This window comes from Pseudonocardia ailaonensis (genome assembly GCF_039531635.1).
In the GTDB taxonomy this organism is placed as follows: Bacteria; Actinomycetota; Actinomycetes; order Mycobacteriales; family Pseudonocardiaceae; genus Pseudonocardia; species Pseudonocardia ailaonensis.
The window spans coordinates 597,052-653,497 of the sequence record NZ_BAAAQK010000005.1 but is presented as its reverse complement, the minus strand read 5'-3'; the positions used below and the strand labels follow the sequence as shown (position 1 = coordinate 653,497).

Here is a 56,446-nt window from a genome sequence, read left to right as displayed (position 1 = left end):
TACGCGACCGGGTGGAAGGGGCCCTTCGTCACCGGCCGGGGCCGGCTCCGTCGGCGCGACTATCGTCGTCCCGCGGTGGACACGGACGCGATCGCACGACTCGAGGCACTGGCCGGCCCGCAGGGCGAGGCGGTGTTCGCCGCGATCACGGCGGGCCTCGACGGCGCGCCCTACACGGACGCGGCCGCGCTGCGGCTGGGCACCGCGCTGCGCCGGACGTTCCCGGCGGAGCTGGTGGCCGAGGCGCTCACCCAGACCGCGCTGCGCGGGCGCGCGGCCACCAAGTTCGACCGGGCGGGTGAGATGCTGCTGACCCGGGCCGGCTGGGAGCAGGCGTCTCCGGAGATCGTCGCGCGGCACACCGCCGCCCGGCTGCCGGGCCGGGTCGCCGACCTGTGCTGCGGCATCGGGGGCGATCTGCTCGCGCTCGCGCCGGGCCGCGAGGTGCTGGCCGTGGACCGGGATCCGGTGCACCTGTGGCTGGCGGAGCACAACGCGCGCGCCTACGGCGGGGCACCGTCGATGCTGCTCGCGGACGTGCGGGACGTGGACCTGAGGGGGTTCGACGCGGTGTTCGTCGATCCCGCGCGGCGCAGCGGCGGCGGCCGGATGCGGACGGGTGAGAGCGAGCCGCCGCTGCAGTGGTGTGTCGGGCTCCCGGTGCCGGTCGGGATCAAGGCCGCCCCGGGCGTCGACCACGCGGTGGCACCTCCGGGGTGGGAGCTGGAGTTCGTCGCCGTCGAGCGGGAGCTCAAGGAGGCCGTGCTGTGGTCGCCGGGGCTGGCCGGTGTGCGTGCCCGGGCGACGATCCTGCCGGGTGGGGACTCGCTCGTCGCGACCCCCGGGGAGCCGGTCGAGGTCCGCGATCCGGGACGGTTCCTGCTCGACCCGAACCCCGCCGTCACGCGCGCGGGGGCGGTCGAGGACCTTGCCCGGCTGACCAGGACCTGGAAGATCGACGAGCGGATCGCGTTCCTGTCCGCCGACACCCGGGTGACCACGCCCTTCGCCCGGACCCTCGAGGTGATCGACTCGGGCCCGTGGGACCAGAAACGGTTGCCGCGCAAGCTGCGCGACCTCGACATCGGGGCCGTCGACATCCGGCGGCGGGGGCTCGCGGGGGACGTCGATGCGTTGCACCGCACGCTCAAGCTGCAGGGCTCCCGGCGGGCCACGCTCGTCATGACCCGGGTGCGGGACAAGCCGTGGGGGCTGGTCTGCCTGTGAGTGAGCCCCGGCCCTGACGGGCCGGGGCTCACTCGCTCCAGGGGTGGAGGTGCCGGGAATCGAACCCGGGTCCTCCTTTGCTTCGCGAGGGCTTCTCCGTGCGCAGTCCGCTCTGTCTCTACTCGGATCCACCGGTCCCACGGACGAGCCGGTGTGACGATCCCAGCCGCTGTGAGGTGTCCCGTCCGGCCCCGACGGCCGGGTCGGACGGTGAGTTCCCTAGCTGATGCCGGACACCGGGGCGGGAACGCCCCCGGGCCGACAGCCCTTTACTGGATCAGGCAGCGAGCGCGAGCTCGTTGCGCGAAACCTGGGCCTGCTGACTCTCGTCGGCAGATATTTTTTTGCGACGTGTGGTTAACGAGATCATCGTCGCCTTCCTCGGCACGCTTCCCCACGGTCTGCTTCAGGAGTCGAAACCGTTCACCCCCCTGCGGCCCGGCGTTCGGACCGTCGACACAGCATAACGGTCCCCGGGTGCCGGATCATTCCGATTCCTCCGCCGGCTGCGAGTCGTAGCGGTCGCGCGCCGCGAGGACCTCCTCGACGTGCGCCTCGGCCCACACCTTCAGGTGGAGAACGGCCTGGTGGAGGCCCGTTCCGAGGGGCGTCAGCCGGTAGTCGACACGGACCGGGACGGCGGCGGTGACCTCGCGCTCGACGAGCCCGTCGCGCTCCAGGGCGCGCAGGGTCTGGGTGAGCATCTTGGGGCTCACGCCGGCGACCCGGCGGGCGAGCTCGGAGTAGCGCCGCGGACCGCCGGACAGCGCGCCGAGCAGCAGGCCGACCCACTTGTCGCTGATCCGGTCGAGGACCATCCGGCTCGGGCAGGCGGCGAGGAAGGCGTTGTAGGCCTGGCGCTCGTCCTCGCGCCGGTCGGCGGCCGTCGTGGTGGCCATGGCACTCCTCCGCGTGTGCTACGCACTCTCAGGTAACTACTACCTGTTGGAGAGTAGCTCTCCTACCGTCGGGTCCACAACGACGACTCGCGCAGGAGGCAGAGATGAAGGCAGTGGTGTACCGGGCGTTCGGCGGCACGGAGGTCCTGGAGGTCGCGGAGCGGCCGGTGCCGGAGCCCGGGCCGGGCGAGGTGCGGATCGCCGTCGAGGCGGCGGCGGTCAACCCGATCGACCTCGGGAGCCGGAGCGGGTTCACGGTGCAGGCGGGGATCGCTCCCGCGCCCGGGAGCTCGTTCGAGCGGGGGTTGGGCTGGGACGTCGCCGGGCGGATCTCCGCTGGTGAGGGCTTCGCCGCGGGGACTGCGGTGGTCGGTCTGCTCCCGGCCTTCGCGGTGGCGACGGGGACGCAGGCGTCGTTCGTCGTGGTTCCCGCGGACTCCGTCGCGCCGGCCCCATCGGGCATCGAGCCCGCGCGGGCCGCGACGCTCCCGCTCAACTCCCTCACCGCGGACGCGGCGCTGCGGGAGCTCGACCTGCCCACCGGCGCGCACCTGATGGTGCTCGGCGGGGCGGGCGGGGTCGGGGCGTTCGCCGTGCAGCTGGCGGTGCGGGCCGGTCTGCGGGTGACGGCGACGGCGTCCTCCCGGGACGCTCGGACCGTGGAGAGCTTCGGCGCCACGGTGGTGGCCCGCGACGCGCTGCCGTCGGGGGTGGACGGGGTGCTGGACACGGTGGGACTCGGCGCCGCAGCACTCGCCCCGGTTCGCGACGGCGGGGTGCTCGTGACCGTGGCCGGGCCCGTCGAGGGCGAGCGGGGGATCCGGTCCGTCCAGGCGCTGGTCCGGCCGGACGGCGCCCGCCTGGCGGAGCTGGCGACGCTCGCGTCCACCGGCGCGCTCGCGCTGCCGTCGGTGACGACGTACCCGCTCGACGAGGTCGCGGCGGCCCAGGACCGGCTCGCCGCCGGCGGGGTGGGCGGCCGGCTCGTCCTCGTCCCCTGACCCCTGCGCACGGGGAACGGTGCTCGGGCACCGTTCCCCACGCACGGGCAGTGTGTGCGCAGGTCAGGCGGGGTCGTGAGGGGAGAACGTCCTCACAGGAGCCGGGTGCCGGCCTCGAAAAGCACGTCCCTCAGGAACGCCTCCCCCAGGCGCCCGTCCGCCGCCGCCCATCCGGCGATCGCCCGGAGCTGGGTGGCGTAGGAGTACGGGATGTTCGGGAAGTCCGTGCCCAGGACGACGCGGCCGGGGATCTCGGCGAGGAGGGCGGGCCAGTCCTTCGGGAGCGGGGCCATCTCCTCCGAGAACGGCGTGCCGACCATCGTGGTGTCGAGGTGGACGTTCTCGTAGCGGTGGACCAGGTCCACGGCTCCCCGGTAGTCGGGCATGCCGGCGTGGGCGAGGACGGTCGTCAGGCGGGGGTGACGGGCCAGGACCTCGGCGAAGACGTCCAGGCCGGTGTGGGCGCCGGGGATGGGGCCGTGACCGCAGTGGACGATCGCGGGGACCCCCGCGTCGGCCAGTAGGCCCCAGGCGGGGTCGAGGAAGGGATCGCGGGGATCGAAGCCGCCGACCTGGACGTGGACCTTCACCGCCCGCGCGCCGGCCCGGACGGCGGCGCCGAGGTAGTCCTCGACGCCCGGCTCGGCGTAGAGGGTGGCGGTGCGGACGGCGGACGGGGTGGCGTCGGCGAAGTCGGTGACCCACTCCGTGAGCCAGGCCGCCATGTCCGGCTTGTGGGGGTAGACGAGCGGGGCGAACTTCTGCACGCCGAGCTTCCGCAGGAGCGCGACCCGCTCCTCCTGGGAAAGCCGGTACTGCACGGGCCAGGCGCGGCCGTAGTGCGTCTCGGCCTGGTCGAAGTAGGCCCAGACCTTGCGGAGGACGCGCTCGGGGAGGAAGTGCACGTGGACGTCGACGAGGCCGGGGAGCCCGAGGCTCTCGACCCAGCCCGGGACGTCGTCGTCCGTCTCCGGACCCGTCATCGCTGGAAGGACCCCGTCATCGCTGGAACGACTTCGCCCGGCCCTTCGCCGCGCGCCCGATCGCCCGCGCCATGTCCCGCTCCGCGTCCTTCTTCGCGAGGTCCTGGCGCTTGTCGTAGGCCTTCTTGCCGCGGGCCAAGGCCAGCTCGCACTTGACCTTCCCGTCGGAGAAGTACAGCGACATGGGGACGAGGGTGAGCCCGCCCTCGCGGATCTTGCCGATCAGCTTCTCGATCTCGTAGCGGTGCAGCAGCAGCTTGCGGGTGCGGCGCGGCTCGTGGTTCGTCCAGCTGCCGTGGGTGTACTCGGGGATGTGCAGGCCGCGCAGCCAGACCTCGCCGTCGTCCACGGTCGCGAACGCGTCGACGATCGACGCCCGGCCCAGCCGAAGGCTCTTGACCTCGGTGCCCATGAGCGCGACACCGGCCTCGAACTCCTCGAGCACCGCGTAGTCGTGACGCGCGCGCCGGTTCTGCGCGATCACCTTGCGGCCTTTCTCCTTCACCACTCCAGGGTACTCAGACCTTGACGTACAGGCGCAGAGTTACGTAACCGGTGATGCCGGCGATGACGCCGCCGATCGGGATCAGGTAGGCGGCCGTCGTCAGGACGTCCGTCATGGTGACCGGAGGGATGACGCCGTTCTGGGCGATCCCGGCCAGCAGGGAGTCGATGAACGCGAGCTTGCCGACGACCAGCCCGACGGCCGCCAGCACCGCGCCGACCACACCGGTGATCACCGCCTCCACCAGGAACGGGAGCTGCGTGTACCAGCGCGTGGCGCCGACCAGCCGCATCACGCCGACCTCGGTGCGCCGGGTGTACGCGGAGACCTGCACGGTGTTGGAGATCAGCAGCAGCGCGGCCACGGCCTGCACCAGCGCGAGCGCGAAGGTGACGTTGCGGACCCCGCCGAGGAAGTCGAACAGCTTGGCCACGACGTCCCGCTGGTCGATCACGGTGCGGACGCCGACCTGGTTGGCCATCGCCTGCTTGACCGCGGACGCCCCGGCCTCGGTGGAGCCGTTCTGCTCGACGAGCTTGACCCGCAGCGTGGCGGGCAGCGACTGCGGGCGGGCGAGCTCGGCCACGGACTGCCCGGCGAAGAGCTCCTGGAAGCGCGTGTACGCCTCCTGCTGGTTCTCGTACGTCACCGTCTGGACCAGCGGCGAGCTCGTGAGCGTCTTCTTCAGCCCGGCGCAGATCGGCTGCGAGCAGTCCGCGTCCGCCGTGGACACGTCCTGGGTCAGCGCGACGCGCACCTCGAGGCGGTCCGAGTAGACGGCCTCGGTGGCGTCGATCGTCTTCACCGCGAGCAGGCCGGTCCCCACCATGAGCAGGGAGATCGCCGTCGTCAGCACCATCGCCACGGTCATCGTGACGTTGCGGCGCAGGCCGGTGGTGACCTCCCGCAGGACGAAGTCGGTGCGCACTTATCGACCCACTCCGTAGACCGCGTGGGCCTCGTCGCGCACGACCCGGCCCATCTCCAGCTCCACCACCCGCCGTCGCATCGAGTCGACGATGGAGTGGTCGTGGGTGGCCATGACGACCGTGGTGCCCGTGCGGTTGATCCGCTCGAGCAGCAGCATGATGTCCTGGCTGGTGTCCGGGTCCAGGTTGCCCGTCGGCTCGTCCGCGAGCAGGACCAGCGGCCGGTTCACGAAGGCCCGCGCGATCGCGACGCGCTGCTGCTCGCCGCCGGAGAGCTCGTGCGGCATCCGGTCCGCCTTGCCGGACAGGCCGACCAGCTCGAGGACCTCGGGCACGACCTTGCGCACGGTCGAGGGCGACTTGCCGATCACCTCGAGCGCGAACGCGACGTTGCCGCCGACGGTCTTGTTCGGCAGCAGCCGGAAGTCCTGGAACACGCAGCCGATCCGCTGGCGCAGCCGCGGGACCTTGCGCCGCGGCAGCTTGGCGACGTCGAGGTCCGTCACGAAGATCTTGCCGCGGGTGGGCACGTCCTCGCGGAGCAGCAGCCGCAGGAAGGTCGACTTCCCGGAGCCCGACGGTCCGATGAGGAAGACGAACTCGCCCTTCTCGACGTCGACGGAGACGCGGTCGAGCGCAGGGCGCGTCGAGGTCTTGTACATCTTGGTGACGCGCTCCAGCCGGATCACGCCGCGGACGTTACCGGCGGATCATGACGGCGCCCGCACCCGACAGGCCCCCTCGGCGCAGCGGCGGTACCGCTCGTCCGATCAGGCCTTCTCGGCCTCGAGCTCCTGGTTGCGGCGCCACCGGATGCCGGCCTCGATGAAGCCGTCGATGTCGCCGTCGAGCACCGCGCCCGGGTTGCCGACCTCGTACTCGGTGCGCAGATCCTTGACCATCTGGTACGGGTGCAGCACGTAGGAGCGCATCTGGTTGCCCCAGGACGAGCCGGTGTCCTTCAGCGAGTCCATCAGCGCCCGCTCCTCCTCACGCTTGCGCGCGAGCAGCTTGGCCTGCAGCACGACCATCGCGGTGGCCTTGTTCTGGATCTGCGACCGCTCGTTCTGGCAGGACACCACGATGCCGGTCGGCAGGTGCGTGAGCCGCACCGCGGAGTCCGTGGTGTTGACGCCCTGACCACCCGGGCCCGACGACCGGTAGACGTCGACCCGCAGCTCCTTCTCGTCGATCTCCACGTGGTCCGTGGACTCGACGACGGGGGTGACCTCGACGCCCGCGAACGACGTCTGGCGGCGGCCCTGGTTGTCGAAGGGCGAGATGCGGACGAGGCGGTGCGTGCCCTGCTCGACCGACAGCGTGCCGTAGGCGTACGGGGTGTGGACCTGGAAGGTGGTGGACTTGATGCCCGCCTCCTCCGCATAGGAGGTGTCGTAGACGTCGACGCCGTAGCCGTGCCGCTCGGCCCAGCGCATGTACATGCGCATGAGCATCTCGGCGAAGTCGGCCGCGTCGATCCCGCCGGCCTCGGAGCGGATCGTGACGAGCGCCTCGCGGGCGTCGTACTCCCCGGACAGCAGGGTGCGGACCTCGAGCGACTCGATCTCCTCGCGGAGCTTGCCCCGGTCCCGGTCCGCGTCCGCGATCGCGGACTCGTCCGCCTCGTCCTCGGCCAGCTCGTAGAGCACCGGGAGGTCCTCGAGGCGGCGGCGCAGGTCCTCGACGCGGCGCAGGTCCGCCTGGGCGTGCGAGAGCCGGCTCGTGACCTTCTGGGCGGCCTCGGTGTCGTTCCAGAGGTCGGGCGCGCCCGCCTGCTCCTCGAGGTCCGCGATCTCGTTCCGCAGCGCGGGCAGGTCGGTGACGACCTCGATCCCCTCGAGAGTGGTCGCGAGGTCCTTCAGGTCGGCTGCCACGTCGGGGTTCACGACGAACCAGGCTACGCGGTCAGTCCCGGGGGATCGTGTCCAGGAGCTTCACCATGGCGCGGGCGTGCGAAACGGTGAAGTCCGCGACCGCCTTCCGGTACGGGTCCTCCTCGCCCCGGGCCTCGGTGCGGGCCTCGACGAGCCGCGCCGAGTACACCTCGCGCGAGGTGTCGACCAGGTCGGCGCGCTGCTTGGCGGTGAGCGACCCCGCGTGCAGCAGGCGGAGCACCAGCGGGCTGCGCAGCGAGTCGCCACCGCTGCCGTGCTGCAGCCAGGCCTTGAAGGCCCGCTTGCCCGCGGCGGTGATGACGTACTGCTGGGACGCCCGTGGGCCCTGCTTGCCGAGGCGGAGCAGCCCGGCCTCCGCCATGACGGGCAGCTCGCGGTACACCTGGCTGCGGGTCACGGTGAAGAACGAGCCGAAACGTTCGCCCGCGGCGGCGACGAGCTGGCCGCCCGTCATGGGGCCGCTGTGGAGCAGCCCGAGCAGGGCGGCGGCGGTGGCGTTGACAGGGGGAGAAGCCGGCATCCGTCAACGGTCCCACGACCGGCGGAGTTCCGCATTCCAACAAGGACGGTCCGGCTCGGACTCCGGGGCCGCGGGGCTCCCCGCGGGGAACCCCGCGGCGTCAGATGGTGAGGGCCGCGATGGTCTCCCGGTGGGCGTCCGCGGAGCCGTACCGGGCGGCGAGACGCTTGGCGCGCTTGTAGAACAGGTGCGCCTCGTGCTCCCAGGTGAAGCCGATCCCGCCGTGGTACTGGATCATCGCGGCGGTCGCCTGCTGCGCCACGTCGCCCGCCTTAGCCTTGGCGACGGACACGGCGAGCGGCGCGTCGTCGAGCCCGGTGTCGACGGCGTGGGCCGCGTAGAGAACGGCGTGCTCGGCCATGGTGACCCCGACGTGGAGGTCCGCGAGCGCGTGCTTGATGGCCTGGAAGGAGCCGACGGGGACGCCGAACTGCTCCCGGTCCTTGTCGTAGGCCACGGTGCGGGAGAGCGCCTCGCGGGCGGTCCCGACCAGGTCGGCCGCCGCCAGGACGGCGGCGCGGGCCTGCAGCGAGGACACGTCGCCGGGCAGCGCCTCGACGCTGCCGCCGCTCACGGTGGCCAGCCGGGTGGTGCCGTCGTAGGACGCGACCGGGGTGGCGTCGGCACCGGTGAGCAGCCCCTCCGCCGTGACGACGACGTCCGCGATCGCCCCGTACTCGACGGTCCGGGAGAGCCCGAGGGCCCCGATCGCCTCGCCGGTCGCGAGCCGGGGCAGCCAGGCCGCCTTCTGCTCGCCCGACCCCGCGAGGCGGATCGCCTCGGCCGCCAGCACGGTGCCGCGCCACGGCCCGGGTGCGACGCCGGCGCCGAGGGCCCGGGCGATGACCTGGGCCTCGACCAGGCCCAGCCCCAGGCCGTCGTGCTCCTCGGGGACGGTGACGGCGAGCCAGCCCTGCTCCCCCGCGGCCTTCCAGAGGCTCTCCGGGTTGCCGTCGCCATCGGACTCGACCACCTGGCGCACGGCGGCGAGGTCGAAGCGCTCGGCCAGGTAGGTGGAGACGGCCGCCCCGAACTCCTGCTGGTCCTCGGTGAGTGCGAAGAACACGGTCCCCTCCTACCGGGGCAGGCCGAGCACGCGCTCGGCGGTGACGTTGCGCTGGACCTGCGAGGAACCGCCCCAGATGGTGACCGACCGGGACCACATCGCCTGCGCGTTGAACGGGCGGAGGTCGAGGTCCTCCAGCTGCTCGAGCGTGACGTCCTCGCCGAGCACGTCGTCGTAGACCTCCCAGAGGTCCTGGAAGGTCTCCGACCACTGCAGCTTGGTCATCGAGGCCTCGAAGCCCAGGTCCCGGCCCTGCTCGGTCTGCGTGAGGATGTGCAGCGCGTGCAGCCGCAGGCACTCCAGCTCGGTGAGCACGCGGGCGAGCTTGCCGCGCAGCACCGGGTCGGTGTCCCTGCCGAGCTTCTTCGCGACGGCCACGATCTCGTCGTACTGGCGGCGGAACTCGGTGTACTGGGCCATGCCGGAGGCGCCGCGCTCGAAGGAGAGCAGCAGCATCGCGGTGCGCCAGCCCTCGTCGATCTCGCCGAGGACGTCGGTGGCCGGGACCCGGGCGTCGTCGAAGAAGACCTCGCCGAACTCGCTGGCGCCGGACATCTGCTTGAGCGGGCGCGCGTCCACACCGGCCTGGTGCATGTCGATGAGCAGCATCGAGATGCCGCGGTGCTTCTGGCTGCCGGGCGTGGTGCGGACCAGGGTGAAGATCTTGTCGCCGTGCACGGCGTTGGTGGTCCAGACCTTCTGGCCGTTGACCACGAAGTCGTCCCCGTCGCGGACGCCCTTCGTGGACAGCGCGGCGAGGTCGGAGCCGGCGCCGGGCTCGGAGAAGCCCTGGCACCAGATGACCTCGTTGCGGAGCATCGGGCCGATGATCTCCTTGCGCTGCGCGTCCGTGCCGATGGCCATCACGGTGGGCGCGAGGAAGGTCAGGCCGAGCGGGTTGACCGTGCTCGGCGCGTTCGCCAGCACCATCTCGGCGTCGTAGATCGCCTTCATGCCGGGGGTGCCGCCGCGGCCGCCGAACTCGGTGGGCCACTGGATGCCCGCGAAGCCGGCGAGCGCCTTGTCGCGCTCCCAGTCCCGGCGCAGGCGGAAGCTCTCGTCGTCGTCGAGCGACCCCCAGAAGCCGGGGCGGCGCCACTCGTCGGGTATGTGGGCGTGTAGCCAGGAGCGCAGCTCGCTGCGGAACTCCTCCTCGGCCGCGGTGTACGTGAGGTCCATCGGCGAATCTCCTGGTCGGGAGCCGGGGCGGCGGCCCGTCCTCGCCCGGCCGTCGCGCTGGACCCCAGCCTGGCATACCCGCGGGTAACCTGCATCGGCCCTGTCCGGAGGGCTGGTCTCGGTCGACGGGTCCGGTATGCACCGAGTAGCCTGTCGGTATGCGCAGCGAGCGGGTGACCGTCACCCTGCCGGCCGAGATGGTGGCCGAGGCCAAGGAGGCCGTCCGGAACGGGACGGCGGCCAGCCTGTCGGCCTATGTGGCCGAAGCGGTCCAGGCGAGGCAGGACCGCGATCGGTCGCTCGCTACTCTGGCCGACCTGTACGGAGGTCCCCCACCGGCGGACGAGCTCGACGCGGCACGACGGTCGCTGCGGCTCGTTCCTCCCGTGGCCGTCGGCTGAAGGGCGCGCACATGATCGGCGGAAGAGTCCTCGACTCCAGCGCGCTCGAAGCCTTCGCGACCGGCCGGCCGGTGTACATGCGCGCCCTCGTGTGGGCCGCGGTCGAGGAGAACCTCGTGCTCGCGGTGCCCAGCGCGGCGCTCGGCCGGGTGTGGGCGCTGCTCGACCCGGAGCACCACGCCGCCCTGCAGGTGCTCCTCGGGCTGCCCAACACCGTGATCCACGATCTCTCCCCGGCCATGGCCCAGGAGTCCGGCCTGCTGCTCGCCGCCGCGGGCCAGGACGACATCGTGGCCGGTCAGGTCGTCACCACGGCCCGCCGCAGAGGCTGGCCGGCCGTCACGGGCGACCCCGGCACCCTGCGCAAGCTGGACGCCGCGATCCCGATTGAAGAGCTCCCCTAGCCGCATTATGGAGCCACAACTGTCGTTTCGAGGTCTCGAAATGACAGGTATGGCTCCATAACGCCTCAGGTGAGGCGGGCGGTGAGGGCGGCCAGTTCGTCGTCCGTGAGGCCGTTGTTCCGGAGCCAGGTGGTGGCGCCGCCCTCCTGCTCGTCGAGGATCTGCAGGACCTGGGCCATCGCCTCCGCGCGCGGGCGGTGGCGGTCCAGCTCCTCCGTGGGAGGCATGTCCACGCCCGCGGCGGTGGTCCAGCGGCGGAACATGTCGTCGATCTTCGTGGCGGACAGGGCGTAGTCCTCGACGACGGCCGCCCGCTCGACCCCGACGGCCTCCAGCACCAGCGCCACGAGCGTGCCCGTGCGGTCCTTGCCGGCCGCGCAGTGGACCAGCACGGAACCCTCGCCCGCGGCGATCCGGCGGACGGCGGCGACCACGTTCGGGCCCTTGTCCCGCAGGTAGCCGAGGTAGTGGCCGACCATCGGGTGGAAGTCCTCGCCGATCTCCGGCAGCTCGCGGCCCGCCTCGGGGATGAACGTGTACTGCACGGTCTCGACGCCGACGCGGGCCAGCTCCGACTCTCCGTGCTCCTCGATCTCCCTGGTGGTCCGCAGGTCCAGGATCAGCCGCAGGTCGAGGCCCTGGACGAGCCGGTCGACGTCCGCGGGGGTGACGTGGTGGAGCGCCTCGCTGCGCAGCAGCACGCCCGGACGGACGGTGCCGCCGTCGGTCAGCGGCAGGCCGCCGACGTCGCGGATGTTGCTGAGGCCTTCGAAGCGGAGCCAGCGATCGGTGACGGTCACGGGCCCACGGTATCCGCGCAGCCCGGTGAGCCGGGTCTCACCCGAGCAGCTTCTGGACCCCGTTCCGCGCCACGACCAGCGGATCCGGCAGCGCGGGCAGGCCGTCCTCGGGGGCGAGGACGGTGAAGTTCATGACGACCTCACCGTCTCGCACCGCGATCATCACGACGTCGAAACCCTGGCCGCCGACCCGCCAGCCGGTGGCCTCCTCGTGGCCGAGGTCGAACCGCAGGTCCTCCGCGGGTGCGAGCACGGCGGGCTTGCCCGCGACGGTGCCCTGCGAGCAGCTCATGCCCTTCACGGTCGCGCGGTAGGCCTCGGCCGCGCTCGCGGCGTCGCCGTAGACGCTCACCGTCTCCTGGACCACGCCCGCGCGGCTCTCGGCGGCGGCGCCGACCCGGACGGCGAACGGGAACTGCGCCACGACGCCCGGGCCGCCGCAGATCGCGGGCACGGTCGGGTCCGGCTTCGGCTCGTCCGCCCTGACGAACGACGGGCCGATCTCGCCCGGGGTGAGGAGGAAGGGGCGCAGGCCGTCGGCCGCGGCGGACATCCCGGCGTCCTGGACCGGAGCGGCGCCGGAGGCCGCACCGACCGGACGGGGTGGGGCCGGCTTGGCACTGGTCGCCGCCGCCTGGGCGGGTTTCGCCGCGGGCGGGGCCTGGGCCGGTGGTGCCGCCGGTGCGGCGGCGATGGGCGGGGCCTGGGCGACCGGGGCCGCCGCGGGCGCCGCGGCGGCGGTGCCGCAGGCCGCGGTGCCGAGCAGTGCACCCAGGAGCAGGGCGGTGGGTAGCGCGGCTCGCCGGGCAGGGCCGAACGCGCCGGCGGTGCGGGCGAGCGAGCGGGACGAGCCGCGGGCGCGCATCCGGGCGCTCGGGGCGCCGGGGACCGGGCGGCGGACGGGGTTCACGCGGCTGTTCGTCATGACCCGAAGTCTTCGCGAACCGGACGCCCCGGTCGGGGAGGCCACCACCACCCCGCAGCGGCGGCACCATGCCGGTTCGCCGGGCAGGATGCCGGGGTGGACCCCGAACTCCCCGAGGACCTCCCCATCGGGCTGGTGATCGACCGTCTCGCCGCCGCGGAGCCGGACCGGACCGTGCTGCTCCATCCCGGCGGGCGCACCACCCGGGCGGAGCTGGCGGCCGCGGCGAGCCGGGCCGCCCGCGAGTTCGCCGCGCTCGGCGCCCGCGAGGGATCACTGATCACGATCGGGCTGCCCAACGGCGCCGCCTTCTACGCCGCCACGCTCGGGGCCTGGAAGCTCGGCGCGGTCCCGCAGCCGGTGTCCGCGAAGCTGCCGCCCGCGGAGCTCGCCGCGCTGCTCGAGATCGCCGACCCCGCGGTCGTCGTCGGGCTCCCGGCGCCGGACGGCCGTCCCTCCCTCCCCCGGGGCTGGACCCCGGATCCGGCGCTCGACCCGGCGCCGCTGCCCCCGGCCGTCCCACCCAGCTGGAAGGCGCCGACCTCGGGCGGCAGCACCGGCCGTCCCAAGATCATCCTGTCGGGGGCGCCCGGCCTGTTCGGGGACGTCACGGCCCGGGGGCCGGCCCTGCGGATCGAGGGCGGCGACGAGGTGTTCGCCGTGACCGCGCCGCTCTACCACAACGCGCCCTTCATGTTCTCGCTGATGAGCGTGGTGCTCGGCGGCACGCTCGTGGTGCTGGACCGGTTCGACGCGGCGACCGTCCTCGACGCCGTGGAGGAGCACCGGGTGACGTGGCTCTACGCGGTGCCGACGTTGATGGGCCGGCTGCTGCGGCTGCCGGAGGAGCGCCGGGCCGCGGCCGACGTGTCCTCGGTGCGCACGATGCTGCACGTCGGCGCGCCCTGCCCCGAGCACGTGAAGCGCGGGTGCCTGGAGTGGTTCGGCCCGAGCACCGTCGTGGAGCTGTACGCCGGCACGGAGTCCCAGGCCAGCTCCATGATCGACGGCGAGGACTGGCTCGCCCACCCCGGCTCGGTGGGGCGGGTGGTCACCGGCGAGATGCGGATCGGCGACGACGAGGGCCGGCCACTGCCCGTCGGGGAGACCGGCGAGGTGTGGATGAAGGTGCCCGAGCAGCCCTACCGCTATCTGGGCGCGACCGCGCGGCACCGCGACGGCTGGGAGTCCCTCGGCGACATGGGCCGGATGGACGCCGACGGCTATCTGTACCTGGCGGACCGGCGCAGCGACATGATCCTCGTCGGCGGGTCCAACGTGTACCCGGCCGAGGTGGAGGCGGCGCTCGACGCGCATCCCGCGGTGCTGTCGTCCTGTGTGGTCGGGCTGCCGGACGACGACCTGGGCTCCCGCGTGCACGCGATCGTCCAGCTCGGCGCGCCGGTGTCCGACGAGGACCTGCGCACCCACGTCGCGGAGCGGCTGGCGAAGCAGAAGGTCCCCGCGACGATCGAGCGGGTGGACCAGCCGCTGCGGGACGACACGGGCAAGGTCCGCCGCTCGGCCCTCCGCGCCGCCCGCCTCACGACGTCGTAGCGGTGTGTTTCGGCCTACGGAAAGTGCCGACTCGCGGAAAGGGAGGCTCCACCACCCGCGAGTCGGCAGTTTCGGGAGTGCGAGTTGCACATCTGTGACATGCCGTGCGGGCGCCGGGCGGGTCAGGTGGGTGGGCGGCGGAGGGCGGCAGGGAGCATGCGGGCACCCTCGCCCGCCGCGGCGGCGACGTCTCCGGGGTTCATCAGGCGGCAGCGGGCCAGGGACAGGCAGCCGCAGCCGATGCAGGAGTCCAGGCCGTCGCGCAGCGCGACGAGGGCGTCGATCTGCTCCTCGAGCCGGCCGCGCCAGGTCTTGGACAGCCGCGTCCAGTCCGCCTTGGTGGGGGTGTGGTCGGCGGGCAGTGCGTCGAGCGCCTCCCGCACCTCGTCGAGCCCGATGCCGATCGAGCGGGCCGCTCGGATGAACGCCAGGCGGCGCAGCACGCTCCGCTCGTAGCGCCGTTGCCCGCCCGACGTGCGTCCCGCGGCCACCAGCCCTTCGCGCTCGTAGTAGCGCAGGGCCGAATGGGGGAACCCGCTGCGGGCGACGACATCCCCGATGGTCAGCTGGTCGTGGGCGTCCATCGGACCTCCCCAAGATATAGAGTTGGCTTCAGGTTTGATCGTACGCGCAACGCACTGCTCCGATTGCACGCAGTGACCGTTCATCGCGCGAGGCGAACGTCACACGACCGGTTGCCGACGCGACGAACGGCCCCGGAGCAGCGGCGACAGGCCGCCTCAGGGCTTGTGTCGTGGGGTTCACCATCCGTAATGTCGCCCGGGTCATCACGGTCCGATCACGAGCGGACACCTGAGCCGGACTCCCCGACCGGCTCTCCGGGACCCCCGACCCGGGACCGCTCGCGACAGGCCTCTGATCGCGAAAGGCTCGAAACTTGGCTGGCCACCGCTCCCCAGGCGGCCGGCGTGTCACCGGAGATCCGGCTCCCCACCGGGCTTCCGCGCGGCACGCCGCCGGGCGCGCGACCGCACTCGGTCCCGTCGCCGGACGACGCACCGTCGCGTCCACCACCGCCGCTGTCGGCGCCGCGTTCGGCGTCCTCTCCACCGGCGTGTTCGCCGCGATCACCTCGACCGGCGCAGGACAGGCCGTCGCGGACGCCTCGGAGAGCGGCGCGGCCTACGCCCGCATCGCCGACGCGCAGTCGCTGCCGGCCGGCTCGGGGGGCGACGTGCGCGCCACCCCGCACCTGACTCCGGTCGCCTTCAGCGTGGCGGACATGACCACCGCGGCGGCGGGCGGCGCCGGCCAGGACGTGGCCGAGAACCTGCCGGACCTGCAGCTCGCCGCGCTCGACAAGGCCGGCAAGATCGCCGACCAGATCGCCGAGCAGCAGGCGAAGGAGGCCGCCGAGGCGGCCGCGGCCGCGAAGCTCGACGCGCTCATCGCCCAGGGCGGCCTCGACTCGTGGATCGCCCAGGCGCTCAAGATCTGCGATCTCCCGCAGAGCTACGCCCCGGGCGTCAAGAAGATCATCATGAAGGAGTCCGGGGGCAACCCCAAGGCCATCAACCTGTGGGACTCCAACGCCCGCTCCGGCAACCCGTCGGAGGGCCTGATGCAGGTCATCCCCTCGACCTTCCGGGCCTACGTGCACCCCAGCCTCGCGGGCCGCTCGATCACCGACCCGGTGGCCAACATCACCGCGGGCGTCCGCTACATGATCGCCAACTACGGCACCAGCACGCTCGCGGCCGGTGGGCGCACCAACTCGTCCGGCGGTTACGTGGGCTACTAGCCCCCGTCGAGCGCGATCGGGACCGATCACTTACGGTGAGAGGGTCTCAGCTCGTCGTGACACCGGCTTGTCGCCGGGGTCTCGCGACACCCTGGACGGTCGACCGATCGGGTGCCACGGCTGGGCCGGCGGAACGACGAGCGGGGGGACCGGATGACCGAGGTGCGCATCGGCCCCGTGGACGGACCGACCGCGCCCCTCCCGCCGGTGGCGGACCCGGGCCCGCGCCACGCGGCCACTCCCGCGGAGCAGACCGGCCCGCGGACGTTCCGGCCCGAGCTGCAGGGCCTGCGGGCGCTGGCCGTCGCCCTCGTCGTCTCCTACCACGTGTGGTTCGGCCGCGTGTCCGGCGGCGTCGACGTCTTCTTCCTGATCTCCGGCTTCCTGATCACCGGCGGCCTGTTCCGCGCCGCCTCCCGCGGCGACCTGCGGTTCCGCCCGATGTGGGCCCGGCAGGCCGCGCGGCTGCTGCCCGCGGCGTTCACGGTGCTGCTCGCGTCGGTGATCGCCGGCGGGCTCCTGCTGCCGGAGGCGCGCTGGGGCCAGACGATCCGCGAGGCGTTCGCCTCCGCCGTGTTCCTCGAGAACTGGCGGCTCGCCGCGGACTCGGTGGACTACGCGGCCCAGCACAACACCCAGAGCCTGGTGCAGCACTTCTGGTCACTGTCGATCCAGGTGCAGTTCTACATCGTCTGGCCCCTGGTCGTTGCGCTCGTCGCGCTCATGGCCGGCCAGCTGCGCGAGCGGCTGCGCCCGTACCTGCTACTCGCCATGGGTGGGCTGTTCGTCGCCTCGCTGATCTTCTCGGTCGTCCTCACGATCAAGAACCAGCCGCTCGCCTACTTCCACTCCCTCACCCGGGTCTGGGAGTTCGCGCTGGGCGGCCTGCTCGGGCTGACGATCGACCGGATCCGGGTACCCCGGGCCTGGCGGATCGCGCTCGGCTGGGTCGGCGTGGCGGGGCTCGTGGCGTGCGGCGCGATCCTGAAGGTCGACTCGGTGTTCCCCGGTGTCGCCGCCCTCTGGCCGACGGGCGCGGCCGCCCTGGTGCTGATCGCCGGCGCGACGGGCAGCGCGGTGGGCGTCGACCGGATCCTCGCCTCCCGCCCGCTGCGCTACCTCGGCGACCTCAGCTACTCGCTCTACCTCTGGCACTGGCCGGTGCTGATCCTGTTCCTGGTGGTCCGCAGCCAGACGAGGATCGGGCTGGGCGGCGGGCTCGTGATCGTCGCCATCTCGGTGGCACTGGCCGCGCTGACGCACCACCTCGTCGAGGAGCCGATCCGGCGGGCCCGCTTCGGTGTCCGCGCGCAGTACCGCGGGGCCGCGATCGGGCTCGTCGTCGTCCTGCTGGGCTGCACGGTCTGGCAGGTCGACCTCGCCCGGCGGGCCGACGGGCCGGGCGTGATCGGCGACGCACTGCATCCGGGGGCCGCGGCCCTGCGCACCGGCACGCCGGCCGGTGATCCCGCCGTCAACCTGGTCCCGCCGATGGTCAGCGTCACGGACGACTTCTACAAGTTCCCCGACTGGTCCTGCGGTCCCATGGACCGCTACCCGGCGATCCAGGCCTGCAGCTCCCCCCTCGCCGATCCGGCGGTGCCGCCGGCGAAGCGGATCGCGATCGTCGGCGACTCCCACTCCCAGCAGTACACCGCCGCCCTTGCCCCGATCGCGGAGCGGAATAACTGGGAGCTCACCGTGATGCTGATGGGCGCCTGCCCCTTCTCCACGGCGTCGGAGACGGACCCGACCAGCACGGACTGCCCGGCCTTCAACGCCGCGGTGTTCGACGACCTGGCGGACACCCACCCGGACGCGGTGTTCACCCTGGCCACCCGGGACGCCCGCGCCGGACTCACCGAGGTCACCCCGCCCGGCTTCGTCGAGGCCTGGCAGCGGCTCGACGACCTGGGCATCCCGGTGATCGCGGCGCGCGACAACCCGCGCTTCGAGGAGCCCTTCGACCCGCCGGGCTGCCTGCAGCAGGCGGGCCGCAACGCCCGGTCCTGCGGCCTGGACCGGGCCGCCGTCTACGCCCCGGTGCCGCCGTACCAGAAGGCCGAGGGGGTGCCGCCGAACGTGACCTTCCTCGACATGTCGGACGCCTTCTGCGATCCGACGTTCTGCCCGGCCGAAATCGGGAACGCGATGGTCTACATGGACTTCAACCACGTCTCGGCGACGTACATGACATCCGTGGCGCCGCTGCTCGAGGAGCGCCTGCACCAGGCGACGGGGGCCCTCTAGACCGTCGGCCGGGCGCGCTGCTCCCCCACCGCGACGACCTGGCCGCGGCGCAGCTGGGCCCCGCGGCGGGTCTCGGTCCGCCCGTCGACCAGCACCTCGCCGGCCTCGACCAGCTCACGGGCGTGCACACCGTCCTCGGCGAGGCCCGCGAGCTTGAGGAACTGGCCGAGCCGGATCGGCTCGGTGGCGATGGGGACGTCGAGAATGGGCGATCGGGGCATGACCCCATTCTTCTCCGGCGGTTCCGGCTCAGAAGAGCAGGTCCGGCTGCACGGACCTGCTCAGCCGGGTGGCCCGCGGCCCCACGGCGCCCTCCCGCAGCGGTGCGCTGCTTCGCCGACGATCCCGCCGGGTTCGTCCGGGCCGCCACCCGGCACCTACCGTCATCCGACGCTTGACGGGCGGGCGCGACCGGCGCACCGTCGACGTCATGGCTGCACCGGCGCACGCACCCACCACTCCGTCGGCACCCGAGGCTCCGACGGCCGCGACGTCCATGCCCTCCTTCGAACCCACCCAGGAGGGCATCTCCCTGCCGAGGCCGCCCGTCTTCGACACGGTCGAGGAGGAGCGGCTGCACCGCAAGCAGCAGCTCGCCGGCGCCTTCCGGATCTTCGGCCGGCTCGGGTTCGGGGAGGGCATCGCGGGGCACATCACGGTGCGCGACCCGGAGGACCCGGACATGTTCTGGGTGAACCCGTTCGGCATGTCGTTCCGCCACATCCGGGTGTCCGACCTGCTCCTCGTCGACCACACGGGCACGGTCGTCCACGGGAACAAGCCGGTGAACCGGGCCGGCTTCGTGATCCACTCCCAGGTGCACAAGGCCCGGCCGGACGTCGTCGCCGCCGCGCACGCCCACTCCGTGTACGGCAAGGCCTGGTCCTCGCTCGGCCGCCTGCTCGACCCGATCACCCAGGACGCCTGCGCCCTCTACGGCAACCACGCGGTCGTCACCGAGGGCGGCGGCGCGGTCGTGCTCGACGAGCAGGTCGGGCGGCAGCTCGCCGAGGGCCTCGGCGAGAGGAAGAAGATGTGCTTCCACCGCAACCACGGCATCTTCACCGTCGGCAAGACGGTCGCCGAGGCCGCGTGGTGGTTCATCAGCACCGAACGCAACTGCCAGGCCGCGCTCCTCGCCGAGGCGGCCGGCACGCCGCACCTCATCGACGAGGAGGACGCCCTGTTCACCCGGAAGCAGACCGGCAGCTCGTTCACCGGCTGGTTCTCCTTCCAGCCGCTGTGGGACGAGATCGTGCGGACCGATCCCGACCTGTTCGACTGACTCAGGGGCGGACCACGCAGCGGAAACCGATGTGGGACATGCTCGACTCGACCTGCTGCGCCTGGCGGGCGGCCGGGCGGTAGCGCTGGCAGTAGTTCACCGCGCACAGGTGTGAGCCGCCCTTGATCACCCGCCGCGGGATGCCGCCCTCCTCGCTGCCCGCGGCGTCGGTGACCTGCGGGTTCGCCGCGGGTCCGCAACAGCCGCCGAGGGCCGCGTGGTCCGCCCGGTAGAAGTCCGACGTCCATTCCCAGACGTTGCCCGCGACGTCGAAAAGCCCGTAGCCGTTGGCGGGGAAGGTGCGGACCGGTGTCGTCCGCTGTTCCGCCGGCGGTTTGAGGTTCTGCCAGGGGAACTCGCCGATCCAGTAGTTCGCGAGCTGGGCGCCGAACGGGGCGAGCTGCTCGCCCCAGGCGTACCGGGCGCCGTCGAGCCCGCCGCGGGCGGCGAACTCCCACTCCGCCTCGGTGGGCAGGTCCTTGCCGGCCCACTCGGCGAAGGCCGTCACGTCCTCCCAGCACACGTGCGTGACCGGGTGCAGCTCGCGCCCGGTCACGCTCGTCAGCGGCCCGTCGGGATGTGCCCAGCTCGCGCCGGGGACGTAGCGCCACCAGGACTTCCAGTCCGTGAGGTCCACCGGGCCGCGGGTCGGGGTGAAGACCAGCGAGCCCGGCACCAGCAGGGCGGGATCGAGGTCCGGGTAGTCGGCCGGGTCCGGGGCGCGCTCGGCGACGGTCCGGTAGCCCGTCTGCTTGACGAAGCGGCGGAACTGCACGGTGGTCACCGGTGTCTCGTCAATCCAGAAGCCGTCCACCGCGACCTCGCGGACCGGACCCTCCTCCGGGTAGTCGGCGAGATCGGACCCCATCCGGAAGCCGCCCCCCGGGACCCACACCATGTTCCTGGCGGGTGCCGGTCCCGGCTCAGTCGCAGCGCTGACCACCGCCCCACGCTAGACGGCGACGGTTGACACCTCCGCGAGCACCTGGTTACCGTCCAACTGATTAATAAAGTACCCGGGAGGCACTGTGGCTACCAGGAATGATCTCGCCGAAAAATATTCCGGACGGCCGTACACGATCATCTCCTCCGACGGGCACGCGGGAGCCAACCTTCTCGACTACCGCCCCTATCTCGAGTCCCGCTACCACGAGCGGTTCGACGCCTGGGCCGCCTCCTACGTCGACGCCTGGGGCGAGATCTCCCGCACCGTCGACGAGGACAACCCCGAGCAGGACTCGCCGTTCCGCTACGGCGTGTTCTCCTACGACCAGGCGGTCAACTGGGACAGCCGCGCCCGGCTCGAGTTCATGGAGGGCCAGGGGATCGTCGGCGAGGTCCTCTTCCCCAACACCGTGCCGCCGTTCAACCCGTCGGGCGCCCTCACGGCACCCGGGCCGCGCTCGGCCGAGGAGTACGAGCTCCGCTGGGCCGGCCTGCGCGCGCACAACCGGTGGATGGCGGAGTTCTGCGGCGAGGCCCCGGGCCGCCGCGCCGGGATGATCCAGGTGTACCTGGACAACGTCGAGGACACGGTCGAGGAGATCCGCGCCGGCCACGCCGCGGGGCTGGCCGGGGTGCTGCTCCCCGGGGACAACGTGCTGAAGCTGCAGGGCTACTACCGCAAGGCCTACGAGCCCGTCTGGGCCGCCTGCGCCGAGCTCGGCCTGCCCGTGCACACCCACCAGGTGTGGCCCAACGAGGGCATCCAGGAGGGCAGCGGCGCGATGTGGGTCGGCATCATGGAGTCCGAGTGGTTCAGCCAGCGGCCGCTCGCCCACGTCGTCTGCAGCGGCGTCCTCGAACGCCACCCCGACCTGAAGTTCGTGGTCACCGAGGCCAGCGGCGGACGCTGGGTGGGCAAGCAGGCCGCGATGCTCGACTACATGTACGCCGACGCCCTGACCACCGACCGGTACCCGACCTTCACCGCGGCGGTCGCGGGTGAGGCGGCGCGGGCGCTGTCGAAGCGGCCCAGCGAGTACATCGCGTCCAACGTCTACATCGGCAATCCCGTCGACTACGCCGGGGCCCTCCGGGCGGGCACGCAGAACGTCATGTTCGGCGCCGACCTGCCGCACTCCGAGGGCTCGTCGCCCTTCACCCGGGAGGCGCTGCAGGTCACGATGTCGCACCTGCCCGAGGACGAGGTGCGGATCCTGACCGGGATCACCGCCGCCGAGTGCTACGGGCTCGATCTCGATGCGCTGCAGCAGGTCGCGGACCGCGTCGGGCCGACGCCGGCGGAGGTCGCGACCCCGCCCGACTGGTCCACGATGCCCCGCTACCCCGACGACACGCTCTGCGTGTACTTCATGCGGAGCGGCGCCCCGGCCGCCACGCCGGCCATGGGCTGACCCGCTCTCACGGCCCGACTCACCACGGGACCTCGCCGGCGTCGTCGAAGAAGGCGCCGGTGGGGCCGTCGTCGGGCAGGGTCGCGAGCCGGATCGCGATCGCCGCGCCCTCCTCCGGCGTGCGCAGGCCACGGTGGCCGTTGAGGTCGGTCGCGACGTAGCCCGGGCAGCCCATGTTGATCCGGATGTCGGTGTCCCCCAGCTCCTTCACGTACTGGATCATGACGGCGTTGAGGAAGGTCTTGGACGGCGAGTAGGCCGCCGAGATCGGACCCACCTCGCCCCCACCGGTCTGCCGGGCCAGCGAGCCGACCGAGCTCGACATGGCCACGATCCGGGGGTGGGCCGAGCGGCGCAGCAGCGGCAGCATCGCGTTGGTCACCCGGATGACGCCGAGGACGTTGGTGTCGACCACGGTCCGGACCGTCTCGGGGTCGACCAGCGTGGGTTCCTGCGGCGCGCCGCCGGTGATCGCGGCGTTGTTGACCAGCACGTCCAGCCGGTCCAGCTGCGCCGCCGCGGCGTCGACGCTCGCCTGGTCGGTGACGTCGAGGGGCACGCCGAACGCGTCGACGCCGTTCGCCCGCAGCTTCTCGACGGCCGCCTCCCGCCGTCCGTCGTCCCGGGCTCCGACGCCGACGCGCCAGCCCAGCGCCCCCAGCCCCGCCGCGATCTCGAATCCGATGCCCTTGTTCGCGCCGGTGACCAACGCGACCGTCTGCTCGCTCATGCCGTCGATCGTCGGCCCGCCGGCCCCGGCGGGGCCAACACCGTCTCGGTACGCAGCGATACCCGGTGGGTATCGATCTGCGGGTAGCGTGAGCGGCGTGGAGACGCGGGAGCTGCGGTACTTCGTCGCCGTCGCCGAGGAGCTGCACTTCGGACGGGCGGCACTGCGGCTCGGCATGGCCCAGCCGCCGCTCTCGCGCGCGATCGGGCAGTTGGAACGCCGCCTGGGCGTGGCACTGTTCGAGCGCAGCAGCCGTTCGGTCGCGCTGACGGAGGCGGGTGCGGTGCTGCTCCGCGAGGGCCGGGCGGCCCTTGCCGCCGTCGAGGCCGCGGAGCGCCGCACCCGTCGTGCGGCGGAGCCGGGGTTGGTGCTGGTCACCAAGGCCGGCGCCGCCGCCGAGCTGCTCGCCAAGCTGCTCGACGCCTACGCCGCCGAACCCGGCGCCGTCGCGGTCGACGTGCAGCTCTGCGGGCCCGGCGAGCAGGAACGACTGCTCCGCGACGGCCGGGCGGACGTCGGGCTCCTGCACCGGCCGTTCGACTCGGTCGCGGGCCTCGACGTCGAGGAGCTCCACACCGAGGGCCAGGTCCTCGTCCTGCCTTCCGGGCACCCGCTCGGCACGCGGGAGTCGGTGCGGATGTCCGAGGTGGAGGGCATCGATCCGCCCCTGCCCCGCTGGCCCGGCGCCGACGGCGGCTACCCGGACGGCCCGGGCCCGGAGATCCACGACACCACGCAGCTGCTGCAGCTCGTCTCGCTGGGGCGGGCGTGCGCGATCATGCCCGAGGCGGTCCGTGACGCCGTCCGGGGAGGGCTCACGATCGTCCCGATCAGCGACGCTCCCCAGGTCACCACGGTGATCGCCTGGCCCCCGCACAGCCGCTCGCGGGCGGTCGCGGACCTGGTCCGGACGGCGACCCGGCTGTAGCGCCCCACCAGCGGCTATCCCACCCGTGCCGGCGTCGCCGCGAGGTCCCGCCGGACGACGATCCAGACGAGGGGGGCCGCGACCAGCGCCACCAGCAGCGGGACGATCGCGAACCACGCCGCACCGGCGAACGGCAGCAGCCCGAGCAGCGCGATCCCGATGCGGGGGCCGGGCGGCGCGGTCCGCAGCCAGGCGCCGGTGATCATCGCGGCGCCGCCGAGCGCGCCGACGAGCATCGGGAGCGGTGCGGCCCCGGCCGCCATCAGCAGCTGGCAGCAGCCGAGCGCCGAGATCAGCACCCGGAGCCGGTTCGCGGCGACCGCCGCGAGGGCCTCGCGCCGGTCGCGGGCCACGGCGAGGACGGCGGCGCAGGTCAGGAGGGTGGCCGGGACCCAGCTCAGGACCCCGACGGTGGACAGGCTCAGCAAGCCGGACCCCAGGAGCGCGACCGCCCAGGCGAGCCGGACACCGGCCGGATCGGGTCTCCGGAGCCGCAGGGCGGCGAGCAGCGCCAGGGCCGCCAGCCCGACGGTGAGCAGGCCGAGGGCGACGGGGGCGAGCTTGTCGCCGGTCCAGTCGGGGATGACGGCGCCGAGCGTGATCTGGACCAGGCCCGCGAGGAGCAGGAGGACCGCCCCCGCGACACCGGTCCGGGCGGCGACGCGGGTCATCGGGTGACCATCGCGACGGACCGGCGGGGCGTCGGCCGGGCCTCGCGCACGGGATAGCCGACGCGGAAGGTCAGCAGCGGGTGCGCGCCCGGAGGCAGCAGCGCGGCGAACCGGGGCGCGAACGTCGCCCGGGCCCCGGTGCTCGCCTCGCGGTCGATCCGCTCGGTGACCTGGTTCATGTGCTGCAGCGCGATGCCGGCCGCGGTGGCCCGCAGGTGGATGCGCTGCAGCAGCCGCCCCGCCTCGAGCTGGGCGCGGCGGTCGTCCGGGGTGGCTGTCGTGATCACCCCGTAGGCCGCGGCCGTCGCGGTGTGGACGTCGCGGGTGCGGTCGATCCAGAACCGGTCGCCCGCCGTCCGCGAGTACGGCGGCAGGAGCTTCGCGATGCCGAGCTCGAGCGGGCCCAGCCCCTGCCCGTCGAGCACCAGGCCGTCGCGGTGGCGCTGCTCGTCGTCGTTGCCCGCGCGGAACCAGGCGAAGTTGTCGAGGGACTGCTGCTCGTCGGCGCAGAGCGCCTCGGCGGCGTCGACCAGCAGCCTGCCGAGCTCGGCCCGGGGACCGGGATCGGCGATCCACTGCAGGTTGCCGCCCGTCTCGCCCGGTCCGGCGAGGGCGGCGAGCGCGGCGGGTGGGACCGGCACCGGCCGGTAGGGGCCGCGGTTGGTGTGCCGGCGGTCGATGACGTCGTGGAGCGGGTCGGTGCTCGGCGCGGCCGGTGCCAGGCCGACGTGGGCCACCCGGAGCCCGCCCGGGCCGTCGGGAAGCAGGGTGGGTGTGGGTCGCAGGCCCCGGGGGCCACAGCCGAGGACCAGGTTCTCCAGGGCGCAGCCCAGCCCCACGTACCGTTCCCGGTCGAACGGGTCGACCGATCCGGTGCCCCGCGCCGGGTCGGCGTAGAGGTCGATCCCGTCGCCGGTCACGACGAAGTCCCAGGGCTGGGTGTTGTGGGGGCTCGCGGCCAGCACGGCCGCGGCGACGGCGCCCCGGGGTCCGGGGATGTCGCGCCACTCCCGCCACGGCTCGTGCGCGGGACCGCCACCGGGGTCGAGCACCGCCGAGTCGTACACGCGGTAGCTGAGCAGCCCCGTGCCGGCGACCGCGACCGTGGCCCCGCCGAGGGCGAGCCCGCGCAGCGCGCTCCGGCGGCTGATCCCCGGCGAGCGGCTCTCCGGCGGTCCGTCGATCGTCGATGTCATGGGGTCCTCCCCGGGTGTCGGTCGTGTCCGGACGACCGTGGCGGCGACCCGGGTGCCGGCGCACCACCCCCCGGCCGATCTCACCCCGGGTGGTCCGCGCCCACCGACCGCATCTCCAGCAGCTCGTGACCGGTGTCCCACAGCAGCGTCAGCAGCGCGCGCACGGCGGCCTGGTCGAGGTCGTCGACCACGAGCACGGAGCGGTTGCCGCAGGTCGCGGACACGCGGTCGAACCGGCTCCGGATCACCTCGAGGACGTCCTGGGCGAGCGTGCCCCGCACGGTCAGCTCGTAGCGTCGGATGGCCATGCACGCGACGGAACCCGTCCCCCGGGTACCGCCGCAACACCCCGGGTGGAGCTCGCCCGGGGGTGGTGCGGCGACACCCCGCTCCCGCCCAGCCTGGCGGCGGACCCGGACACGACGAGGGAGCGGCTCATGAGCGACACGATCGCGCACGGACGACCGGTGGTGGCCCGGTTCCTCGCCGGGTTCCTGGTGCTCTGGGCGGTCCTCGCCGGCACGAGCGCCCTCGATCCGACCGTGCGCTGGGGCCCGGCGGTGCTGCTCGCGGTGGTCGTCGCCGCGCTTCTCGTCTCCCGGTACGTCTTCCGGCTCACCCCGCGCGAGGCCGTCGACGCACTCGGGCTCGGCAGGCCGGCCCGGCGCGGCCTCGTCGTGTCCGTGGTGGTCTCGGCGCTGGTCCTGCTCGTGTGGCCGACGACCGCCCTGGTCAGCGGCGTGCCGATCCCGCTGCGGGCGGACTGGCCGCTGGTGCTGATCGGTGTGCTCGCCCTGCACGGGCTGGCCGAGGAGGTCATCTGGCGCGGGTACGTGTTCCGCCGGCTCGCGCGGGGCCGCGGGTTCTGGCAGGCGGTGTGGTGGTCGATGCCGCTGATCGCGCTCACCCACGTCCCGATCGTCCTCACCGCCGGGCCCGCGATCGGCCTCGGCGCGATGCTCGTCGCCGCCGTCACCTCGATCCCGCTGAGCAGGCTCTTCGTCCTGGGCGGCGGCACGGTCTGGGCGCCGGCGCTCCTGCACTCCGCGATCGACAGCTTCAAGATCATGGCCATCCCGGCCGCGGCGCAGTCGGTCTATCCCGTCCTGCTCATCGGCTTCAGCCTCGCCGTCCCGCTCCTGGTGATGGCCTTCGGAAAGGACACCTCGCGATGACCCACTCACCGGACCGGACCACGGTGGCGGTGGTCGGCGCCGGGCCGACCGGGCTCCTGCTCGCCGGCGACCTGGCCCACGCCGGCGTCGACGTGACGCTGCTGGAGCGGCGCGGCACGGAGTCCAACCTGACCCGCGCGTTCGGGGTGCACGCCCGCACGCTGGAGCACCTCGACGCGCGGGGGCTGGCCGACGAGGTCGTCGCCGGCGGGATGCGGGTTTCGCGGTTGCGCCTGTTCGACCGCCTGCAGGTCGACCTGTCCGGCCTCCCGACGAGGTTCCCGTACCTGCTGATCACACCCCAGTACGCCGTCGAGAGGGTGCTCGAGAAGCGGGCGACGGCGGCCGGCGTCCGCATCGTGCGGGACGCGCGGGTGACCGGCCTGCGCCAGGACGCCGACGGCGTCGACCTGGCCCTGAACGGCGGCTCCACGGTCCGGGCGGACTACGCGGTGGGCACCGACGGCGTGCACAGCGCGGTCCGCGAGGCACTGGGGCTGCCCTTCCCCGGCCGATCCGTGCTGAGCTCGATCATGCTCGCGGACGTGCGGCTCGCCCACGCCCCCGAGGACGTGCTCGCGGTCAACGGGGTCGGCGACGCGTTCGCGTTCGTCGCCCCGTACGGCGACGGCTGGTACCGGATCTTCGCGTGGGACCGTCGTCACCAGGTCCCGGACACCGCACCGGTCACGGTCGAGGAGCTCCGCGACGTCACCCGGCACGCGCTCGGCACGGACCTCGGCCTGGAGGAGGTCCGGTGGATGTCGCGCTTCCACAGCGACGAACGCCAGGTCCCGCACTACCGGGTGGGGCGGGTGTTCCTGGCCGGCGACGCCGCGCACGTGCACTCCCCCGCGGGCGGGCAGGGCATGAACACCGGCCTGCAGGACGCCGCCAACCTCGGGTGGAGGCTCGCCGCGGCGACCCGGGCCGGGGAACCCGCCGACGAGCTGCTCGACGGCTACGAACGCGAACGGCACCCCGTCGGCCGGCTCGTCCTGCGCAGCAGCGGCGCCATCATCCGGATGGCGATGATCCGGTCGCGCGCCGGGCGCGCGGCCCGCACCCTCCTCGGCGGTGCCGCGCTGCGACTGCCGCCGGTGGCCCGGAAGGTCGCCGGCACCGTGTCCGGCATCGGGATCGACTATCCGCACGCGCCGCGGGCCGGGGACGTCGCGCTCCGGGACTCCGGACGCCTGTACGAGACGCTGCGGGACGGCCGGTTCGTCCTGCTGGCCCCGGGCGCGACCGAGCGCGCGATCCGGGGATGGCAGGACCGGGTGGTCCTGGCCTCGCCCGCCGATCCTGCGGTGCCGTGGACGCTGGTCCGCCCGGACGCCCACGTCGCCTGGCGCGGGGATCCCACGGGGCTGCTCCCCGCGCTGCTGGACGCGGTCCGCCGCTGATCAGATGAGGCCGAGCCGGCGGGCGGTGCGGACGGCGTCCTGCCGGGAGGAGACCCCGAGCTTGCGGTAGAGGCTGCGGTTGTAGGCCTTCACGGTGTTCACCGACAGGAACAGTGCGGCACCGATCTCGCGCTGGGTGGCGCTACCGGCCAGGGTCCGCAGGATCGACATCTCCCGGTCGGTGAGCACCTCGACGAGCTCACCCGACCGCGACGCCGCCGCGACGGCGACGCGGCCGATCCGCGCCTCCGCCTGCCCGAGCCGCTCCACCACGAACGGGACGGTGGGCTCCTCGTCGGCCACCTCGCGGGCCCGGGCCAGGGCCGCGCCGGCGGCGGCCCGGTCGCCGCAGGCGAGCTCGGCGTCGGCGAGGAACACGAGCGCCAGGACCAGCGCCGACGCCCGGCCGCCCACCTCGGACAGGGTCACCGCCCGGGCCAGCAGGTCCCGGGCGCCGGTGGCGTCGCCCTCCCGGTACCGGTGCCGTCCCTCGACGACCCGGACCGTGGCCACCACCGGTGCCGCCGCGGCACCCCAGGCCCGCTCGACCTCGTCGGCCAGCGGCGCGGCCTCCCCCAGCAGGTCGCCCGCTTCGGCGTCCTGCCCCAGCTCCAGCAGGCACAGCCCGAGGCGGCCGGCGAGATCCAGCGACACCCCGGTCGACCACTCGCCGCGGTCACGCTGCCGCCACGAGTCGCGGAGCATGCCGGCCGCCTCGTCGAACCGGGCGTCCCGGGCGAGGGCGCTGCCCAGCGCGGCCAGGCCCGTGCGGTGGCCGGGGTTGCCGACCGCGGCCTCCAGGTCGAGCGCCTCCTGCGCCAGCGCGACCGCGCGGGCCGGCTCGGAGTCCGGGACCCCGAGCGTCGCCCGCATGACCACGGCGGCGGCACGGGCGCTGCGCCAGCCCTTGACCACGGAGTCCGGGGCGATCCGCGCGTCGCCGATGTCGGGCCAGGGGACGACCCGGTCGGGGCGCCCGCCGATCGCGGCCGCGTAGGCCAGCGAGAGGGCCAGCTGCGGGCCGACCAGGGGATCCGGCACCTCCTCGCCGAGCATCAGGTAGGTGGCCGCCGAGCCGTTCGCCCAGAACCAGGCCTCCGACGCCTCCAGCAGCGCGGCGGCGGCCGCGGTGTCGCCCGCGCCGAGGAGGTGACGGACCGCGTCGTCGATCCGGTCGTGCTCGGAGAACCAGGCCGCGGCGCGGCACAGGACCTCCCGGTCCCGCACCGGATCGGGATCGGAGCCCCGCAGCACGTCGCGCAGGAGATGGTGGCAGCGGTACCAGGTGCGCTCGGCGTCCAGCGACACGACGAACAGGTCGGCCCGGTCCAGGGCGTCGAGCACGCCGGCCGAACCGCTCACCCCGAGCGCGGCGTCGCAGAGGGCGCCGGAGAGCCGCTCGAGCGGTGCGGCCCGGCGGAGCAGGTCCCGCTGCTCGGGCGCGAGGGCCGGGAGCACCTCGGCGGTGAAGTAGTCCAGCAGGTGCCGGTCGTCGCCGCGCACCCGCGGCCGCGCGGGATCGGCCCGCAGCGCCAGGCCCGCCAGCTGCAGTCCGGCCGCCCATCCCTCGGTCCGCTCCCACACCCCCGCGGCGCCCTCCCGATCCAGGACGGTCCCCGACACGGCCGAGACCAGGGCGGCCGCCTCGTCGAAGGTGAACCGGAGATCGGCGGCGCGCACCTCGGTCAGCTCACCGCGGGCCCGCATCCGGGCGAGCGGCAACGGCGGATCCGACCGCCCGGCCACGACCACGCGGGCCGACGACGGCAGGTACGACACGAGGAACTCGACGCCCTCGTGGATCCGCGGATCGGTGAGGACGTGGTAGTCGTCGAGCACCAGGACGTACGACGCGGAGGCGCCCGCCAGCTCGTTGAGCAGGATCGGCAGCGCCAGGTCGAGGGGGCCGACCCCGGGCGCGGCCAGGGCGTCCAGCGCGGCGGGGCCGATCTCGTCGCCGGCCCGGCGCAGCGCGGTGAGCACATAGCTCCAGAACCGGGTCGGCTCGTCGTCGCCCGCGTCGAGCGAGACCCACGCGACCCTGGTGTGCTCCGCGGAGTCCGCCGCCCAGGAGCTGAGCAGGCTCGTCTTGCCCCAGCCGGCCGGGGCCACCACCACCGTGAACGGCGTCGGGGACCCCCGGAGCAGGTCCACCAGCCGGTCGCGGGGCACGGCACCCGCGCGGACCGGCGGGATCATCTGCTTCACGGTGAGCAACGGGCTCGCGGGCCGATCCGGGGACATGACCCTCCCGCTCCCGGCGGCGGACGCCGCATCCGCGTACGAAGTCTGCCAGTCGCGGACAGCGGCATCCAGACCCGACATCACGGACACGGCGCGCTCCTGCGGTCGGGTCGGGGACGCCGCGATCTGCTGTGGACACTCCCCCGCGCGGGCAGGGAACGCCGTGATCCCGACGACCGGGAGCGGAGGGTGGCTGCCGCTGCTCGCCTGCCGATCCCCGTCCCGGTGCGGACCGGCCCCTGGGGGCCCGGTCAGCTGATCAGGGGATCGCGTGGCAGGCCGAGGATGCGCTCGCCGATCTGGTTGCGCTTGATCTCCGACGTCCCACCGGCGATGGACATGCCGCGGTGCCACAGTATCTCCAGGAAGGCCAGCCTGGTGTCGTCGTCCAGCAGCGCGACGGAAGGCCCGATCATGGCCTGCTGGAGCTCGGTCGCGGTCCGGGCCAGCTCGGAGTAGACCAGCTTCGACACGAAGCCCTCGGGTCCGGGACCGCCGCCGGCGACCGCACGGTGGGCGCTGCGCAGGTTGAGCAGGACGGCAGCCCGCTGCCGCGCCACGTACTCGCCGATCCGCTGGGCACCACCGGGCAGCTTCCGATCGTGCCGGTCGAAGGAGGCGACGACGTCCTCGCCGGACAGCACCAGCTGGCCACCCTGACCCCCGCCGAGGCTGACGCTCTCGTTGCCCAGGGTCGCCCTGGCGACCTTCCAGCCGTTGTGGACGGCCCCGACCACGTCGGCGTCCGGGACGAACACGTCGTCCAGGAACACCTCGTTGAACTCCGAGCCGCCGTTCATCTGCCGCAGCGGCCGTACATCGACCCCGGGCGCGTGCATGTCGATGACCATCGTGGTGATGCCCTTGTGCTTCGGCACGGTGGGATCGGTGCGCACCGTGGCCAGTCCCCACCCCGCGACGTGGGCGCCGCTCGTCCACACCTTCTGCCCGGTCACGCGCCAGCCGCCCTCGACCCGGACGCCGCGGGTCGTGATCCCCGCCGCGTCCGACCCGGCGCCGGGCTCGCTGAACAGCTGGCACCAGATCACCTCCCCGGTGAGGGCGCTCCGCACCCACCGGTCGACCTGCTCCGGGGTCGCGTGCTGGATCAGCGTGAGGATCACCCACCCGGTGATGCTGAAGGCCGGCCGCTCGATACCCGCTGCCGCGAACTCCTGCTCGATCACCAGTTGCTCGACCGCGCCCGCGTCGCGCCCCCAGGGCCGCGGCCAGTGCGGCACGACGTAGCCGCTGTCGATCAGCGCCTCGCGGAGCGCGCTGCCGTGGGTGCCTTCGACCTGCGTGGCGAAGGCACGCACCTGCTCGCGGAACGTCTCGGCCTCGGGCGGTAGGTCGAGGTCGATCGAGCGCCGCACCCCCGCGCGGGTCAGCTCGGTTGCGTCCGGACCTGCGCCGTCGAGCAGCCCGTGCAGCACGACGGCGCGCCGATAGTAGAGGTGGGCGTCGTGCTCCCAGGTGAAGCCGATCCCGCCGTGCACCTGGATGTCGAGGCCGGCGCACAGGTCTGCCGCCGGTCCGGCGAGGGTGGCCGCAACGGCGGCCGCGAGTGCCCGCTCGTCGACCCCGGCGCGGGTCGCCCGGGCGGCGTCCCAGACCGCGGCGGTCGCCAGCTCCGCGGCGACGATCATGTCGGCGCAGTGATGCTTCACGGCCTGGAAGGTGCCGATGGGCCGGCCGAACTGCTGGCGGACCGTGGCGTAGTCGGCAGCGAGCCGGGTGCACTCGTGGGCGATGCCCACGGCTTCGGCCGACAGGACGATGCGGGTGATGTCGCGCAGCAGTGCGGCCGCACCCGGCAGCACCGTCGCGGAAGCATCGGACAGCACCACCCGCGCGCTGCGACGGGTGGGGTCGAGATTGGGCAGTCTGTCGAGCACGACGCCGTCGGCATCCGTCCTCAGCAGCAGAACGTCCGGCCCCGCCGGCACCAGGAGCAGATCGGCGATGCCGGCACCCAGCGCCGCCTCCACCACGCCCGACGCCCGGCCTTCACGGAGCGTGACCCGCCCGCCGAATCCGATTGCGGCCGTGCGTGAGCCCTCGGCCAGCTCCCTGACGACGGGGACGACGTCCTCGTCGCCCGCGGCCGAGAGCACCGCCCCGGCGATCACGGTCGGGACGAACGGCCCGGGGGCGATGGCACGTCCGAGCTGCTCGACCAGCACCACCAGTTCCTCGATGCCGAAGCCGGATCCGCCGTGCTCCTCGGGGAGATGCAGCCCGAGCCAGCCCAGCCCGGCGAGCTCGTCCCAGAACGGCGGGAGGTGCTCGTCCGGCGCGTCGAGGAGGGCGCGGGCGGCACCGCGGGACTGCCTCCTGGCGAGGAGGTCCGCGGCCGTCTCGGCCAGCAGGCGATGATCATCGGTCAGGGCAAGAGGCATGACGACACCTGGTTTCCGTCGCTGGCGTGAGCGCGCGTCGCTGCGATCGAGGTCGAGGAACGCGGACCCACACGGCATCCCGGCAGAACGAAGTAAGACCGACCGTCAAACTAACTGGTCGTCAAGTTATTGTCGACCGGACAGAGCCCGCTGGTCACGGATCCGGGCACGCACCCAACGCAGAAGGACCCCGGACGAGTCCGGGGGCCTTCTGACCTTTGTAGCGGGGGTAGGATTCGAACCTACGACCTCTGGGTTATGAGCCCAGCGAGCTACCGAGCTGCTCCACCCCGCGCCGTTGTGTTCCGCCCTTCCGGGCTTCGCACTGCTGTGTTGCTGTTGTGATTGGAAGATTACACGCTCGAAAACGGGGCGTGCACGGGGGGTCGGTTCCGGGAATCAGGCCCGTGACCTGCACCGATCCGGCGCCCGCTCGACTTTCGGCCGGTCAGCGCGTCGAGAAACGATCTCGTGGCTCCGCTCACACTCCCCCGGAACGGCCGATGCCCGGCCTCCGCGAGGGAGGCCGGGCATCGGCCGGTGTGTCGCTCAGCCGCCGCCCTGGGCGGGCGGTGCCGCCGGGGTGGTGGTCGCGGGGGCGCTCTGGGCGGCCTGGAACTTCTTCACCGCGCTGTCGAGCGCCGCGAGAGCCTGCCCCTGGGCCCCGAAGTCACCGGACTGCTGGGCCGCCTTCAGCTGCGCCAGCGCCGACGAGATGTCGTTCGCCGCCGCCGCCAGTGCCGGGCTGGTGCCCGCGCCCGGGGTCGTCGTCGGGGTCGTCGGCGGCGGGGATCCCCCGCCGCTCGGGTTCGGTGGGGTCACCCCGGCACCGGCACCCGCACCGAAGACCTGGTCGAGCGCCGTCGCGAGGTTCGCGTCGTAGCCGACCCGGCCGCCGAAGCTCACCAGGACCCTCGCGAGCTGCGGGTACGAGGAGTCCTGCCCGGCTCTCTCGATGTACACGGGTTCGACGTACAGCAGCCCACCGGCCACGGGCAGCGTGAGCAGGTTCCCGTAGTCGATTGTGGTCTGGTTCTGTCTCAGCAGGTTGAGCTCGGAGGACACTTCGGGCGAGCCCAGGAACTGCGCCTGGACCTGTTGCGGCCCGAGTGTCTGCGTGTCCGCGGGTAGCTGCAGGACCGTGATCTTCCCGTAGGAGTCCGGTTCGGAGCTCGCCGTCATGTACGCCGCCATGAACTGACGTCTCAGGCTCACGAGCGCACTCGTCAGCTGGAACGACGCGCCGTTCTGCCCGGGCAGCCCGGTGAGCAGGTAGTAGGGCGGCTGGGCGTCCTGCGACGCGCCCGTGTTGCCCTGCACCGTCGGGTCGGACGGGACGTCCCAGAAGGACACCGTCGAGAAGAACTCGCCGGGGTTGTCCACGTGGTAGCGGGTGAGCAGCTCACGCTGGACCTTGAACTGGTCCTCCGGGTAGCGGAAGTGGTCCCGCAGGGCCGGCGAGATGTCCGACTCCGGCTTGACCGTGCCCGGGAAGGCCTTCTCCCAGGTCTGCAGGACCGGGTCAGTCGGGTCGAACGCGTAGAGCGTGACGGTGCCGTCGTACGCGTCGACGGTCGCCTTCACCGAGTTGCGCAGGTAGCTGATGGTGTCGTTCGGCAGCCGCTGGCCCTGCAGGCCGAGCTGGCTGTCCGCCGTCGTGTCACCGAGCGGGACCTGCTGGGCGTACGGGTAGTTCTTCAGCGTCGTGTAGCCGTCGACGATCCACTGGATCTTGCCGTCGACCACGGCCGGGTACGGGTCGTTGTCCACCGTCAGCCACGGGGCGACCTTCTCCACGCGGTCCCGCGGGTCCCGGTTGTAGATGATCTTGGAGCTGTCGTTGATAGAGCTGTTGAACAGGATGTTCCGCTCGCCGTAGTACAGCGAGTAGACCAGCTTGTTGAACAGGTTCCCCAGCGAGACGCCGCCCTTGCCGGTGTAGGTGTACTGCTGGCTGTCCGTGTCGTACTCGCGGGCCGGGTCGCCCTGCTGGGCGCCGACGATCGAGTAGTCCGTGATCAGCTCGCCGTAGTAGATGCGCGGCTGGGTGACCGGGATGAGGCCCTCCGTCGTGGTGTCGCTGACGGTGAACTTCGGCAGGCCGCCCTGGCCGCCGGTGTCCTCCAGCGCCGCGTTGATCTGGTTGGCCGGCGCGGCGACGAAGCCGTTGCCGTGGGTGTAGACGAGGTGCTTGTTGATCCAGTCCTGCTGGTTGCCGACGAGCGCGCTCGAGTCGAGCTCGCGGGCCGCGACGACGTAGTCCTGCTTCTGCCCGCCCACCGTGTAGCGGTCGATGTCCAGCTTGTCCGGGAAGCCGTAGAAGTTCCGCCGCTGCTGGAGCTGCGTGAAGGTCTTGGTGAGCTTCGCCGGGTCGAGCAGCCGGATGTTCGGGATCGTCGCGGTGTCCCCGCGGACCTGCGCGGACGTGGCCGTGGAGGTGCCGCTGTAGGGCTCGACGGTCACCTTGTCGTCCGTGAGCCCGAAGGCCGCGCGGGTGGCCGCGATGTTGCGCTCGATCGACGGCGCCTCACGCACGTTCGCGTTCGGGGCGACGACGAACTGCTGCAGCACCGCAGGCCAGGCCGCCCCGACCAGGATGGAGGACAGCACCAGCAGGACCACGGCGATGCCGGGCAGCTGCAGGTTGCGCCGGAAGACCGCGGCGAAGAAGGCCGCGGCGCAGATGATGGAGATGACCAGCAGGATCAGCTTCGCGGGCATCACGGCGTTGAGGTCCGTGTACGTGGCGCCGTTGAAGTTCGGGTTGCGGTCGGAGAACAGCAGCTCGTAGCGGTCCAGGTAGTACGCGACCGCCTTGAGCAGCACGAACACCCCGGCGAGGATCGCGAGGTGGGCGCGGGCGGCCGCGGAGACCTGCCCCGAGCGGCCCGAGAGCCGGATGCCGCCGAACAGGTAGTGCGCGACGAGCGCGACCACGAAGCTCACGGCCACCGCGACGAACAGCCAGTCCAGGACCGCGCGGATGAACGGCAGCGTGAAGGCGTAGAAGCCGATGTCGTTGCCGAACTCGGGGTCCGTCTGGCCGAAGGGCGTGCGGTTGAGGAACATCTGGGTCGTCTGCCAGCTGCCCTGCGCCGCCAGGCCCGCGATGATCCCGACGATCACCGGCAGCCCGATGCCGAAGAGCTTCGGCCGCGCGATGATCACCGTGCGGTACCGGGCGATCGGGTCCTCCGGCCCGTTGACCGGCACGAACACCGGCCGGAACCGGTAGGCCAGCCAGAGCGTGAGCCAGATCATGCCGCCGAGCAGGATCGCGCCGGCGACGAACTGGACGATCCGCGTGACGAGGACCGTGCCGAGCACGCCGCGGAAGCCGACCTCCCCGAACCACGCCCAGTCCACGTAGAAGTCGACCAGCCGGGACCCGCCCAGCAGCACGACGACCAGGACCGCGGCCGCGATCAAGAGGATCCGTGTTCGGCGGGACAACGACGGTGCCCCCGCCGGGGGCCGCATGGCCACGTGTACTCCTCCAGGGTCGGGTCTGGTGGGACAACTCTACGGACGGGGTGTGGAGTTCCCGTGTGCACGGTGTGCGCCGGTGATTCGTCCGGATCGCCCGTTGTGGGGGCACCGTACCCGGACGCACCGACAAGTCGGCATCGCAGGTCAGGAGCAGGAGGGCGGGGATCCCCCGGCGTTGAGAGTGTCGAGCGCCGAGACGGCCGACGACAGCGTGGTCACCCGGACGAGGCGCAGGCCGTCCGGCGCGTTCGCCGCGGCCTCGGTGCAGTTGGCGTCCGGCACCAGGAAGGTGACGGCCCCGGCGTCGTGCGCCGCGCGCATCTTGAAGGGGATGCCGCCGATCGGGCCGACGGTCCCGGAGGCGTCGATCGTGCCGGTCCCGGCGACGAACTTCCCGCCGTTGAGCTCACCGGGCGTCAGCTTGTCGACGACGGCGAGCGCGAACATCAGCCCGGCCGACGGCCCGCCGATGTCCCCCAAGCTGATCGTGATGTCGCCCGTGATGGGCTCGACGCCCGGCTGGATGCCGAGCATCCCCTTCTTCTGGTCCTGGCTCGCCCCGAGCACGATCGACACGTCCGCCTGCACACCGGCCCGCCGGTAGGTGACGACGACGGTCTGCCCCGGCGTGGTGCCGTTCAGCGCGTCGGACACCTGCTGCGGGGTGCTGACCGGGGTGCCGCGCACGGCCACGATGTCATCGCCCGCCTGCAGGTGCCCTTCGGCCGCCGAGCCCGGGACGATGTCGGCCACGGTCGCCCGCGTGGGCAGCCTGAGCTGCTGGAGCGCGGCGAGCGCGGCGTTGGTCTCCGACGCGCTGAACTCGGCGGCGTTCTGCTGGTCGACCTGGTCGTTCGACAGCCCCGGCGGGTAGACGGTGTCCCGCGGCACGACCGCGCGGTCCGGCGCGAGCCAGAACCCGAGCGCCTGCAACCCGGTCAGCCCGTCGCTGACCGAGACCGTGGTCATGTTCAGGTGCCCCGAGGTGGGGTAGGTGGGGAGGCCGTCGACGGCGACGACCTGCGTCCCCTTGACGACACCCAGGGTGTCCTCGGTCGGCCCGGGCCCCAGCGCGACGAAGGGCACGCGGACGATCGTCCCGACGCCCACCACCACGATCACCAGGAGCACAGCGGCGACCAGCGTCGACGTCCGGCGGCTCACGGAGAGCGAACCTACGCCGCGGCCCGTTCGGTCCGCGTACCGTGGTCGGTATGAGTGACGTCCCGTTCGGCTTCGGCCCCCAAGACCGTGACCCGGACCGCGACCGGGACCGCGACAAGCCGGGGGGCGAGGGTCCGCAGGACCCCTTCGGCTTCGGCAACCTGCCCGGCGGAGGCCAGTTCCCCGGCATCCCGGGGATGCCCGGCATGCCCGGCGGCGCAGGTGGCCCCGGCGGTTTCGACGTCGGGCAGCTCGGCCAGATGCTCAGCCAGCTCGGCCAGATGCTGTCGAGCGCCGGTCAGGCCGGGCCCGGCGACGGTCCGGTCAACTACGACCTCGCCGCGCAGATGGCGACCCAGCAGCTCGCGCAGAAGACGTCGTCGCTCACCGAGGCGCAGCGCACCGCGGTGGCGGACGCGCTCAAGCTCGCCGAGCTGTGGCTCGACCCGGCGACCGAGTTCCCCTCCGGCGCCACCGAGTACAAGGCCTGGACGCCCACGGACTGGGTGAAGGCCAGCATGCCCACCTGGAAGCGGCTGTGCGACCCGGTCGCGCGGCGCGTGTCCGGGGCGTGGGTGGACGGGCTGCCCGAGGAGGTCCGGAGCGCGGCCGGTCCGATGCTCGCCATGATCGGCCAGATGGGCGGGCTCGCCTTCGGCAGCCAGCTGGGCAGCGGTCTCGGCCAGCTCGCCGCCGAGGTGCTGACGTCGTCGGAGATGGGTTTCCCGGTCGGACCGGACCGCACGGCGGCACTGCTGCCCGAGGCCGTCGAGAAGTTCACCGCGGGCCTGGACCGCCCGGCCAGCGAGGTCATGATCTTCCTCGCCGCCCGCGAGGCCGCCCACCAGCGGCTGTTCGCGCACGTCCCGTGGCTGCGGGAACGGCTGCTCGGCGCGGTCGAGGACTACGCCCGCGGCATCACCGTGGACACCTCGCGGATCGAGGACATGGCCCGCCAGATCGACCCGAGCAACCCGGAGTCGATCCAGGAAGCCATGCAGTCCGGCATGTTCGAGCCGCAGACCACACCCGAGCAGAAGGCGGCGCTGGCCCGGCTGGAGACCCTGCTCGCCCTGATCGAGGGTTGGGTGGACGCGGTCGTGGCCGAGGCCGTCGGCGAACGGCTGCCCGGGGCCGGTGCGCTGCGCGAGACGCTGCGCCGCCGCCGGGCCTCCGGCGGGCCGGCCGAGCAGGCGTTCGCCTCGATCGTCGGGCTGGAGCTGCGGCCCCGCAAGCTGCGCGCCGCCGCCGAGCTGTGGAAGCTGCTCGAGCAGGAGCGCGGGATCGAGGGCCGGGACGCGCTCTGGGCGCACCCGGACCTGCTCCCGCTCAGCGACGACCTCGACGACCCGGCGGGCTTCGTGAACCGGCGCGACCTCGACGACCCGATCGCGGAGCTGGAGAAGCAGTTCGCCGCGGAGGCCGCCGAGGCGGCGGCCGCGGAGAGCACCGAGGCGTCGGACTCCTCCGAGGAGCCCGACGACAAGGGCGACGACAAGGGCGACGAGCCCGGCGACGCCCCCACGGCCTGACGGCCGCTCGCACAACGGTCCGGCGCCCCGCACACCTGTCAGAGCAGGTGTGCGGGGCGCCGTTCTCCTGTGCGACCGACCCTTCGGGGACGCTCCGGCCGCGCCCGCCACTGCCCGAGCAGGCGGGTCAGCCGGCAGCGGCGTCCTCGTCCGGCTCGTCCGTGGAGGAGGGGAGCTCCTCGCCGTCCGTGCCGACCAGGCCCAGCCCGGCCGCGGCGGACAGCCCCTCGAGGTAGCCGATGGCGCGCTCGGTACGCGGATACGCCCGCACCAGCGACCAGAACCGCGCGTCGTGGCCCGGCGCGAGCAGGTGCGCCAGCTCGTGGACCAGCACGTAGTCCACGACCCAGCCCGGTGCCTCGCGGAGCCGCTCGCTGATCCGGATCGTGCGGTCCTCGGGCGTGCACGACGCCCACCGCGTGCGCATCGGCGGCACCCAGCGCACGGAGGCCGGCTCGGCCCGTCCGCCGAGATACTTCGTGGAGAGCTCGATGCAGCGGGCGAGGAGCGCCTCGTTCCCGTGCCTTCCCGGCGAACGCCGTTTCGCCTCGCTCCGTTCCAGCCTGCTGACCATCTCGTCGACCCAGCGCCGTTCCTCGGCCTCGCTCATCCAGCCCGGGATGAACACGATCACCGTGTCACCCTCACGCCGCGCACTGACCATCCGGCGCCGCCGGTCACTCCTTCTGACCTCGACGACCGCGGGGCTCGCCATGGGTCCCACCCTAGGCCCCGGCGGCGTCCGGTGGGACGGGCGGACCGTCCGGGGCCCGACCTGTCCCCAGTTCCAGGCACCTGTGGACAACTTCGGGATGCCTGTGGATGGCCGTTCGCGTGATCGCTCGCGGACCTCCATGCTCGCTCACGTGACCTCGCTCCCCGTCCCGGCCAGGATCGTCCTCGCCCCGCACCGACCGCTGCTCGACCGCGGCGGCACGGCCCGCCAGTTCGGCCTCGCCCCCACCGCCGCGCCGGTGGCCGAGGACCTCCCACCTCCGCTGGTCGGGCTGCTCGAGCGGCTCGTCGCGCCCGCCGTCACGCTCGACTGGATGGCCGAGGCGGTGGCGCGCGGCGCGCCCGTCGCCACGGTGAACTCGTTGCTCGAGGAGCTGGTCGCCGCGGGCGCCCTGGTCGATCCCGGGTGCGCGGAGCGACGTGAGCTCCGCCGCGCCACCGCGCTGGTCGAGGTGCGGGGCGACGGTCCGCTCGCCGCCGGGGTCGCGGTCGCGCTCGCTCGCGCCGGGGTCGGTGCGGTGCACGTCCGCGCCCGGGGCGAGGTGACGGGCGCGGACGTGGGCTGCGGCTATCTCGCGGCGGACGTCGGCCGGCCGCGGGCGGAGGCGGCCGCCGGGGCCGTCGCCCGGATCGGCGCGGACACCCGGGGATCGGTGGCGCCACCCGGCCGCCGGCCGGATCTCGTGGTGCTCACGGACGCCGTGGCTCCCGAGCCGGAGGTGCTCGACGAGCTGCTGGGCGAGGGGATCGACCATCTCAGCGTGATGGTGCGCGAGGGCACCGGGGTCGTCGGGCCGCTGGTCCTGGTGCGCCGGAGCCCGTGCCTGCGCTGCGTGGAGCGGGGCCGCGCGGAGCTGGACGACCGGTGGCCGGTGCTGGCGGCGCAGCTCGCCGGGCGCAGCGGCTCGGCCGATCCCGAGGCCGTCGCCGCCACCGCGGCGCTCGGTGCGGCGCAGGCCCTCCTGGCCCTCGACGGCGGCGAGGCCGGGGGCGAGCCGCCGCCCACGGTGGGCGGCGCGCTGGAGCTGGATCCCTACCGCGGAACGCTCCGCCGCCGCGAGTGGCCGGCGCACCCCGGGTGTCACTGCGGCGTCCACGAGGTGGCCGCCCGTGCGGCCGCGGCGGGGGGATGGCCGGTCGGATCGGCCGGCGGTGCCACCGTGCCCGCGCCCCGATCGGGCACGGCGGACATGCCGGTCGCAGCCCGTCCTCAGGATGCGACGTGCGCCGGGCGGCCGGGGCGGGAGACAATCATGGGGTGACCGACATCCCCCGCCGGACCGCGTCCCGCACGGCCAAGCTGGCCAGCCTGCCGCTCGGTGTCGCCGGACGGGCGGCGGCCGGCTGGGGTCGGCGGCTCGCCGGGGGCGACCGCGACCAGATCTCGGCCCAGATGATGGCCAAGAGCGCGGAGCAGCTGTTCGCCGTCCTGGGCGAGCTCAAGGGCGGCGCCATGAAGTTCGGGCAGGCGCTGAGCGTGTTCGAGGCCGCCGTCCCCGAGGAGCTGGCCGAGCCGTACCGCGAGGCGCTGACCAAGCTGCAGACCGCCGCCCCGCCGATGCCCACGAAGGACGTCGACCGGATGCTGGCCGAGCAGTTCGGCCGCAACTGGCGCGCCCGGTTCCGGGAGTTCGACGAGACGCCGGCCGCCGCGGCGAGCATCGGCCAGGTGCACCACGCCGTGTGGCGGGACGGCCGCGAGGTCGCGGTCAAGGTCCAGTACCCGGGGGCCGAAGAGGCCGTCCTGTCGGACCTGCGCCAGCTCTCCCGGATGAGCAGGCTGCTGCAGCCGCTCGCCCCCGGCATGGACGTGAAACCGCTGATCACCGAGCTGCGCGAGCGGATGGTCGAGGAGCTCGACTACCGCGACGAGGCCGACAACCAGCGCGCCTTCGCCGCCGTCTACGAGGGCGATCCCGAGATCCGGGTACCCAAGGTGGTGGCGTCCGCGCCCCGCGCCATGGTCAGCGAATGGGTCACCGGGCGGCGGCTGTCGGACGTGATCCGCGCGGGCACGCAGGAGGAGCGGGACCGCGCCGGGGTGCTGCTCGCCGGCTTCCACTACTCGGCGCCGTACCGGGTGCACCTGCTGCACTCGGACCCGCACCCGGGCAACTTCCAGATCCTCGACGACGGCCGGATGCTGGTCGTGGACTTCGGGGCGGTCGCCCGGCTGCCCGAGGGCCTGCCGCGGCCGTTGACGATCATGACGAAGTACGCATTGGAGAACCGGCCGGCGGACCTCATGGCGTTGCTGCGGGACGAGGGCTTCCTGCGCCCGGGGACGGATGTGAACGCGGAGGACGCCCTCGCCTACCTCGCGCCGTTCACCGAGCCCCTGCGCACGGAGCGGTTCACGTTCAGCCGGCGCTGGCTGCAGCGCCAGGCCGAGCGCGTCGGGGACCTGCGCAGCCCGGAGTTCGACACCGGTCGGGCGCTCAACCTGCCGCCGCAGTACCTCCTGGTCCACCGTGTGACGCTCGGCACGTTGGGGGTGCTCTGCCAGCTGGAGGCGGACATCCCGCTGCGCGAGATCGTGGGCCGCTGGCAACCGGAGCTGTTCGCGAGCGCCTGAGCGGACCCGTCGGGCCGTCGTCCGTGGATGCCCGGACACGGCGACGCCCGCCCCGGGCGGTAGCTCCCGGGACGGGCGTTCTCGTACCGCGGCGGTGACACGCGGCGGCCCACTGGCGTGGTGGGCCGCGGGGTGTCGAGCGACGCCGCGGGCCGGCGGCACGATCCGGCGGCCCTGCTGCAGGACCGCCGGACCGGCGCCCGGGCCGCGCGACTCGGGTCGCGCGAGGACATCGGACGCGCCGGGCCGGGTCGGGTCAGTCGGTCCCGCGGGCGCGCCGCGCCCTCCGGTCGGCGTAGGCCGCCAGCCGTGACCAGCGCCGTTCCGCGGCGAGGCGGCGCGCCACGCGGTGGTCGCGCGCCACCTCCTCCGCTTCTCGGTGTCGGGATCGGGCGAGTGCTTCGTTCATGAGCAACATGGCGGTCCCCTGCGCGTCGAGCACGGTCGGTCGGCCGGTGCGGATCCGGTCGGTGCTGGTCAGGTCGGTGCGGACCCGGTCGGTGCGGATCTCGAGAGTGGTCATCGGACTTCTCCTGTGGTGGTCTGCGGTTCCCCGGGGGAGGGGACTCGGCGGGTGGAGCGGATCAGGCGCACTCGCGGGCTGCTGCCCGCTGTGCCACCAGTGCCAGGGCCCTCTCCTGGGCGGCGGCCCAGGCCTGGTCCCGGGCGAGGTCGGCCTTGGAGGGTCGGCCCCTCGGCCTCTTGCGCGGGACGACGATCCCTCTCTCGAAGATCTCGCCGCCCCACACGCCCCAGGGCTCCTCCCGCGAGAGGGCGCCCGCCAGGCACTCGATCCGGATGGGGCAGGACTCGCAGAGCGTCTTCGCCCGCTCCAGCTCGGCCGGGGACTCGGCGAACCACAGGTCCGCGTCGTCCGTCCGGCACGGCAGGTCGAGTCCCGCCTCGGGGGTGTTCTGCAACAGTCCGCCGAGCTGCGGGGCGGGTTCGCCGCCCGCGTACTCGGTCGTGATCGTCCCGCCGTCGCACGGGGTGGATCTGACTAGCACCGCACTACCTCCTGGTGTGGTGGGTGGGTTGTCGTAGGGATGGATGGACACAAAAACGGGGGCCGCGGACCCTGGTGTGGGTTCCGCGGCCCCCGTTGGTTCGGGTTGCCTGGCGAGCGGCTATGTCCTGTCTCGACACAGCTGTCGTCCTGGAACGGACACACCTGTCCAGTTGTCATCGACCGTGACCCCGGCCGGCACGTACCGCGCCTGCTTGCCGTGGCCGATCGCGCGCCAACCGCCACGCGGGCGGAGGAGCGCGGACGGGGAACCGAGCACGCCGAAGGCGCGGACATGAACGGATCCGGGCATCCCGGTCGCGATCGTGGTGATCTCCATGTCTGGCGCACCTCCTTCTGGGGCTCAAGTCGGCAGACGGGCTGTTGCTCCGTCCGTGGTGAAGAGACTAGAAGGCCCCCGCGGAGCCGCACAACAGAATTAATCCGTTGATTCGAGAAGGACTTTGGTCTCCGCCCACGCCCGGGCGGTGCGGGGACCGCTCAGTCCCCGCCCTCGGCGACGAGCGCGAGGACCTCGGCGCCGTACCGGTCGAGCTTGCGGGCGCCGATCCCCGGGATGCCGACGAGCGCGGCCGGGTCCGCCGGGCGTTGCTCCGCGATGGCGGCGAGCGTGGCGTCCGTGAAGATCACGTAGGAGGGGACGCCCTGCCGTTTCGCCACTCCACCCCGCCACTCCTCGAGCCGGTCGAGCAGCTCGGGATCGACGTCCGACGGGCAGCCGCCGCAGCGCTGCAGCTTGAGCGCGGTCGTGCCGATCAGCGGCTCCCCGCACACCCGGCAGCGCGGCTTGGGCCCGCCCGGCCGACGCTGCCCGCCCTGCGCCACGCGGGAGGTCGGGTGGTCCTCCGGGATCAGCCCGTAGAGGAACCGGCTGCGCCGCCGCTGCCGGCCCCGACCCGACGACCGCGACAGCGCCCACGACATCCGCAGCACCCGCCGGGCCCGGGTGACCCCGACGTAGAGCAACCGGCGCTCCTCCTCGATCGCCGCCTCGTCCCCCTCGGCGTGCTGGATCGGCAGGGTGCCGTCGACCAGGCCGACGAGGAACACGACGTCCCACTCCAGGCCCTTCGCCGCGTGCAGCGACGCGAGGGTGACGCCCTGCACGGTCGGCGGGTGCGACGCGTCCGCCCTGGTCTCCAGCTCGGCGGAGAAGCGCGCCAGGTCCGCGGCCGGCTCGACCGCCGCGAGCTCCTCCGCGAGCCCGACCAGCGCCAGCAGCGACTCCCACTGCGCGCGCATCACGGCTCCGACCGGGGGCTCGTCCGTGAGCCCGACCGTGGAGAGCAGCTTCCGGACGGCGGTGACCAGGTCCATCCCCGCGGGGACCGGCCGCGCGGTGCGCAGCGCGACCATCGCCCGCCGGATCTCGGGCCGGGTGAAGAAGCGCTCGCCGCCGCGGACCTGGTACGGCACCCCGGCCTCGGTGAGCGCCTGCTCGTAGGACTCCGACTGTGCGTTGATCCGGAACAGGACCGCGATCTCGGCCGGCGGGGTGCCGTCCGCGATCATCCGGCGGATCTTCGCCGCGACGGCCGCGGCCTCGGCCGGCTCGTCGTCGTGCTCGGCGAAGTCCGGGTCCGGCCCCGGCGGCAGCTGCCCGACGAGCCGCAGCCGGCTCCCGGCGACCCGTCCGCGCGCCGCGCCGATCACCGTGTTGGCCGCGGACACGATCTGCGGGGTGGAGCGGTAGTCCCTGGTCAGCCGGACGATCGTGGCCTCGGGGAAGCGGCGCGCGAAGTCCAGGAGGTAGCGCGGGGAGGCGCCGGCGAACGTGTAGATCGTCTGGTTCGCATCCCCGACGACGGTCAGGTCGTCCCGCTCGCCGACCCAGGCGTCGAGCACGCGCTGCTGCAGCGGCGTGACGTCCTGGTACTCGTCGACCACGAAGCAGCGGTACCGCTCCCGGAACTCCTCCGCGACCATCGGGTGCTCCTCGAGCGCGGCGGCGACGTGGAGCAGCAGATCGTCGAAGTCGAGCAGCTCGGCCTCGTTCTTGAGCTGCTCGTAGAGCGCGTAGACCTGCGAGACCTGCTCCGCCGGACCGGGCACGTCGCGGCGCAGGCGAGCGGCCTCGGCCGCGTAGTTCTGGGGGGTGACCAGGCTCGACTTGGCCCATTCGATCTCGGTGGCGAGATCGCGCAGCGCGTCCGAGTCCGTGCCCGCGCGGGCCCGCGCGGCGGCCTGCCCGACGAGCCGCAGCTTGCCCTCGAGCAGCTGCCACCGGCGCTCGCCGACGACCTGCGGCCAGAAGTAGCGCAGCTGCCGCAGGGCGGCGGCGTGGAAGGTGCGGGCCTGGACGCCACCGGCATCGAGCGCCCGCAACCGGGTGCGCAGCTCTCCGGCCGCCCGCGCCGTGAACGTGACGGCGAGGACCTGCCCGGGCGCGACGTGCCCGTTCCCCACGAGGTGCGCGATGCGATGCGTGATCGTGCGCGTCTTCCCCGTGCCGGCGCCCGCCAGCACGCAGACCGGACCGCGCGGCGCGGTGACGGCGGCGCGCTGCTCCTCGTCGAGCAGATCCGGGACGGGTGGGGAGACGGTCACGGCCCCATCCTGACAAACACCACCGACAGAACCCGCGCACCCCGCCCGAGTGAGCCAGCGCACACTGATGGCCGGAACGGCGGACGCGACACGGATGTTGAGGACGACATGGCCGACCTGACGATGTACACCACCACGTGGTGCGGCTTCTGCCGCCGCCTCAAGCTCCAGCTCGACGAGGCGGGCATCTCCTACCGCGAGATCGACATCGAGCGGAACGCGGACGCGGCCCGGTTCGTGGAGGGCGTCAACGGCGGCAACCAGACCGTCCCGACCGTGCTGTTCCCGGACGAGACGACGGCGACCAACCCGAGCTTCGCCGAGGTCAAGCGCAAGATCGCGGCCTGACCGCGGCACCACGCCGGTTCACGGCACCGGACGGCACCACCGCGGAACCACGGCGGGCCCACCGCTGCAGACGCACCGGCGCACTCGCGCCGGTGCGCACCCGGTCAGCCCGCGACGGCCCAGGACTCCAGCATCGACCGGGCGATCGACACCCGGCCCGGGAGCAGCACGGGCCGGCCGCCCGGCTCCGGCGCGGCCGCCCGGTCGCCGCCTTCCATCGCGGCCCTCAGCTCGTCCCGGGTGATCCAGCGGGCCTCCTCGATCTCCCCGTCGGCCGGCCGCAGCGGCTGCTCCGGGTCCGCCAGGGCGTGGAAGCCCAGCATCAGCGAGCGGGGGAAGGGCCACGCCTGGCTGCCCAGGTAGGTGACCTCCGAGACGTCGACGCCGACCTCCTCGTGGATCTCCCGCGCGACGCAGGCCTCGAGGGACTCCCCCGCCTCGACGAAGCCGGCGAGCACCGAGTACCGGCCCGGGGGCCAGATCGGCTGGCGGGCCAGCAGCACGCGGTCCGCCCCGTCGTGGACCAGGCAGATGACGGCCGGGTCCGTGCGCGGGTACTCCTCGTGGCCCGCCGCCTCGCACAGCCGCGCCCAGCCCGCGTTGTGCGGGCGGGTGGGCGAGCCGTCGCGGGCGCAGAACTGCGCCCGCTCGTGCCAGTTCAGGGCCGCGACGGCCCCGGTGAGCAGCCCCGCACCGAGCGCGTCGAGCTCGGCGCCGACCGCGCGCAGGTCCGCCCACTCCGACGGGTCGTCCCCGGCCACCAGGTCCGGCCGGCCGCGCATCGCCCAGTAGGCGACGCCCTCGGCCTCGCCGAGCAGCACGGCCTCCGCGGGCGGGGCGGGCGCGAGCTCGACGGCCGGCCGGGTGCGCAGGGTGGCGCCGGAGCCCGCCGCCGCGTCCCAGCCCGCCGCGTCGCCCTCGCGGAACCGCGCCGCGGGGGCCGCCTCCCACGAGACGGGCGTGCCGCCCTTGTCGTCCACCACCACGACCTGCGCCGAGGACCAGCCCGACTTCTGCCGGTCCGTGTCGAGCCGGAGCGGCTCGTCCCGCAGCACCGTGTTGCGCGACAGGACCGGCGGGTCGACCAGCGAGAACGTCATGCGATTCCTCCCAGCGCCCGCAGCCGCGGACCCACCACCTCGGCGTCCCCGACGATCACGCCGGTGAAGCGCTCGGGCGCGAAGAACTCCAGCGCGGCCTCCGCGACCTCGTCCGGGGTCACGGCCTCGAGCCGGACCGGGCGCTCGCGCAACCAGCCCACGTCCAGGCCCACCGCGTCGAGCGAGGCGAGCGTGGACGCCAGCCCGCCCTGGCTGTCGAGCGAGATCAGCAGCGAGCCGATCGCGTAGCGGCGGGCCGCGTCGATCTCCTCCGGCGTCGGCGGCACCGCGACCATCCGGCCGAGCTCGTAGCGCGTCTCGAGCAGGGCGGCGGCGGTGACGTCGCTGGCCACGTCCGTCTCCACCCCGAGGACGGCACCGCCGGGGACGAACTCCGGGCCGGAGTGCGCACCGTAGGTGTAGCCCTTGTCCTCGCGGACGTTCTCCATCCAGCGCGAGGAGAAGTAGCCGCCGAAGACCAGGTTGGCCAGCTGGAAGGCGGCGTAGCCCGGCTCGTCCCGGCGCAGGGCGGGGGCGGTGAGCCGCAGCTGCGACTGCACCGAACCGGGCCGGTGCACCAGCTCCAGCGGGCCGGCGGAAGGCGTGGGCGGCGCGGCGAGCTCGCGCGCGGTGCCCGCCGAGCTCCAGCCGCCGAGCCGCTCCTGCACCGCGGCCAGCGCGGCCTCGGGATCCAGGTCCCCGACGACGACGAGCGTGGATCCGGTCGGCACCACACCGGCGGTGTGCAGCGCGCGGACCGCGTCCGGCTGGGCCTCGGCGACGGCCTCGCCGGTGGGCATCTCCAGCGCGATCGGATGACTGCCGAACCGCCTGCGCTGCAATGCCTCCCGGGCGACGGTCCGGGGCTGGGCCCGGGCCACCGCGATCCGCTCGACGAGCCGCTCGCGCTCGCGGAGCAGCTCCGCCTCGGGATAGGTGGCGCCGGTGAGCACCTCGCCGAGCAGGCCGAGGACCTCCGGCAGCCCCTCCGCGAGGCCCGAGCCGTGGACCAGCAGCCGTTCCGGGTCGACGCCCGCGCCGACGTCCGCGCCCACGGCGGCCAGCGCGTCGTCGAGGCCGACGCGGTCGTGCCGCGTGGTGCCGGTGAACAGCCCGGACGCCAGCAGCTCGGCGCGGGCAGTGAACGCCGGGTCCCCGACGCCGCCGGGCGCCGCGAACGGGACCCGCAGCCGCAGCTCCACCATCGGCACGCCGGCGCGGCGCACGACGAGCACCCGTAGGCCGCTCGGCAGGGTCTCGGTGACGACCTCGGGCAGCGGGACCTCGCGGGTCTCACCCAGGTCGGGGAGCGCCCGCGGGCCGGCGGGCGTGCGGCCGATCTCCTCGGCACTGCGGTGGGTCACCGGGGCGCTCACGCCTCCGCTCCCGCCGCCGGCTCGACGAGCAGCACGGCGCGGCCCTGGTCCCGCAGCGCGGCGGCCGAGGCGCGGACCTGCTCCGGCGTGATCGCCGCGATCCGCCCGGTGAGCTCCTGCGCGATCTCGGCGCGGCCGTACAGCAGCTCGCGCGCGCCCAACCCCAGCATCCGGTACATCACCCTGTCGTCCTCGTGGTGCAGCGCGGCGGCCCAGCGCGCGGACTGGCGGGCCAGCTCCTCGACGCTCGGACCCTCGGCGGCGAGCTTGTCGAGCTCCTCGTCGATCGCCCCGAGCACCCGGTCCGGGTCGACGCTCCCGGGGTGCACGGCGGTGATCGTGAACGTGTCCGGGTCCCGCGCGTCGAGCGGGCCGCCCATCAGGCCGTTGCTCGCCCCGACGTCCGTGACCAGGCCGTCGACGTGCACGAGCCGGCGCTGCAGGCGGGCCGCCTCGCCGTCGCCCAGCACCGAGGCCAGCAGCGCGTGGCCGAGATAGGCGTCGAGCTCCGTGGTCGGGTCGGGCACCCGGTAGCCGACGGCGAGCGCCGGCATGGGCGCGTGCGCGTCCGGCACCGCCTGGCGCCGCTCGCTCCCCGGGACGGGCTCGGCGAACGACGGCCGCGGCGGCGTGGGCCGCGCGGGGATGTCCCCGAAGTGCTTCTCGACGAGCGCGAGCACCCCGTCCACCCCGTGGGCGCCGAAGTCCCCGTGCACGGTCAGCAGCGCGTTGCCCGGCGCGTAGAAGGTGTCGAAGAACGACGCCGCGTCGTCCAGGGTCGCCTGCTCCAGCTCGGAGAAGTCCCCGTACCCGTTGTGCGCGTTGGGGAACGTGTCGTACAGCACCGGGGGCAACAGGATCCAGGGGAAGCCGCCGTACGGCCGGTTCAGCACGTTGAGGCGGATCTCCTCCTTGACCACGTCGACCTGGTTGCGCAGGTTCTCCTCGGTGAGCAGCGGGGCACGCAGCCGGTCCGCCTCCAGGAACAGCGCGCGCTCGAGCGCGGCACCGGGCAGGACCTCGAAGTAGTCCGTGTAGTCCTGGTGGGTGGAGCCGTTGAAGACCCCGCCGGCACCCTGGACCAGCCGGAAGTGCTCCAGCTTGGGCAGGCTCTCGCTGCCCTGGAACATCAGGTGCTCGAAGAGGTGCGCGAAGCCCGTACGCCCCTCGGGCTCGGACCGGAACCCGACGTCGACGTGGACGGCCACGCCCACGACCGGGGTGGCCGGATCGGGCACGAGGAGCACGCGCAGGCCGTTGGAGAGCGTGGCTCTGTGGAGGGGGATCGCCGACACGGACCGACCCTATCCCCGCGCCCCGCCACCGTGCCGGGTGATCGACGCCGCGGGCCCGAGTTGTCCACAGGCAGGACGCGGTGTGCGGACCGTCACACGGCGGGCAGCACCACGAACTGGCGCAGCGCCAGGTCCGGATAGGTCACCGGGCCCCGGGGGCCGGGGGTGTGGTCGACGTTGATCCCCGTCTCCGGCAGGCCGAGGAGCTTGTAGCCGTCGAGCAGCCGGGTCGGGCTGTTCCAGAACACGCCGGTGCCGGTGTAGGCGTCGATGAAGCGGTGGGCCACCACCTCGTCCGCCGCGCACACGCACGCCGCCAAACCGGACGTCTCGCGGGCCGCGGTGAGGGCCGCGTCGACCGCGCCGTCGACCGGGGCGACCGTGACGTGCGCCTCGTTACCCGAGTCCAGCGCCCACTCGTGGCCGAGCGCGTGGGAGTGCGGCGGCAGGCTGAGCGTGATCCCGCGGTCCCGCAGCACCTTCTCGGCGACGGGCAGCAGGCGGTCGTACACCGGACGGTCGATGAGCAGCAGGTTGAGCCGGTTGCAGACGCCGAGCCGATCGGTGGAGTCGTGCACCAGCCGTTCGACCGTGGCCTCCTCGGCGGAGGAGTCCAGGTAGAGCACGCCGCCGCCGTCGGCATGGGCGAGGACCCGGGTGCCGGCGGCCGCGCCGAGCGCGGAGAGCCGACGGGTGACCTCGCCGCTGCCCCGCACCACGACGAGCGGCACCAGGTCCGGGAGGCCGACGAGCGCGTCCGCGCCGGCGTGCCCCGGCAGCGGGACGAGCTGGACGGCGTCCGCGGGGATGGCGTGCTCGGTGAGCGCGGGCGCGATCACGTGCTCGACCAGGGCGGTCGCGCTGCCGAGGGCCGCCGCCCCGGTCCGCAGCACCGCGGCACTGCGCGCCTTGAGGACCTGGGACGCGACGTCGATCGTCACGTTCGGCCGCGCCTCGAACACCGCGCCGATCACGCCGACCGGGATCCGCCGCTCGAACACGCGCTCGCCGCTCGGCAGGTTCCGGACGAAGCTCTCGACCGCGGGCTCGGGGGTGTCCGCGAGGACCTCGAGCTGGGTGGCCATGTCCGCCAGGCGTTCCGGGGTGATCCGGAGCCGGTCGAGCAGGCCCGCGGCCATGCCGGCGGCGGTGGCCGCCTCGACGTCGGCGGCGTTGGCCGCCAAGAGCTCGGGGGCCTTGTCCCGCAGCAGGCCGGCGGCGGTGCGCAGGGCCGCGTCGACCGCCGGGCCGCCGGCCGCGCGCACACCCGGGGCGGCCGCGGCGGCTCGCTGCGCGGCGGTGCGGACGGCTGCGTACTCGGGCGCTTCGGTCACGCCGTCAACGGTACGACACGCCGTCATCCGGGTTCTGCGTAGACGACGATGTTGTCCTCGTAGGAGCGGGTGGCCGGATCGAAGCGGCCGCCGCAGGTCACCAGCACGAGCCGCGGCGGGCCGGACCGGGCGAAGGTGTCCGCGGGCAGGGCGGACTTGACGAACTCCCGCCGGGCGACGACCCGGTAGGCGACCGGCCGTCCGTCCGCGGCCCGGAGCACGACCGGCTCCCCCACCGTGAGCTGCGGCAGCACGGCGAGCATGCCGACGCCGGCGAGCCGGGAGTCCACGTGCCCGGCGATCACCACGGTCCCGGCTCCGGAGCCGGCGAGCGCCCCCGGTTCCCACCACCCGACGGTCTGCGGCGGATCGGGCACGGCCAGGTCGCCGTCCGCACCCGTGGTCACGGGGACGACCGGGGCCGACGTTCCGCGCGCCGGCAGCTCCAGCCCGACGGGGACGGCCCCCGCGAACGGAACCCGGACCGGGGCGCCGGGGCGGAGATCGCCCGACTCGTGGGGACGGGCGGTGGCCACCGACCCGATCGGCGCGGCGGTGACCGCGGGCTCCCGGGTCGCGACCAGCAGGCCCGCCGTGACCAGGAGCGCGAGGCCGGCGACGGCGAGCAGGACCCACCAGGGCCGGGACGTCGCCGAGGTGCGACTCGGCCTCCCGGCTCCGCCCCTGGCGGGCTCCGCCCGCGCACCGGCTCGGCGGGACGGGAGCGGCTCGTCGACCGACGGGACGTCTCCGGACCCGGGTTCGCCCGTCGTGGATGTGTGTTTCGGCCTACCGAAAGTGCCGACTCGCGGGGGCGCGGGTGGGTCATCGACCGGCGGGACGGGATCCGGCCGGTGATCGGGCGTCACGGATGTGTGTTCCGGGCTCCCGGTTCCACTCATGGCGGGCTCCGCCCGCGGGGGTGTGCGGGCGCGGGCGGGGGCGGCGTCCCGGGTGGGACGCCGCCCCGGCGCGCGGACCAGCACGGGTGGTGCCTAGGCCCGGGTGCGGCGGGCCCGGGCGCCCGCGCCCGCGGCGGCGCCCAGCAGGACCAGGCCGGAGCCGGCGAGGACGATCGGGAGGACGTCGTCGGACGAGGCCGCCTGGCCGCCCGTGCCCGCGTTCACCGATCCGGGGGTCGCGGCGCCCGCCGAGGAGGCGGCCGCGGAGACCTTGCCCGCCAGGGCGTCCAGCTTCGCGAGCAGGTCGCGCGCGGCGGCCTTCGCGTCCGCGGAGGCATTCGGGTCGTTCAGGATCGCGTTCGCGGCGTCCCGGGCCTGCTGCATCGCCGTCTGCGCTGCCTGCAGCCAGGCGGCGTCGAAGGGCTGACCGGAGCGCGCCTGCAGGTCCGCGAGGACGGCCTGCTGCTGGGCGCCGAGCTGGTCCCCGAGGGTGACCCCGGCGGCGGTGGCGGCCTGCTTCACCTGGTCGAGCAGCGCCTGGCCCTGGCTCTTCAGGTCCGGCGCCAGGCCCTTGACCTGGTCGCCGACGCCCTTGTCGTTCCCGATCCCGCCGAGCGCGACGAGCGCGAGCGCGCCCTGGTTGGCCTGTCCGAAGGCCTGGCGCGCCGCATCGGTGGCGCCGGGAGCCGGGGTACCGGTCGCCGGCGGCGCGACGCTGCCGGTCGGCAGGGCCGGCGGCTGGTCCCCGCCCGACGAGCAGGCTGCGGCGCCGGTGAGGGCGAGCGCGGCGAGGACGGTGCCCGCGGCGGCACGGTGGATGCGCGAGTTCATGAGGTTCCCCCGACGAGAAGTGCTGGTCACGCCGCTGGGTATCAGTGGAAGACCAAGGGGCGCAACCGGACGCAGCTCGATCGGGTGGTTCGTCCGGTCGCCGCGCCGGTGACCCGTTTGGCGTAGCGACGGCCTGGGTAGACCGGCCGGATCACGTCCGGTTCGGGAGCTTCGCCGGGGTCGAGGGCGGGGGGACCACCGGGCCGATGTCGCCGTCCGGGGCGTCGTCGAGGTCGACGATCACCGGCGCGTGGTCGCTGGGCCCGGATCCCTTGCGCGCCTTGCGGTCGATCCACGCCGCCTCGACCCGCCCGGCCGGGTCGGCCCCGCAGAGCACCAGGTCGATGCGCATGCCGAGGTCCTTGTGGAAACGCCCGGCGCGGTAGTCCCAGTAGGAGAACACCCGGTCGGTGGGCCAGCGGTCGCGCACGACGTCCTGCAGCCCGGTCGCCTGCAGGGCCGCGAGCGCCTCCCGCTCCGGCGGGGTCACGTGGGTCGAGTCGACGAACACCGCCGGGTCCCACACGTCGGCGTCCGTCGGGGCGATGTTCATGTCGCCGGCGACGACGGTGGTCGCGGCGTCGCCGCCTGTGACCTGGCGGCGCAGCGCCTCGAGCCAGCGCAGCTTGAAGCCGTAGTGCGGGTCGTCCGGGGTGCGACCGTTGGGCACGTAGACCGACGTGACCCGCAGCCCGCCGCAGGTGGCCGTGACCGCGCGGGCGTCGACGGAACCGTCGAACTCGGGCTCGTCCGGCAGCCCGCGCACCACGTCCGTCAGCCCGACGCGGGAGAGCAGCGCGACGCCGTTCCACCGGCCCTGGCCGTGGTGGGCGATCTCGTAGCCGCGCTCGGCGATCGGGCCGTCGAGCTCGGCCGCCCAGTCGGCGTCGGAGAGCTTGGTCTCCTGCAGACAGACGACGTCCGGGGCCCGCTCGTCGAGCCACGGCAGCAGCCGAGGCAGGCGGGACTTCGCGGAGTTCACGTTCCAGGTCGCCAGGCGCACGACCCGCGACCCTACGGGTGCCCCCGGGATCAGTCCTCGTCGGGCGGGGAGGCCTTGCGGACGTAGAGCAGCCGGTCGCCGCGCTCCAGGGCGTCGACCGCGGAGGCGTCGACCCGGTGCAGCTTCTCGTTGCGGACCACGCCCAGCACGATGTCCGCGAGGTGCCGCGGCGAGCCGCCGACCTCGTCCGCCTCCACGGGCCGCTCGCTGATCGCGAACCCCGCATCGGGCGTCAGCAGGTCCTCGACGACCTCGACGACGCTCGGCGTCCGGGTCGCGACACCGAGCAGTCGGCCCGCGGTCTCGGCGGACACGATCACCGAGTCGGCGCCCGACTGGCGGAGCAGGTGCACGTTCTCGGACTCCCGCACCGCCGCGACGATCCGCGTCTTCGGCGCGAGCTCCCGGGCCGTGAGGGTGACCAGGACCGCGGTGTCGTCGCGGTTCGTCGCGATGATGATCGCGGAGGCCTGGTGGGCCCCGGCGATGCGCAGCACCGCGGACCGCGTGGCATTTCCCGTCACCGTGACGAGACCGAGTGCGGACGCGGCGTCGAGCTGCGTGCGGTCCGTGTCGACGACGACGATGCGCTCGGGCTCGACCCCGTCGCCGAGCAGGGTCTCGACCGCCGCGCGGCCCTTCGTGCCGTACCCGACGATGACGGTGTGATCGCGCACGCGTGACCTCCAGCGCTGGATCCGGACCGACTGCCGGGAGCGTTCGGTGAGCAGCTCGACGGTGGTGCCGACGAGCACGATGAGGAACAGCAGCCGCAGCGGCGTGATCACCAGCGTGGTGAGCAGCCGGGCCGTGGCCGTGAACGGGACGATGTCGCCGTAGCCGGTGGTGGAGAGCGAGACCGTGGCGTAGTAGAGGGCGTCGTTGAACGAGATCGGGCCCTCGCCGTTGTTGTCGACGTACCCGTCCCGCCCGATGTACACGATCAGCGCGGCGGCGAAGAGCGCACCGAGGGCGACGGCGAGGCGCTTCAGCAGCGCGACGAGCGGCCCCTCGATCCGATCGGGCATGCGAAGGGCGCCGATCACCTGCGGATCGACGGGAGGGCGACGGGGCCGATCACGCATCGCGCGGGAGACTAGCGCCCGCGAGGTACCGCACGCCCGGCGACGTCCGTCACCTTTTGCCACGATCACCCGATGGATCTCGCACGTCCGCTCGCGGCCCTACGGAGCGTCGCCGCCCTCGGCCGCGCCGCGCGGCCCCGCCGAGGCGGCGCGTGCACGGCATCCCGCTCGTGCTCCGGAAGCTCAGCGTGGCCCGATCCCGGCGGTGGCGGCGCCCTCGACCAGCACGTCCAGCCCGAACGCCGACACCGGATCGAGCGCACCCGTGCCCGTCACCCCGTGCTCCAGGGCCCGGCCGGCACCCCAGGCCAGCAGGTCCGCGGTGATGGCGTAGGGCTCGGGAGCGGTGAGGACCGTGCGGTGCAGCAGCGTGCCGCCCGCGTCGAACGCCTCGCCGACGAAGGTCGACACCGCCCCGGCCAGCGCCTCCGGTGAGGGGTCGCGCGGGATCCGGGAGATCACCGGCGCACTCACCGACCCCAGGACCTTGCCGACGACGGCCGGCGGCGCGGGCAGCCGGCTCCCGGCGTGCACCGCGTGGCTGGCCGGGCCGAACCAGCCGAGGTAGGCGTCGGCCGTGCGCAGGCCGGGGGCGAAGCGCGGCAACGCGAACTGCTCCAGACCCCCGATGGTGACGGCCGGGCGGGGCTTCCCGTCGACGAGGAACGTCCGCAGCCGGGCGGCGGTCGGCTCGTCGCGCAGGGCGCCGTCCCGGAAGCCGTACGCGGGCAGGCCGAGCATGCCGACGACCGAGTCGAGCGTGCCCCGGGAGAAGAGCCGCCCGCGTCCCCTCACGAAGTAGCCGACGTCGACGCGCGCGGCCGCCTCCCCCGCCTCGCGCAGCGCGAGGGCTCCGGCCAGGACGCCGGGGACGTAGTCGTTGCCGAACGCCGGCAGCAGCCGTGCGCCCGCCCGCTCCGCCGCGGGGCCCTGCAACGTGAACACCTCGCGCAGGAAGGGTGCCTCGCCGGTGGAGTCGAGATAGGTGGCGCCGGCGTCGAGCACCGCGGCCAGCGCCGCGCCGCCGAGCCGGGAGAAGGGGCCGACCGTGGTGACCAGCACGTCGTCCGGGCCGACCAGGGCCCGGACCGAGGCGACGTCCGTGACGTCCGCCGCGGCCGTCTCCAGGCCCCCGAGCCTGCCGGCCAGCGCGCCCAGCCGGTCGGGATCACGGCCGGCCAGCACCGGCGCGAGGCCCCGCCCCACCATCGACTCCGCGGCACGCCCGCCGGTGTACCCGGTGGCGCCGAACAGCACGATCCGTCCGCTCACGGGCCCGAGGCTAGCGGTGCCGGCGCCTCTCCGCGGGCGGTTCGCGACCGGTGCGCGGCCGGGCCGTCGCGCCGAGATGAACCTCAGGGCGATTTCGGGGGTCCCGGAATCGCCCTGAGGTTCATCTCGGCCGG

The 56,446-nt window shown here is 73.7% G+C and carries 52 protein-coding genes, 1 tRNA gene and 1 other RNA gene; 16 read left to right on the top strand and 38 right to left on the bottom strand.

The window, feature by feature from the left end:
• Positions 1–75 precede the first annotated feature (75 nt).
• Complete coding sequence (locus tag ABD324_RS11835) at positions 76–1,227, top strand: THUMP-like domain-containing protein (protein ID WP_344415510.1); 1,152 nt, start codon at positions 76–78, stop codon at positions 1,225–1,227.
• Between the two features lie 41 nt (positions 1,228–1,268).
• On the opposite strand, the gene ssrA is transcribed toward ABD324_RS11835, so the two are convergent.
• Both ssrA and ABD324_RS11825 read right to left on the bottom strand, forming a co-directional pair.
• Positions 1,269–1,658: a transfer-messenger RNA gene (gene ssrA, locus ABD324_RS11830) on the bottom strand.
• Positions 1,659–1,712: 54 nt separating this feature from the next.
• A complete protein-coding gene (locus ABD324_RS11825) occupies positions 1,713–2,126 on the bottom strand; it encodes a winged helix-turn-helix transcriptional regulator (RefSeq protein ID WP_344415508.1) in 414 nt (137 codons plus the stop codon).
• 104 nt (positions 2,127–2,230) lie between these two features.
• Between ABD324_RS11825 and ABD324_RS11820 the strand changes: the two genes are divergently transcribed.
• Positions 2,231–3,127, top strand: coding sequence for an NADP-dependent oxidoreductase (locus ABD324_RS11820; RefSeq protein ID WP_344415506.1), 897 nt, complete (start codon positions 2,231–2,233; stop codon positions 3,125–3,127).
• Positions 3,128–3,219: 92 nt separating this feature from the next.
• On the opposite strand, the gene ABD324_RS11815 is transcribed toward ABD324_RS11820, so the two are convergent.
• The 8 genes from ABD324_RS11815 to ABD324_RS11780 all read right to left on the bottom strand — a co-directional run bounded on the left by ABD324_RS11815 (position 3,220) and on the right by ABD324_RS11780 (position 10,204).
• Positions 3,220–4,110, bottom strand: coding sequence for an amidohydrolase family protein (locus ABD324_RS11815; protein ID WP_344415504.1), 891 nt, complete (start codon positions 4,108–4,110; stop codon positions 3,220–3,222).
• Between the two features lie 16 nt (positions 4,111–4,126).
• Positions 4,127–4,618: an SsrA-binding protein SmpB gene (gene smpB / locus ABD324_RS11810; RefSeq protein ID WP_344415502.1), complete on the bottom strand. Its 492-nt coding sequence runs from the start codon at positions 4,616–4,618 to the stop codon at positions 4,127–4,129.
• A gap of 10 nt (positions 4,619–4,628) precedes the next feature.
• Positions 4,629–5,543 (bottom strand): permease-like cell division protein FtsX, encoded by a 915-nt coding sequence (gene ftsX / locus ABD324_RS11805; protein ID WP_344415499.1) that lies wholly within the window; start codon positions 5,541–5,543, stop codon positions 4,629–4,631.
• Positions 5,544–6,233 carry a cell division ATP-binding protein FtsE gene (ftsE, locus tag ABD324_RS11800; RefSeq protein ID WP_344415497.1) on the bottom strand — a complete coding sequence of 230 codons (690 nt, stop codon included), beginning with the start codon at positions 6,231–6,233 and terminating at the stop codon, positions 5,544–5,546. It lies immediately after the preceding gene.
• An 81-nt stretch (positions 6,234–6,314) separates the two neighbouring features.
• Positions 6,315–7,430, bottom strand: a complete 1,116-nt coding sequence (gene prfB / locus ABD324_RS11795) for a peptide chain release factor 2 (protein ID WP_344415495.1) — start codon at positions 7,428–7,430, stop codon at positions 6,315–6,317.
• A gap of 19 nt (positions 7,431–7,449) precedes the next feature.
• Positions 7,450–7,959, bottom strand: a complete 510-nt coding sequence (locus ABD324_RS11790) for a PadR family transcriptional regulator (protein ID WP_344415493.1) — start codon at positions 7,957–7,959, stop codon at positions 7,450–7,452.
• 100 nt (positions 7,960–8,059) lie between these two features.
• The gene (locus ABD324_RS11785; protein WP_344415491.1) at positions 8,060–9,025 is read right to left on the bottom strand and encodes an acyl-CoA dehydrogenase family protein; all 966 of its coding nucleotides are present in this window, start codon (positions 9,023–9,025) and stop codon (positions 8,060–8,062) included.
• A 9-nt stretch (positions 9,026–9,034) separates the two neighbouring features.
• Positions 9,035–10,204 carry an acyl-CoA dehydrogenase family protein gene (locus ABD324_RS11780; RefSeq protein ID WP_344415488.1) on the bottom strand — a complete coding sequence of 390 codons (1,170 nt, stop codon included), beginning with the start codon at positions 10,202–10,204 and terminating at the stop codon, positions 9,035–9,037.
• A 158-nt stretch (positions 10,205–10,362) separates the two neighbouring features.
• Here ABD324_RS11780 and ABD324_RS11775 point away from each other — a divergent pair, with 158 nt between their 5' ends.
• Together ABD324_RS11775 and ABD324_RS11770 are read left to right on the top strand one after the other, a co-directional pair.
• Positions 10,363–10,605 carry a ribbon-helix-helix domain-containing protein gene (locus tag ABD324_RS11775; RefSeq protein WP_344415486.1) on the top strand — a complete coding sequence of 81 codons (243 nt, stop codon included), beginning with the start codon at positions 10,363–10,365 and terminating at the stop codon, positions 10,603–10,605.
• 11 nt (positions 10,606–10,616) lie between these two features.
• Positions 10,617–11,009: a hypothetical protein gene (locus ABD324_RS11770; protein WP_344415484.1), complete on the top strand. Its 393-nt coding sequence runs from the start codon at positions 10,617–10,619 to the stop codon at positions 11,007–11,009.
• A 65-nt stretch (positions 11,010–11,074) separates the two neighbouring features.
• On the opposite strand, the gene ABD324_RS11765 is transcribed toward ABD324_RS11770, so the two are convergent.
• Both ABD324_RS11765 and ABD324_RS11760 read right to left on the bottom strand, forming a co-directional pair.
• The gene (locus ABD324_RS11765; protein WP_344415482.1) at positions 11,075–11,809 is read right to left on the bottom strand and encodes a tyrosine-protein phosphatase; all 735 of its coding nucleotides are present in this window, start codon (positions 11,807–11,809) and stop codon (positions 11,075–11,077) included.
• A gap of 37 nt (positions 11,810–11,846) precedes the next feature.
• Complete coding sequence (locus ABD324_RS11760) at positions 11,847–12,734, bottom strand: hypothetical protein (protein WP_344415480.1); 888 nt, start codon at positions 12,732–12,734, stop codon at positions 11,847–11,849.
• A 96-nt stretch (positions 12,735–12,830) separates the two neighbouring features.
• On the opposite strand from ABD324_RS11760, the gene ABD324_RS11755 reads away from it, so the two are divergent.
• Complete coding sequence (locus ABD324_RS11755) at positions 12,831–14,291, top strand: AMP-binding protein (protein ID WP_344415478.1); 1,461 nt, start codon at positions 12,831–12,833, stop codon at positions 14,289–14,291.
• Positions 14,292–14,413: 122 nt separating this feature from the next.
• On the opposite strand, the gene soxR is transcribed toward ABD324_RS11755, so the two are convergent.
• Positions 14,414–14,875, bottom strand: coding sequence for a redox-sensitive transcriptional activator SoxR (gene soxR / locus ABD324_RS11750; RefSeq protein ID WP_344415476.1), 462 nt, complete (start codon positions 14,873–14,875; stop codon positions 14,414–14,416).
• Positions 14,876–15,366: 491 nt separating this feature from the next.
• Here soxR and ABD324_RS11745 point away from each other — a divergent pair, with 491 nt between their 5' ends.
• Together ABD324_RS11745 and ABD324_RS11740 are read left to right on the top strand one after the other, a co-directional pair.
• Complete coding sequence (locus ABD324_RS11745; protein WP_344415475.1) at positions 15,367–16,053, top strand: transglycosylase SLT domain-containing protein; 687 nt, start codon at positions 15,367–15,369, stop codon at positions 16,051–16,053.
• A 153-nt stretch (positions 16,054–16,206) separates the two neighbouring features.
• Positions 16,207–18,303, top strand: a complete 2,097-nt coding sequence (locus tag ABD324_RS11740; protein ID WP_344415473.1) for an acyltransferase family protein — start codon at positions 16,207–16,209, stop codon at positions 18,301–18,303.
• On the opposite strand, the gene ABD324_RS11735 is transcribed toward ABD324_RS11740, so the two are convergent.
• Entirely contained in the window at positions 18,300–18,524 is a 225-nt protein-coding gene (locus ABD324_RS11735) for an RNA-binding S4 domain-containing protein (RefSeq protein WP_344415471.1), read from the bottom strand. The genes ABD324_RS11740 and ABD324_RS11735 overlap by 4 nt on opposite strands.
• 209 nt (positions 18,525–18,733) lie before the next feature.
• Here ABD324_RS11735 and ABD324_RS11730 point away from each other — a divergent pair, with 209 nt between their 5' ends.
• Positions 18,734–19,588, top strand: a complete 855-nt coding sequence (locus tag ABD324_RS11730; protein ID WP_344415469.1) for a class II aldolase/adducin family protein — start codon at positions 18,734–18,736, stop codon at positions 19,586–19,588.
• A 1-nt stretch (position 19,589) separates the two neighbouring features.
• Here the strand turns inward: ABD324_RS11730 and ABD324_RS11725 are convergent, their stop codons facing one another.
• Positions 19,590–20,486 (bottom strand): formylglycine-generating enzyme family protein, encoded by an 897-nt coding sequence (locus tag ABD324_RS11725; protein WP_344415467.1) that lies wholly within the window; start codon positions 20,484–20,486, stop codon positions 19,590–19,592.
• Positions 20,487–20,616: 130 nt separating this feature from the next.
• On the opposite strand from ABD324_RS11725, the gene ABD324_RS11720 reads away from it, so the two are divergent.
• A complete protein-coding gene (locus ABD324_RS11720) occupies positions 20,617–21,945 on the top strand; it encodes an amidohydrolase family protein (protein WP_344415465.1) in 1,329 nt (442 codons plus the stop codon).
• Between the two features lie 19 nt (positions 21,946–21,964).
• Here the strand turns inward: ABD324_RS11720 and ABD324_RS11715 are convergent, their stop codons facing one another.
• Entirely contained in the window at positions 21,965–22,675 is a 711-nt protein-coding gene (locus ABD324_RS11715) for an SDR family oxidoreductase (RefSeq protein ID WP_344415463.1), read from the bottom strand.
• A gap of 97 nt (positions 22,676–22,772) precedes the next feature.
• Here ABD324_RS11715 and ABD324_RS11710 point away from each other — a divergent pair, with 97 nt between their 5' ends.
• Positions 22,773–23,603, top strand: coding sequence for a LysR family transcriptional regulator (locus tag ABD324_RS11710; RefSeq protein WP_344415461.1), 831 nt, complete (start codon positions 22,773–22,775; stop codon positions 23,601–23,603).
• A 14-nt stretch (positions 23,604–23,617) separates the two neighbouring features.
• Here ABD324_RS11710 and ABD324_RS11705 read toward each other — a convergent pair whose 3' ends face one another.
• The 3 genes from ABD324_RS11705 to ABD324_RS11695 form a co-directional block, all read right to left on the bottom strand.
• On the bottom strand, positions 23,618–24,274 hold the full coding sequence (locus ABD324_RS11705; RefSeq protein WP_344415459.1) for a hypothetical protein: 657 nt from the start codon (positions 24,272–24,274) through the stop codon (positions 23,618–23,620).
• Positions 24,271–25,470, bottom strand: a complete 1,200-nt coding sequence (locus ABD324_RS11700; RefSeq protein WP_344415457.1) for an Acg family FMN-binding oxidoreductase — start codon at positions 25,468–25,470, stop codon at positions 24,271–24,273. The genes ABD324_RS11705 and ABD324_RS11700 overlap by 4 nt, the downstream gene beginning before the upstream one ends.
• Positions 25,471–25,550: 80 nt before the next feature.
• Entirely contained in the window at positions 25,551–25,778 is a 228-nt protein-coding gene (locus tag ABD324_RS11695; RefSeq protein ID WP_344415455.1) for a hypothetical protein, read from the bottom strand.
• Between the two features lie 129 nt (positions 25,779–25,907).
• Between ABD324_RS11695 and ABD324_RS11690 the strand changes: the two genes are divergently transcribed.
• Together ABD324_RS11690 and ABD324_RS11685 are read left to right on the top strand one after the other, a co-directional pair.
• The gene (locus tag ABD324_RS11690; RefSeq protein ID WP_344415452.1) at positions 25,908–26,645 is read left to right on the top strand and encodes a CPBP family intramembrane glutamic endopeptidase; all 738 of its coding nucleotides are present in this window, start codon (positions 25,908–25,910) and stop codon (positions 26,643–26,645) included.
• Complete coding sequence (locus ABD324_RS11685) at positions 26,642–28,051, top strand: FAD-dependent monooxygenase (protein WP_344415451.1); 1,410 nt, start codon at positions 26,642–26,644, stop codon at positions 28,049–28,051. The genes ABD324_RS11690 and ABD324_RS11685 overlap by 4 nt, the downstream gene beginning before the upstream one ends.
• On the opposite strand, the gene ABD324_RS11680 is transcribed toward ABD324_RS11685, so the two are convergent.
• The 5 genes from ABD324_RS11680 to ABD324_RS11660 form a co-directional block, all read right to left on the bottom strand.
• Complete coding sequence (locus ABD324_RS11680; RefSeq protein WP_344415450.1) at positions 28,052–30,295, bottom strand: helix-turn-helix transcriptional regulator; 2,244 nt, start codon at positions 30,293–30,295, stop codon at positions 28,052–28,054.
• 251 nt (positions 30,296–30,546) lie between these two features.
• Positions 30,547–32,697, bottom strand: a complete 2,151-nt coding sequence (locus ABD324_RS11675) for an acyl-CoA dehydrogenase family protein (protein WP_344415449.1) — start codon at positions 32,695–32,697, stop codon at positions 30,547–30,549.
• Between the two features lie 221 nt (positions 32,698–32,918).
• A tRNA-Met gene (locus ABD324_RS11670) sits at positions 32,919–32,992 on the bottom strand.
• Positions 32,993–33,246: 254 nt separating this feature from the next.
• Positions 33,247–36,177, bottom strand: coding sequence for a UPF0182 family protein (locus ABD324_RS11665; protein WP_344416368.1), 2,931 nt, complete (start codon positions 36,175–36,177; stop codon positions 33,247–33,249).
• 153 nt (positions 36,178–36,330) lie between these two features.
• The gene (locus tag ABD324_RS11660; protein ID WP_344415447.1) at positions 36,331–37,350 is read right to left on the bottom strand and encodes a YlbL family protein; all 1,020 of its coding nucleotides are present in this window, start codon (positions 37,348–37,350) and stop codon (positions 36,331–36,333) included.
• 50 nt (positions 37,351–37,400) lie between these two features.
• Between ABD324_RS11660 and ABD324_RS11655 the strand changes: the two genes are divergently transcribed.
• Positions 37,401–38,882 carry a zinc-dependent metalloprotease gene (locus tag ABD324_RS11655; RefSeq protein WP_344415445.1) on the top strand — a complete coding sequence of 494 codons (1,482 nt, stop codon included), beginning with the start codon at positions 37,401–37,403 and terminating at the stop codon, positions 38,880–38,882.
• A 127-nt stretch (positions 38,883–39,009) separates the two neighbouring features.
• Here the strand turns inward: ABD324_RS11655 and ABD324_RS11650 are convergent, their stop codons facing one another.
• Positions 39,010–39,597 carry a M48 metallopeptidase family protein gene (locus ABD324_RS11650; RefSeq protein WP_344415443.1) on the bottom strand — a complete coding sequence of 196 codons (588 nt, stop codon included), beginning with the start codon at positions 39,595–39,597 and terminating at the stop codon, positions 39,010–39,012.
• Positions 39,598–39,748: 151 nt separating this feature from the next.
• Here ABD324_RS11650 and ABD324_RS11645 point away from each other — a divergent pair, with 151 nt between their 5' ends.
• On the top strand, positions 39,749–40,879 hold the full coding sequence (locus ABD324_RS11645; protein WP_344415440.1) for a hypothetical protein: 1,131 nt from the start codon (positions 39,749–39,751) through the stop codon (positions 40,877–40,879).
• A complete protein-coding gene (locus ABD324_RS11640; RefSeq protein WP_344415438.1) occupies positions 40,876–42,192 on the top strand; it encodes an ABC1 kinase family protein in 1,317 nt (438 codons plus the stop codon). Before ABD324_RS11645 ends, ABD324_RS11640 begins: the two co-directional genes overlap by 4 nt.
• Before the next feature lie 256 nt (positions 42,193–42,448).
• Here the strand turns inward: ABD324_RS11640 and ABD324_RS11635 are convergent, their stop codons facing one another.
• The 4 genes from ABD324_RS11635 to ABD324_RS11620 all read right to left on the bottom strand — a co-directional run bounded on the left by ABD324_RS11635 (position 42,449) and on the right by ABD324_RS11620 (position 45,766).
• Positions 42,449–42,715 carry a hypothetical protein gene (locus tag ABD324_RS11635; protein WP_344415436.1) on the bottom strand — a complete coding sequence of 89 codons (267 nt, stop codon included), beginning with the start codon at positions 42,713–42,715 and terminating at the stop codon, positions 42,449–42,451.
• Positions 42,716–42,776: 61 nt separating this feature from the next.
• Positions 42,777–43,115 (bottom strand): WhiB family transcriptional regulator, encoded by a 339-nt coding sequence (locus ABD324_RS11630; RefSeq protein WP_344416365.1) that lies wholly within the window; start codon positions 43,113–43,115, stop codon positions 42,777–42,779.
• 204 nt (positions 43,116–43,319) lie between these two features.
• Positions 43,320–43,538, bottom strand: coding sequence for a hypothetical protein (locus ABD324_RS11625; RefSeq protein ID WP_344415434.1), 219 nt, complete (start codon positions 43,536–43,538; stop codon positions 43,320–43,322).
• 161 nt (positions 43,539–43,699) lie between these two features.
• On the bottom strand, positions 43,700–45,766 hold the full coding sequence (locus ABD324_RS11620) for an ATP-dependent DNA helicase UvrD2 (protein ID WP_344415432.1): 2,067 nt from the start codon (positions 45,764–45,766) through the stop codon (positions 43,700–43,702).
• 108 nt (positions 45,767–45,874) lie between these two features.
• Here ABD324_RS11620 and ABD324_RS11615 point away from each other — a divergent pair, with 108 nt between their 5' ends.
• The gene (locus tag ABD324_RS11615) at positions 45,875–46,114 is read left to right on the top strand and encodes a mycoredoxin (protein WP_344415430.1); all 240 of its coding nucleotides are present in this window, start codon (positions 45,875–45,877) and stop codon (positions 46,112–46,114) included.
• A 104-nt stretch (positions 46,115–46,218) separates the two neighbouring features.
• Here ABD324_RS11615 and nudC read toward each other — a convergent pair whose 3' ends face one another.
• The 9 genes from nudC to ABD324_RS11570 form a co-directional block, all read right to left on the bottom strand.
• Complete coding sequence (gene nudC, locus ABD324_RS11610) at positions 46,219–47,214, bottom strand: NAD(+) diphosphatase (RefSeq protein WP_344415428.1); 996 nt, start codon at positions 47,212–47,214, stop codon at positions 46,219–46,221.
• Complete coding sequence (locus ABD324_RS11605; protein WP_344415426.1) at positions 47,211–48,590, bottom strand: M16 family metallopeptidase; 1,380 nt, start codon at positions 48,588–48,590, stop codon at positions 47,211–47,213. Before ABD324_RS11605 ends, nudC begins: the two co-directional genes overlap by 4 nt.
• The gene (locus ABD324_RS11600; RefSeq protein WP_344415424.1) at positions 48,587–49,885 is read right to left on the bottom strand and encodes a M16 family metallopeptidase; all 1,299 of its coding nucleotides are present in this window, start codon (positions 49,883–49,885) and stop codon (positions 48,587–48,589) included. Before ABD324_RS11600 ends, ABD324_RS11605 begins: the two co-directional genes overlap by 4 nt.
• A 92-nt stretch (positions 49,886–49,977) precedes the next feature.
• On the bottom strand, positions 49,978–51,246 hold the full coding sequence (locus tag ABD324_RS11595; protein WP_425565812.1) for an aldehyde dehydrogenase family protein: 1,269 nt from the start codon (positions 51,244–51,246) through the stop codon (positions 49,978–49,980).
• Entirely contained in the window at positions 51,243–51,755 is a 513-nt protein-coding gene (locus ABD324_RS11590) for a class F sortase (RefSeq protein WP_344415420.1), read from the bottom strand. The genes ABD324_RS11595 and ABD324_RS11590 overlap by 4 nt, the downstream gene beginning before the upstream one ends.
• Positions 51,756–52,214: 459 nt before the next feature.
• Positions 52,215–52,952 carry a DUF4142 domain-containing protein gene (locus tag ABD324_RS11585; protein WP_344415418.1) on the bottom strand — a complete coding sequence of 246 codons (738 nt, stop codon included), beginning with the start codon at positions 52,950–52,952 and terminating at the stop codon, positions 52,215–52,217.
• Positions 52,953–53,103: 151 nt separating this feature from the next.
• Positions 53,104–53,955, bottom strand: coding sequence for an exodeoxyribonuclease III (locus tag ABD324_RS11580; protein ID WP_344415416.1), 852 nt, complete (start codon positions 53,953–53,955; stop codon positions 53,104–53,106).
• Positions 53,956–53,984: 29 nt separating this feature from the next.
• A complete protein-coding gene (locus ABD324_RS11575; protein ID WP_344415414.1) occupies positions 53,985–55,040 on the bottom strand; it encodes a potassium channel family protein in 1,056 nt (351 codons plus the stop codon).
• Positions 55,041–55,223: 183 nt separating this feature from the next.
• The gene (locus ABD324_RS11570) at positions 55,224–56,312 is read right to left on the bottom strand and encodes a saccharopine dehydrogenase family protein (RefSeq protein ID WP_344415412.1); all 1,089 of its coding nucleotides are present in this window, start codon (positions 56,310–56,312) and stop codon (positions 55,224–55,226) included.
• Between the last annotated feature and the right edge of the window lie 134 nt (positions 56,313–56,446).

Bases quoted from the DNA above. Each gene is read 5' to 3' on its own strand.
- ABD324_RS11825 (WP_344415508.1), bottom strand. From the start codon at position 2,126: ATGGCCACCACGACGGCCGCCGACCGGCGCGAGGACGAGCGCCAGGCC.
- ABD324_RS11820 (WP_344415506.1), top strand. From the start codon at position 2,231: ATGAAGGCAGTGGTGTACCGGGCGTTCGGCGGCACGGAGGTCCTGGAG.
- ABD324_RS11815 (WP_344415504.1), bottom strand. From the start codon at position 4,110: ATGACGGGTCCGGAGACGGACGACGACGTCCCGGGCTGGGTCGAGAGC.
- ABD324_RS11790 (WP_344415493.1), bottom strand. From the start codon at position 7,959: ATGCCGGCTTCTCCCCCTGTCAACGCCACCGCCGCCGCCCTGCTCGGG.
- ABD324_RS11780 (WP_344415488.1), bottom strand. From the start codon at position 10,204: ATGGACCTCACGTACACCGCGGCCGAGGAGGAGTTCCGCAGCGAGCTG.
- ABD324_RS11775 (WP_344415486.1), top strand. From the start codon at position 10,363: ATGCGCAGCGAGCGGGTGACCGTCACCCTGCCGGCCGAGATGGTGGCC.
- ABD324_RS11770 (WP_344415484.1), top strand. From the start codon at position 10,617: ATGATCGGCGGAAGAGTCCTCGACTCCAGCGCGCTCGAAGCCTTCGCG.
- ABD324_RS11760 (WP_344415480.1), bottom strand. From the start codon at position 12,734: ATGACGAACAGCCGCGTGAACCCCGTCCGCCGCCCGGTCCCCGGCGCC.
- soxR (WP_344415476.1), bottom strand. From the start codon at position 14,875: ATGGACGCCCACGACCAGCTGACCATCGGGGATGTCGTCGCCCGCAGC.
- ABD324_RS11740 (WP_344415473.1), top strand. From the start codon at position 16,207: ATGACCGAGGTGCGCATCGGCCCCGTGGACGGACCGACCGCGCCCCTC.
- ABD324_RS11735 (WP_344415471.1), bottom strand. From the start codon at position 18,524: ATGCCCCGATCGCCCATTCTCGACGTCCCCATCGCCACCGAGCCGATC.
- ABD324_RS11730 (WP_344415469.1), top strand. From the start codon at position 18,734: ATGGCTGCACCGGCGCACGCACCCACCACTCCGTCGGCACCCGAGGCT.
- ABD324_RS11725 (WP_344415467.1), bottom strand. From the start codon at position 20,486: ATGGTGTGGGTCCCGGGGGGCGGCTTCCGGATGGGGTCCGATCTCGCC.
- ABD324_RS11715 (WP_344415463.1), bottom strand. From the start codon at position 22,675: ATGAGCGAGCAGACGGTCGCGTTGGTCACCGGCGCGAACAAGGGCATC.
- ABD324_RS11705 (WP_344415459.1), bottom strand. From the start codon at position 24,274: ATGACCCGCGTCGCCGCCCGGACCGGTGTCGCGGGGGCGGTCCTCCTG.
- ABD324_RS11700 (WP_344415457.1), bottom strand. From the start codon at position 25,470: ATGACATCGACGATCGACGGACCGCCGGAGAGCCGCTCGCCGGGGATC.
- ABD324_RS11695 (WP_344415455.1), bottom strand. From the start codon at position 25,778: ATGGCCATCCGACGCTACGAGCTGACCGTGCGGGGCACGCTCGCCCAG.
- ABD324_RS11690 (WP_344415452.1), top strand. From the start codon at position 25,908: ATGAGCGACACGATCGCGCACGGACGACCGGTGGTGGCCCGGTTCCTC.
- ABD324_RS11685 (WP_344415451.1), top strand. From the start codon at position 26,642: ATGACCCACTCACCGGACCGGACCACGGTGGCGGTGGTCGGCGCCGGG.
- ABD324_RS11680 (WP_344415450.1), bottom strand. From the start codon at position 30,295: ATGTCCCCGGATCGGCCCGCGAGCCCGTTGCTCACCGTGAAGCAGATG.
- ABD324_RS11675 (WP_344415449.1), bottom strand. From the start codon at position 32,697: ATGCCTCTTGCCCTGACCGATGATCATCGCCTGCTGGCCGAGACGGCC.
- ABD324_RS11665 (WP_344416368.1), bottom strand. From the start codon at position 36,177: ATGCGGCCCCCGGCGGGGGCACCGTCGTTGTCCCGCCGAACACGGATC.
- ABD324_RS11655 (WP_344415445.1), top strand. From the start codon at position 37,401: ATGAGTGACGTCCCGTTCGGCTTCGGCCCCCAAGACCGTGACCCGGAC.
- ABD324_RS11650 (WP_344415443.1), bottom strand. From the start codon at position 39,597: ATGGCGAGCCCCGCGGTCGTCGAGGTCAGAAGGAGTGACCGGCGGCGC.
- ABD324_RS11635 (WP_344415436.1), bottom strand. From the start codon at position 42,715: ATGACCACTCTCGAGATCCGCACCGACCGGGTCCGCACCGACCTGACC.
- ABD324_RS11625 (WP_344415434.1), bottom strand. From the start codon at position 43,538: ATGGAGATCACCACGATCGCGACCGGGATGCCCGGATCCGTTCATGTC.
- ABD324_RS11615 (WP_344415430.1), top strand. From the start codon at position 45,875: ATGGCCGACCTGACGATGTACACCACCACGTGGTGCGGCTTCTGCCGC.
- nudC (WP_344415428.1), bottom strand. From the start codon at position 47,214: ATGACGTTCTCGCTGGTCGACCCGCCGGTCCTGTCGCGCAACACGGTG.
- ABD324_RS11595 (WP_425565812.1), bottom strand. From the start codon at position 51,246: ATGACGGCGTGTCGTACCGTTGACGGCGTGACCGAAGCGCCCGAGTAC.
- ABD324_RS11585 (WP_344415418.1), bottom strand. From the start codon at position 52,952: ATGAACTCGCGCATCCACCGTGCCGCCGCGGGCACCGTCCTCGCCGCG.
- ABD324_RS11575 (WP_344415414.1), bottom strand. From the start codon at position 55,040: ATGCGTGATCGGCCCCGTCGCCCTCCCGTCGATCCGCAGGTGATCGGC.